The sequence below is a fragment of the Pseudoalteromonas sp. MMG007 genome, from assembly GCF_018100985.1.
Lineage (GTDB): Bacteria > Pseudomonadota > Gammaproteobacteria > Enterobacterales > Alteromonadaceae > Pseudoalteromonas.
The window spans coordinates 1-57,671 of record NZ_JAGJEI010000009.1; the positions used below are offsets into that span (position 1 = coordinate 1).

Annotated in this window: 51 protein-coding genes, 6 tRNA genes and 1 other RNA gene (1 of these 58 running past the window's edge); 39 read left to right on the forward strand and 19 right to left on the reverse strand. The window is 40.2% G+C overall.

Going from position 1 to position 57,671, the window contains the following annotated elements; translation table 11 throughout:
• The first annotated feature begins 430 nt into the window (after nt 1-430).
• The 4 genes from J8L71_RS11620 (at nt 431) to J8L71_RS11635 (ending at nt 7,039) form a co-directional block, all read left to right on the forward strand.
• On the forward strand, nt 431-1,606 hold the full coding sequence (locus J8L71_RS11620; RefSeq protein ID WP_211000676.1) for a DUF1343 domain-containing protein: 1,176 nt from the start codon (nt 431-433) through the stop codon (nt 1,604-1,606).
• A 9-nt stretch (nt 1,607-1,615) separates the two neighbouring features.
• Entirely contained in the window at nt 1,616-3,277 is a 1,662-nt protein-coding gene (pbp4b, locus tag J8L71_RS11625; RefSeq protein WP_211000677.1) for a penicillin binding protein PBP4B, read from the forward strand.
• Nucleotides 3,278-3,463: 186 nt separating this feature from the next.
• Nucleotides 3,464-4,840 (forward strand): Na+/H+ antiporter NhaC family protein, encoded by a 1,377-nt coding sequence (locus tag J8L71_RS11630; protein WP_211000678.1) that lies wholly within the window; start codon nt 3,464-3,466, stop codon nt 4,838-4,840.
• Nucleotides 4,841-5,296: 456 nt separating this feature from the next.
• Nucleotides 5,297-7,039 (forward strand): potassium/proton antiporter, encoded by a 1,743-nt coding sequence (locus tag J8L71_RS11635; protein WP_211000679.1) that lies wholly within the window; start codon nt 5,297-5,299, stop codon nt 7,037-7,039.
• 254 nt (nt 7,040-7,293) lie between these two features.
• Here the strand turns inward: J8L71_RS11635 and J8L71_RS11640 are convergent, their stop codons facing one another.
• The 3 genes from J8L71_RS11640 to J8L71_RS11650 form a co-directional block, all read right to left on the reverse strand.
• Complete coding sequence (locus J8L71_RS11640; protein ID WP_211000680.1) at nt 7,294-7,917, reverse strand: hypothetical protein; 624 nt, start codon at nt 7,915-7,917, stop codon at nt 7,294-7,296.
• Nucleotides 7,904-8,407 carry a sigma-70 family RNA polymerase sigma factor gene (locus J8L71_RS11645; protein ID WP_211000681.1) on the reverse strand — a complete coding sequence of 168 codons (504 nt, stop codon included), beginning with the start codon at nt 8,405-8,407 and terminating at the stop codon, nt 7,904-7,906. The genes J8L71_RS11640 and J8L71_RS11645 overlap by 14 nt, the downstream gene beginning before the upstream one ends.
• 64 nt (nt 8,408-8,471) lie before the next feature.
• The gene (locus tag J8L71_RS11650) at nt 8,472-9,101 is read right to left on the reverse strand and encodes an energy transducer TonB (RefSeq protein ID WP_211000682.1); all 630 of its coding nucleotides are present in this window, start codon (nt 9,099-9,101) and stop codon (nt 8,472-8,474) included.
• A gap of 146 nt (nt 9,102-9,247) precedes the next feature.
• Here J8L71_RS11650 and J8L71_RS11655 point away from each other — a divergent pair, with 146 nt between their 5' ends.
• On the forward strand, nt 9,248-9,754 hold the full coding sequence (locus tag J8L71_RS11655; protein ID WP_211000683.1) for a DUF3087 domain-containing protein: 507 nt from the start codon (nt 9,248-9,250) through the stop codon (nt 9,752-9,754).
• A 36-nt stretch (nt 9,755-9,790) separates the two neighbouring features.
• Nucleotides 9,791-10,240 (forward strand): low molecular weight protein-tyrosine-phosphatase, encoded by a 450-nt coding sequence (locus J8L71_RS11660; RefSeq protein ID WP_211000684.1) that lies wholly within the window; start codon nt 9,791-9,793, stop codon nt 10,238-10,240.
• Between the two features lie 52 nt (nt 10,241-10,292).
• Here J8L71_RS11660 and J8L71_RS11665 read toward each other — a convergent pair whose 3' ends face one another.
• Entirely contained in the window at nt 10,293-11,405 is a 1,113-nt protein-coding gene (locus tag J8L71_RS11665; protein WP_211000685.1) for an energy transducer TonB, read from the reverse strand.
• Between the two features lie 251 nt (nt 11,406-11,656).
• Here J8L71_RS11665 and ribA point away from each other — a divergent pair, with 251 nt between their 5' ends.
• From ribA to csrA, 6 genes are all read left to right on the forward strand, one after another.
• On the forward strand, nt 11,657-12,280 hold the full coding sequence (gene ribA, locus J8L71_RS11670; protein ID WP_211000686.1) for a GTP cyclohydrolase II: 624 nt from the start codon (nt 11,657-11,659) through the stop codon (nt 12,278-12,280).
• Between the two features lie 81 nt (nt 12,281-12,361).
• Nucleotides 12,362-13,150: a BPSS1780 family membrane protein gene (locus tag J8L71_RS11675; RefSeq protein WP_211000687.1), complete on the forward strand. Its 789-nt coding sequence runs from the start codon at nt 12,362-12,364 to the stop codon at nt 13,148-13,150.
• Nucleotides 13,150-13,602: a regulatory protein RecX gene (locus tag J8L71_RS11680; protein WP_058549530.1), complete on the forward strand. Its 453-nt coding sequence runs from the start codon at nt 13,150-13,152 to the stop codon at nt 13,600-13,602. Before J8L71_RS11675 ends, J8L71_RS11680 begins: the two co-directional genes overlap by 1 nt.
• Nucleotides 13,603-13,621: 19 nt before the next feature.
• The gene (gene alaS / locus J8L71_RS11685) at nt 13,622-16,222 is read left to right on the forward strand and encodes an alanine--tRNA ligase (protein ID WP_211000688.1); all 2,601 of its coding nucleotides are present in this window, start codon (nt 13,622-13,624) and stop codon (nt 16,220-16,222) included.
• Between the two features lie 6 nt (nt 16,223-16,228).
• The gene (locus J8L71_RS11690; protein ID WP_211000689.1) at nt 16,229-17,446 is read left to right on the forward strand and encodes an aspartate kinase; all 1,218 of its coding nucleotides are present in this window, start codon (nt 16,229-16,231) and stop codon (nt 17,444-17,446) included.
• A gap of 91 nt (nt 17,447-17,537) precedes the next feature.
• Complete coding sequence (gene csrA, locus J8L71_RS11695) at nt 17,538-17,729, forward strand: carbon storage regulator CsrA (RefSeq protein WP_004587515.1); 192 nt, start codon at nt 17,538-17,540, stop codon at nt 17,727-17,729.
• A 50-nt stretch (nt 17,730-17,779) separates the two neighbouring features.
• On the opposite strand, the gene J8L71_RS11700 is transcribed toward csrA, so the two are convergent.
• The 3 genes from J8L71_RS11700 to J8L71_RS11710 form a co-directional block, all read right to left on the reverse strand.
• Complete coding sequence (locus J8L71_RS11700; RefSeq protein ID WP_211000690.1) at nt 17,780-18,247, reverse strand: YcxB family protein; 468 nt, start codon at nt 18,245-18,247, stop codon at nt 17,780-17,782.
• Between the two features lie 128 nt (nt 18,248-18,375).
• Nucleotides 18,376-18,567 (reverse strand): hypothetical protein, encoded by a 192-nt coding sequence (locus tag J8L71_RS11705; RefSeq protein WP_211000691.1) that lies wholly within the window; start codon nt 18,565-18,567, stop codon nt 18,376-18,378.
• Between the two features lie 56 nt (nt 18,568-18,623).
• Nucleotides 18,624-18,797 (reverse strand): DUF1328 family protein, encoded by a 174-nt coding sequence (locus J8L71_RS11710; protein ID WP_002961939.1) that lies wholly within the window; start codon nt 18,795-18,797, stop codon nt 18,624-18,626.
• A 525-nt stretch (nt 18,798-19,322) separates the two neighbouring features.
• Between J8L71_RS11710 and J8L71_RS11715 the strand changes: the two genes are divergently transcribed.
• From J8L71_RS11715 to J8L71_RS11735, 5 genes are all read left to right on the forward strand, one after another.
• Nucleotides 19,323-19,568: an OadG family transporter subunit gene (locus J8L71_RS11715; protein WP_211000692.1), complete on the forward strand. Its 246-nt coding sequence runs from the start codon at nt 19,323-19,325 to the stop codon at nt 19,566-19,568.
• 11 nt (nt 19,569-19,579) lie between these two features.
• Nucleotides 19,580-21,358 (forward strand): sodium-extruding oxaloacetate decarboxylase subunit alpha, encoded by a 1,779-nt coding sequence (gene oadA, locus J8L71_RS11720; protein ID WP_211000693.1) that lies wholly within the window; start codon nt 19,580-19,582, stop codon nt 21,356-21,358.
• A 12-nt stretch (nt 21,359-21,370) separates the two neighbouring features.
• Entirely contained in the window at nt 21,371-22,501 is a 1,131-nt protein-coding gene (locus tag J8L71_RS11725; RefSeq protein WP_211000694.1) for a sodium ion-translocating decarboxylase subunit beta, read from the forward strand.
• Nucleotides 22,502-22,801: 300 nt separating this feature from the next.
• On the forward strand, nt 22,802-23,773 hold the full coding sequence (locus J8L71_RS11730; protein WP_211000695.1) for an aldo/keto reductase: 972 nt from the start codon (nt 22,802-22,804) through the stop codon (nt 23,771-23,773).
• Between the two features lie 8 nt (nt 23,774-23,781).
• On the forward strand, nt 23,782-23,958 hold the full coding sequence (locus J8L71_RS11735; protein ID WP_211000696.1) for a hypothetical protein: 177 nt from the start codon (nt 23,782-23,784) through the stop codon (nt 23,956-23,958).
• 76 nt (nt 23,959-24,034) lie between these two features.
• Here J8L71_RS11735 and J8L71_RS11740 read toward each other — a convergent pair whose 3' ends face one another.
• On the reverse strand, nt 24,035-25,348 hold the full coding sequence (locus J8L71_RS11740) for a peptidoglycan DD-metalloendopeptidase family protein (protein WP_211000697.1): 1,314 nt from the start codon (nt 25,346-25,348) through the stop codon (nt 24,035-24,037).
• Between the two features lie 323 nt (nt 25,349-25,671).
• Here J8L71_RS11740 and tyrS point away from each other — a divergent pair, with 323 nt between their 5' ends.
• Nucleotides 25,672-26,871, forward strand: coding sequence for a tyrosine--tRNA ligase (gene tyrS, locus J8L71_RS11745; RefSeq protein ID WP_211000698.1), 1,200 nt, complete (start codon nt 25,672-25,674; stop codon nt 26,869-26,871).
• Nucleotides 26,872-26,935: 64 nt separating this feature from the next.
• Here the strand turns inward: tyrS and ampE are convergent, their stop codons facing one another.
• The 4 genes from ampE to folE2 all read right to left on the reverse strand — a co-directional run bounded on the left by ampE (nt 26,936) and on the right by folE2 (nt 30,342).
• The gene (gene ampE, locus J8L71_RS11750; protein ID WP_211000699.1) at nt 26,936-27,880 is read right to left on the reverse strand and encodes a regulatory signaling modulator protein AmpE; all 945 of its coding nucleotides are present in this window, start codon (nt 27,878-27,880) and stop codon (nt 26,936-26,938) included.
• A complete protein-coding gene (gene mtnN / locus J8L71_RS11755; RefSeq protein WP_211000700.1) occupies nt 27,881-28,588 on the reverse strand; it encodes a 5'-methylthioadenosine/S-adenosylhomocysteine nucleosidase in 708 nt (235 codons plus the stop codon).
• 120 nt (nt 28,589-28,708) lie between these two features.
• Complete coding sequence (locus tag J8L71_RS11760; protein ID WP_211000701.1) at nt 28,709-29,305, reverse strand: DUF2726 domain-containing protein; 597 nt, start codon at nt 29,303-29,305, stop codon at nt 28,709-28,711.
• Nucleotides 29,306-29,421: 116 nt separating this feature from the next.
• Nucleotides 29,422-30,342, reverse strand: coding sequence for a GTP cyclohydrolase FolE2 (gene folE2, locus J8L71_RS11765; RefSeq protein WP_211000702.1), 921 nt, complete (start codon nt 30,340-30,342; stop codon nt 29,422-29,424).
• A 231-nt stretch (nt 30,343-30,573) separates the two neighbouring features.
• Between folE2 and arcB the strand changes: the two genes are divergently transcribed.
• The gene (gene arcB, locus J8L71_RS11770; protein ID WP_211000703.1) at nt 30,574-32,892 is read left to right on the forward strand and encodes an aerobic respiration two-component sensor histidine kinase ArcB; all 2,319 of its coding nucleotides are present in this window, start codon (nt 30,574-30,576) and stop codon (nt 32,890-32,892) included.
• Between the two features lie 16 nt (nt 32,893-32,908).
• On the opposite strand, the gene arcA is transcribed toward arcB, so the two are convergent.
• The 4 genes from arcA to trmB form a co-directional block, all read right to left on the reverse strand.
• Nucleotides 32,909-33,625, reverse strand: coding sequence for a two-component system response regulator ArcA (gene arcA, locus J8L71_RS11775; RefSeq protein WP_211000704.1), 717 nt, complete (start codon nt 33,623-33,625; stop codon nt 32,909-32,911).
• Nucleotides 33,626-34,112: 487 nt separating this feature from the next.
• Entirely contained in the window at nt 34,113-35,717 is a 1,605-nt protein-coding gene (locus J8L71_RS11780; protein ID WP_211000705.1) for a HAMP domain-containing sensor histidine kinase, read from the reverse strand.
• Nucleotides 35,718-35,869: 152 nt separating this feature from the next.
• Complete coding sequence (locus J8L71_RS11785) at nt 35,870-36,895, reverse strand: methyltransferase (protein WP_211000706.1); 1,026 nt, start codon at nt 36,893-36,895, stop codon at nt 35,870-35,872.
• Between the two features lie 39 nt (nt 36,896-36,934).
• On the reverse strand, nt 36,935-37,660 hold the full coding sequence (gene trmB / locus J8L71_RS11790) for a tRNA (guanosine(46)-N7)-methyltransferase TrmB (RefSeq protein WP_211000784.1): 726 nt from the start codon (nt 37,658-37,660) through the stop codon (nt 36,935-36,937).
• A gap of 160 nt (nt 37,661-37,820) precedes the next feature.
• On the opposite strand from trmB, the gene mutY reads away from it, so the two are divergent.
• Nucleotides 37,821-38,882: an A/G-specific adenine glycosylase gene (gene mutY, locus J8L71_RS11795; protein WP_211000707.1), complete on the forward strand. Its 1,062-nt coding sequence runs from the start codon at nt 37,821-37,823 to the stop codon at nt 38,880-38,882.
• Between the two features lie 32 nt (nt 38,883-38,914).
• A complete protein-coding gene (locus J8L71_RS11800) occupies nt 38,915-39,187 on the forward strand; it encodes an oxidative damage protection protein (protein ID WP_004587535.1) in 273 nt (90 codons plus the stop codon).
• A gap of 64 nt (nt 39,188-39,251) precedes the next feature.
• Here the strand turns inward: J8L71_RS11800 and J8L71_RS11805 are convergent, their stop codons facing one another.
• On the reverse strand, nt 39,252-42,029 hold the full coding sequence (locus J8L71_RS11805) for an ATP-binding protein (RefSeq protein WP_211000708.1): 2,778 nt from the start codon (nt 42,027-42,029) through the stop codon (nt 39,252-39,254).
• A 339-nt stretch (nt 42,030-42,368) separates the two neighbouring features.
• Here J8L71_RS11805 and J8L71_RS11810 point away from each other — a divergent pair.
• From J8L71_RS11810 to J8L71_RS11850, 9 genes are all read left to right on the forward strand, one after another.
• Nucleotides 42,369-42,444, forward strand: a tRNA-Phe gene (locus J8L71_RS11810).
• Nucleotides 42,445-42,516: 72 nt separating this feature from the next.
• A tRNA-Thr gene (locus tag J8L71_RS11815) sits at nt 42,517-42,592 on the forward strand.
• A gap of 46 nt (nt 42,593-42,638) precedes the next feature.
• A tRNA-Phe gene (locus J8L71_RS11820) sits at nt 42,639-42,714 on the forward strand.
• 57 nt (nt 42,715-42,771) lie between these two features.
• Nucleotides 42,772-42,847: transfer RNA gene (locus J8L71_RS11825), tRNA-Thr, on the forward strand.
• A gap of 130 nt (nt 42,848-42,977) precedes the next feature.
• Nucleotides 42,978-43,053 (forward strand) — tRNA-Phe (locus J8L71_RS11830).
• Between the two features lie 106 nt (nt 43,054-43,159).
• Nucleotides 43,160-43,235, forward strand: a tRNA-Thr gene (locus J8L71_RS11835).
• A gap of 287 nt (nt 43,236-43,522) precedes the next feature.
• On the forward strand, nt 43,523-44,938 hold the full coding sequence (locus J8L71_RS11840; protein ID WP_211000709.1) for a TolC family protein: 1,416 nt from the start codon (nt 43,523-43,525) through the stop codon (nt 44,936-44,938).
• The gene (locus J8L71_RS11845) at nt 44,928-46,247 is read left to right on the forward strand and encodes an efflux RND transporter periplasmic adaptor subunit (protein WP_211000710.1); all 1,320 of its coding nucleotides are present in this window, start codon (nt 44,928-44,930) and stop codon (nt 46,245-46,247) included. The genes J8L71_RS11840 and J8L71_RS11845 overlap by 11 nt, the downstream gene beginning before the upstream one ends.
• A complete protein-coding gene (locus tag J8L71_RS11850) occupies nt 46,244-49,327 on the forward strand; it encodes an efflux RND transporter permease subunit (protein ID WP_211000711.1) in 3,084 nt (1,027 codons plus the stop codon). The genes J8L71_RS11845 and J8L71_RS11850 overlap by 4 nt, the downstream gene beginning before the upstream one ends.
• Nucleotides 49,328-49,465: 138 nt before the next feature.
• Here the strand turns inward: J8L71_RS11850 and ssrS are convergent.
• A non-coding RNA gene (ssrS, locus tag J8L71_RS11855) (6S RNA) lies at nt 49,466-49,648 on the reverse strand.
• Nucleotides 49,649-49,841: 193 nt separating this feature from the next.
• On the opposite strand from ssrS, the gene J8L71_RS11860 reads away from it, so the two are divergent.
• From J8L71_RS11860 to J8L71_RS11875, 4 genes are read left to right on the forward strand one after another with little or no spacing between them, the layout of a single operon-like run.
• Complete coding sequence (locus tag J8L71_RS11860; RefSeq protein ID WP_149593990.1) at nt 49,842-50,405, forward strand: UPF0149 family protein; 564 nt, start codon at nt 49,842-49,844, stop codon at nt 50,403-50,405.
• A 38-nt stretch (nt 50,406-50,443) separates the two neighbouring features.
• On the forward strand, nt 50,444-51,766 hold the full coding sequence (pepP, locus tag J8L71_RS11865) for a Xaa-Pro aminopeptidase (protein WP_211000712.1): 1,323 nt from the start codon (nt 50,444-50,446) through the stop codon (nt 51,764-51,766).
• 14 nt (nt 51,767-51,780) lie between these two features.
• On the forward strand, nt 51,781-52,968 hold the full coding sequence (gene ubiH, locus J8L71_RS11870) for a 2-octaprenyl-6-methoxyphenyl hydroxylase (protein WP_211000713.1): 1,188 nt from the start codon (nt 51,781-51,783) through the stop codon (nt 52,966-52,968).
• Nucleotides 52,965-54,131 (forward strand): FAD-dependent monooxygenase, encoded by a 1,167-nt coding sequence (locus tag J8L71_RS11875; RefSeq protein ID WP_211000714.1) that lies wholly within the window; start codon nt 52,965-52,967, stop codon nt 54,129-54,131. Before ubiH ends, J8L71_RS11875 begins: the two co-directional genes overlap by 4 nt.
• A gap of 284 nt (nt 54,132-54,415) precedes the next feature.
• On the opposite strand, the gene J8L71_RS11880 is transcribed toward J8L71_RS11875, so the two are convergent.
• A complete protein-coding gene (locus tag J8L71_RS11880; protein WP_211000715.1) occupies nt 54,416-55,639 on the reverse strand; it encodes an alpha/beta hydrolase-fold protein in 1,224 nt (407 codons plus the stop codon).
• A gap of 375 nt (nt 55,640-56,014) precedes the next feature.
• On the opposite strand from J8L71_RS11880, the gene rpsF reads away from it, so the two are divergent.
• From rpsF to J8L71_RS11905, 5 genes are all read left to right on the forward strand, one after another.
• A complete protein-coding gene (gene rpsF, locus J8L71_RS11885) occupies nt 56,015-56,356 on the forward strand; it encodes a 30S ribosomal protein S6 (protein WP_004588455.1) in 342 nt (113 codons plus the stop codon).
• Between the two features lie 43 nt (nt 56,357-56,399).
• Nucleotides 56,400-56,717: a primosomal replication protein N gene (priB, locus tag J8L71_RS11890; RefSeq protein ID WP_004588456.1), complete on the forward strand. Its 318-nt coding sequence runs from the start codon at nt 56,400-56,402 to the stop codon at nt 56,715-56,717.
• Nucleotides 56,718-56,729: 12 nt separating this feature from the next.
• Nucleotides 56,730-56,957, forward strand: coding sequence for a 30S ribosomal protein S18 (gene rpsR / locus J8L71_RS11895; RefSeq protein ID WP_002962753.1), 228 nt, complete (start codon nt 56,730-56,732; stop codon nt 56,955-56,957).
• A 35-nt stretch (nt 56,958-56,992) separates the two neighbouring features.
• Nucleotides 56,993-57,445 (forward strand): 50S ribosomal protein L9, encoded by a 453-nt coding sequence (gene rplI / locus J8L71_RS11900; protein ID WP_058548074.1) that lies wholly within the window; start codon nt 56,993-56,995, stop codon nt 57,443-57,445.
• Between the two features lie 186 nt (nt 57,446-57,631).
• Nucleotides 57,632-57,671, forward strand: partial view of an RNA polymerase sigma factor gene (locus J8L71_RS11905; RefSeq protein WP_211000716.1) — the 5' portion only. The gene runs 509 nt beyond the window's last position; the window shows 40 of its 549 coding nt (coding positions 1-40); its start codon is at nt 57,632-57,634; its stop codon lies off the right edge, out of view.

Here is a 57,671-nt window from a genome sequence, read left to right on the forward strand (position 1 = left end):
CCTGAAATAAAGTTATTACTCTCCTGAAGACGCAGAGCTTGCTCACGTGAGAAGCGCAGCTTCTAATTACTTAGTACCCTACTCAAAACCATTTACGAGCGATGCTCGTCGCGCAAGCAAGCTGAGCGCCTACAGATGTAACTCACACTCTGACTTAAATAGTCGTAGACGTAGAGCTTGCTCGCGTGAGAAGCGCAGCTTCTAATTACTTAGTACCCACCCAAAACCATTTACGAGCAATACTCGTCGCGCAAGCAAGCTGAGCGCCTACAGATGTAACTTAAACTCTGAGTTAAATTATTGTAGACGTAAAGCTTGCTCACGTGAGAAGCCCAGCTTCTAATTACTTGCGTATCTACTTAAAACCATTCACTGCTCTTTAACTTAAGCTGTGGTATTTTAAACACCTTGTTTAAAAGGATCTTGCTGTATGTTTAAAGCCGTATTTATCACCTTTGTATTACTATTTAGCAGTTTATTTAATGTAGGCGCTAAGCAAAGCGAAGAGCAAAATTCCCCCGTTGTTGGCGCTGCTCAATACAAACATTATTTGCCGCAGCTACAAAATAAACGCGTTGGGCTTGTAGTAAATCAAACATCGCTTGTCGTAAATACGCATTTAGTAGATGCGTTACTCACTAAAAATATAAACATAACCAAAATTTTTGCACCTGAGCATGGCTTTAGAGGCGATCACGATGCCGGTGCCCATGTTAAAAATGCAGTTGATAGCAAAACCGGTATCCCGCTTATTTCTATTTATGGCAAAAACAAAAAGCCAAGCGCAGAAGCCCTTAGCAATGTAGATGTTATTATTTTTGATATTCAAGATGTGGGCGTGCGCTTTTATACCTACATAAGCTCTATGCATTACATGATGGAAGCCGCAGCAGAGCAAGGTACTGAGTTTATTGTGCTTGATAGGCCAAACCCCAATATTGCCTACGTTGATGGGCCAATACTTGAGCGCGACTTTAAATCGTTTGTAGGCATGCATCCAATCCCCGTGTTGCACGGTATGACAGTAGGCGAGCTTGCTAAAATGATCAAAGGCGAAAACTGGATCAATAAAGCGGCTGATTTAAAGCTTACTGTGATCCCGGTTGATCATTACACGCGCTCAACATCCTACAGTTTACCTGTAAAACCCAGCCCTAATTTACCGAATGATCAATCAATCGCGCTTTACCCGTCGCTGTGTTTTTTTGAAGCAACGCCAGTAAGTATTGGCAGAGGCACCGACTTTGCGTTTCAGGTAATTGGCTACTCGCCCGTTGCGCTTGGAGAATTTAGTTTTACGCCACGCTCTATTAAAGGCGCAGCGGCTAATCCTAAATTTAAAAATACCCCTGTAAAAGGGCTCGATTTACGCACGGAAAATACGCACGGGCTTAATTTAAGTTATTTAATAACGGCTTATAGTAAATTAACTAAAAATAATATTACCTTTTTTGAACGCGCTGATTTTATGGATAAATTGGCAGGTACTAATAAGTTACGTTTAGCTATTGAAGCAGGACAATCAGAGGCACAAATAAAACAAAGTTGGCAGCAAGGGCTTGAGGTATTTAAAAAGCAACGCGCGCCTTATTTACTATACAAGTAAGGGTTATAAATGGCGTTAGTAATAAACATAAAAATAAGCAGCTATTTTAAAACAGCTTTATTAGCCGTTATGGGCCTTACACTTGCAGCGTGTAGCAGCAATAAAGCTAATGATTTTACAGCGAGTGAGCTTAAACAAAGTAACTTGGTAACGCTTCCAAATGCACAAGTCGTGGTTACCTTTCCTGAGGCTAACCCAAGTAGTCGTGAATACGTAAATAACCGCGGCACATTTAAAGCGTACAAAGGGCGCGGGCAGTTATTAATTCAAAATAATAACGCGATAAGTGCCGATATTTTTATAAATAACCAAAAGCTTAATATTACCAGTCAACTCGCCGCGAATACTTTATACGAGTACTCTCTCGCAAGGCGCACTCATAACGGGGTTAATACGTTTAAAGTTGAAAATATTAAGCCTGAGGGCGCAAGCCTTACCCTACGCTTTGAGTTTCCCACGTTAAATACCGCGGTGCAAAGCAATATAGACTTTAGCCAAGTAGATGCCTTGATACAAAAAGATGTAAAAGCAGGTTTTCCGGGGGCGGTATTGGCCGTTGTAAAAAGTGGCGAGCTCATAAAACTTAGCGCCTATGGCGATGCCAAGCAGTACCAACAAAGTGATTTAATGCTACTACGCCCAGAGCCAATGCAAACACACACTCTGTTTGATTTAGCATCTAACACCAAAATATTTGCCACTAACTTTGCGCTTATGAAACTGGTAAGCGAAGGGCTTTTAAATATAAACAAACCCGTGCAAAGTTATTTGCCCGAATACAAAGATGAAGGGCGCGAACTGCGCACAGTAAAAGACTTACTCACGCATACAGCGGGTTACCCGCCCGTGTTTGATTTTCATCGTAAAAGTACTAAAAATGGCGATGCGTATTTTTCACAAAATAGCCAAACCACTAAGCAGCTGTTACTGACGCAAGTACCGCTAAGTAATAAATACCCCGCACAAGCCGTTTACTCAGATATTGATTACATGATTTTAGGCGTACTGGTCGAGCGCATAACCGGGCAATCACTCGATGACTACTTAGAGCAGCAAATTTATGCCCCACTTAAACTAACCAATACGGTATTTAACCCACTTAAAAAGGGCTTTAAACGTTCTGAATTTGCAGCTACCGAGCTTAGCGGTAACACCCGTGATGGGCGAATTGAGTTTGATAATATCCGCACTAATGTTTTGCAAGGCGAAGTGCACGACGAGCGGGCATTTTATTCGTTTGATGGCGTAGCAGGGCATGCGGGTTTATTTAGTAATGCACCCGATTTAGCGGTGCTATGCCAAGTTCTATTAAACCAAGGTGGGTTTGGCAATAATCAGTTATTTAGCGCATCAACCTTAGCGCAGTTTTTAACACCACAATTAAACAACGAAACCTATGGCCTTGGTTTTAGGCTTGCAGGTAACAACCAAGCAAGACGTTGGCATTTTGGCCCCTACGCAAGTGCACAAGCGTATGGACACACCGGTTGGACGGGTACGGTTACCGTAATTGACCCAACGTACGATTTAGCTATTATTTTATTGACCAATGCGCGCCACACAAAAATAAAAGGAAGCCAAAAACATTACCAGTTTTTGGGTAAACAATACGAGACCGCACAATATGGTTCAGTGGTATCGCTTATTTACGAAGCACTACTAAATCAATAAATTATCGCTTAGGCTAAAACGGCCTAAGTGCAGTGCCTTAAGTGATTTATTTACAGGTGACTTAACTAAGCCAATCCATTAAGCTAAGCGGTTTACAAATTCAGGCCACATTTTTAAAACGGCCTGCAAAATAAGCGTTTAAACGTGATTAAGCGAACGCACTTCGCTATTAATAAAGGTTAACTTATGTCTTGGTATTCTATATTACCGCCGCTGATTGCTATCGCCATCGTGTTTTGGCGAAAGGAAGTAATAATGGCGCTTTTGGTGGCTGTGGCTTCATCAGAGTTTTTACTCGCAATACAAGGCGAGAGTAATACTCTATTTGCTACATTTTTAAATACCATTGAGCGTTTAATATCGGTGGCCAGCTCGCCAGGTAATACTCGCATTTTAATATTTAGTATTATGATTGGTGCTTTGCTTGCCTACATTCGCGAATCTGGCGGTGTGGCAGCCACAGTTAACCTACTTATGAACAAAGGCATTGCAAAAAGTAAGCGCCAAGTTGGTTTTTTAACCATGTTTACCGGCATTGCAGTATTTATAGAATCAAACTTAAGTGTATTAACCTCAGGTATTGTATCGCGCGGTCTGTTCGACAAATTTAAAATGAGCCGAGCGCGTCTTGCTTACATTATTGATAGCACCAGTGCGCCGGTATGTATTTTAATACTGCTTAATGGCTGGGGGGCATTTGTGCTGGGTTTGCTTGGTAATTACGAGCTAAGCGAATCGGCAGTGTCTATTTTATGGGGCAGCGTAGGGTATAACTTTTACGCCATTATCACCTTAGTCATTGTGTTTTACACTATCGCGTTTGATAAAGTGCACGGCCCAATGAAAGAAGCCGAACAAAAGCTAGAGCTGCAAAAAACCGACCTAAAAGAAGAAGTAAAAGGCTCTAAAGCGCGTTACATGTTAGTGCCTTTAGTCACGCTTATTGTGAGCATGGTAGGCTTTATGTTTTACACCGGCAACGGCGTATTAGCAGAAGGTAGCGGCTCAAAATCGGTGCTATACGCAACGGTATTAGCCATTGTGGTGGCTTACGCTTTAATGATCAGCTCTCGGCAATTTACTCACCATCAGTTAGTTGATACCGGCTTTAAAGGCATGGGCGAGCTATTACCGCTGGTAAGCATTGTATTGCTTTCACTTACATTGGGCGCAAGCTTAAAAGAGCTAGGCACCGGCGTATTTGTAGCCTCATTAGTAGGCGACTACTTACCTATTTACTTAATTGTACCTGTGCTGTTTGTCACCGGCGCGGTTATGTCGTTTACTACGGGTACATCGTGGGGCACATTTGCCATACTCATCCCTATTGGCGTGCCACTTATTCAAGAGCTTGGCCTACCGCCTTCACTTGTAGTGGGTGCTATTTTGGGTGGTGGTATATTTGGCGATCACTGCTCGCCTATATCCGACACCAGCGCCGTATCGGCACTCGCCTCGGGTTGTGATTTACTCACCCACGTTAAAACGCAGCTACCGTACGCGTTATTTGGCGGCGCACTCACGTTTATAGCGTACTTAGTAACAAGCATAATTGTGTTATAAATACATGTTACTTTAATACTCAAAAGCCTGCATAACTGCAGGCTTTTTTGTTTAAAAACAAATAATTCAAATATTCAACTTAGTAATGTCAGCTCTAATAACTCACTAACTTAATCTAAAGCATTTAAATATAGACTTAAGTACCCGTATTTATATTTTTTAGGTTATTGTATAGCATACGCTTTAAGCTTTTTGATAATAGGCAATTCTTACTTTTTAATACCAATTCGCTTAATTAAGTGATCTATTTTGAGGCTGGAAAAACGTGTTGATAGCTAGGCAAAAAATTCGCTATTTAGTTGTTCTCGGCAATTGCTCCTGCATTGCTCTACCTTCTGCATCCATGCAGTCGTAAATGAGAATTTTTTAACGCAGGTAGCGACACGTTTAGCCCCGCAAAATGATTAAGTATTATTGCGGATTGGTATAACTCATACAAGGCTGTAAACCCACACTATGTTTGTAATAGATAATATCATTCTCGTTAGTGCCATTTTAATCCTACTTGGAGTAATTTCGAGCAAGCTATCTGCTCGCGTTGGCTTACCAGTGCTGGTGCTATTTTTACTAGTAGGTATGCTTGCAGGTGAAGACGGTATTGCAGGTATTTCATTTGATAACGCAGAGGCTGCACATGCTTTGGGTACTCTCGCGCTTGCCATTATTCTATTTGATGGTGGCTTACAAACACCTACCAGTTCAATTAAAGAAGTGTGGAAACCCGCGTCTGCTTTAGCAACCGTCGGGGTGTTATTTACCGCTGTAATTACAGGCCTTGTTGCCACTTATATTTTAGACCTGCCCATATTACAAGGTGTTTTACTGGGGGCCATTGTTGGTTCTACAGATGCCGCAGCCGTGTTTGCGCTTTTACGAAGTGCCGGTATTCACTTAAATAAAAAGCTTAAATCAACCCTTGAAATAGAAAGTGCCTCGAATGATCCAATGGCTATTTTTTTAACGGTTGGTTTGCTCGAAATGCTCGTTAACGATATGCCAATAGGGCTTGGTTTACTGCAGTTATTTGCGCAGCAAATGGGTGTAGGCGCTGTGTGTGGCTTTTTAATTGGTAAGGTATCGGTTTGGTTTATTAATCGAATTAAACTAAATGCATCGGGTTTATATTTAGTGATGGTAACGGCATTTGGACTACTTTCATTTGGCCTTTCTGCAACGCTTGGCGGCAGTGGATTTTTAGCTGTATTTATAACGGGTGTTATTTTAGGTAACAGCAAGTTTGTATATAAACGCGGTATTTTTCTTTTTCACGATGGTTTAGCGTGGCTTGGGCAAATAACCATGTTTGTTGTATTAGGCCTGCTTATTAACCCGTCGTCGTTGGTTGATGTGTGGCTAGAAGGATTACTGATTGCACTGGCACTTATTTTTGTTGCTCGCCCATTGGCTGTAGCGCCTATTTTAAAACTGTTTGGCTTTAATAATCGCGAAACGTTGTTCGTATCTTGGGTGGGCCTTAGAGGCTCAGTGCCTATTATATTAGCTATATTTCCATTGTTATTTGGCCTCTCAGGGGCTGAGCTTATTTTTAATGTTGTATTTTTCGTGGTGTTAATTTCAGCTACGTTACAGGGTTCAACAATGCCTTGGATAGCTAAAAAATTAAACTTAGTCGAGCCACCACCCGATTTAGCCGCTGCAACGCTCGAAATTACCGCACTAAACGATATTGATATAGAAATTGTAGAGTACACGCTAAGTGAGGTTTCGCGTGTTTCTGGGCGTAGCTTGTCACATGCTGCACTGCCAGAAAGTGTAGTTGTAGCCATGATCACTCGCGGGCCGTCAATCATACCGCCACGCGGCTCAACTAAGTTAAAAGCAAACGATCATTTATTTGTTGTTTTAAAACCAAATAACAGACCGTTTGTGGACTTAGTTTTTACAGCAACCGATAAAACAAACCATCAAGATAGCCACTTAGCGCATAACGAACTTAAAGTGAAAGGGGTCACCTTAGTAGGAGACATATTTTACTCTTACCACATGCACATAGACGCGCCCGAGGATATAAGCCTAGAAGAGGTAATTAACCAAAAGCTCGGTGAAGAGGTGACTAAAGGCTCAGTGGTTGTTATTGGTAATGTTCAACTACGCGTTATAACTATGGTAAATACACGTATAGTGACTATTGGCTTAAAGTACTTGAGTAATCCTGAAAAGCGACTTTTAAAGCAGTAATCATTAACAATGATTTATTAAATGGTGACAGCACATTTATAGCGGACGTAGGTTGGGTTGAGTGACACGAAACCCAACAGTTCTCCAATGTAATGAGCACACCCAAAGCTAAGTATGTGTAGTGTTTATTATAGGCGTACAGCTTGCTAACGCATCGGGCGGTAGCCCGAAATAAATGCAACTGTTGATAATTCAATATTACACTATGTAACAAAGATTATTTAAAGGGAATTCAATGAAAGAGATTAAGAACTTTAACTGGAACACTGTCTAACCCCAGCACCCACATGTTTAAGCGCAATAATCTGCCCTTTGCCGTTATGCGCCATGGCCAACATATCACCCGTATTTATATTACTTTCAACCGCGTGTTTACCTTTTAGCTCGCTCAACAGTGACTGCTTAATTTGTACTAGCACTTCGTCATTACAGCTGGCTATGTACCAGTCGTTATCAACCTTTACAAGCGTGCCGTATTCTATGTGGCGCTGTTGATGTAAGCGTAAGTTATTAGCATGCTGAGTATCGAGTGCGTGTTTTTGCTCGGTAATGGCGCTTGTGTAACTGCCCGATGGGTTTATTTCGTGGGTTTTAATAATTGAGTAGTCGTGAATGTCTATAGTCTTAAATGAGCTGTTAAGCACGGTTTTTGGCACGTGGTTAATGCCATTGCTGCTATCAAATACAATAAATGCGAACACGCCCAGTGCGCAGGCAAGGCTGGTTAACTGTAGGGTAAAGCCGAACTTTTTAGGCTTTGTGTGCGTGTCTTTACTAAGTAACGTTTTTTGCTGCGAGGCAGTGAGTGTAGTGCGTGCTTTTCGCTCTTTGTAGTGTTGAGTGAGCTTTTGGTCAAACTGCTCATCAGGCTTGTTCATTGTTTGCTCCTAATAAACGTTTAAGGTTTTGTTTGGCATAGCGCAGCCGCGTTTTTACGCTCTCATGGTTGCTTTGGGTTATAAGTACTATGTCGGCAAGGCTAAAGCCTTCTTGTTGTAAGGTAATGGCTTCGCGCTGTACAAAGCTTAGCTGTTTAAGTGCATTATCGAATGCTTGATAACTTATATTGCTTTGCTCATTTTGCTGCGCGGGTAGATGAGTGTTTTCGTCAAGCTCTACAAAGCGCTGCTGTTTGCGGTATTCGTCTATTAATGTGTTGCGCGCGAGTTTAAATAACCATGCTTTTGGCGTGGTTTGCGCTTGGTAAAGGTGGCGTTTTTCGATTACCTTTAGCCATGTTTGTTGGCTTATGTCGTATGCTAAATGCGTATTAGATTGCGTAACAAGGTAGTGGTATAAGTCGTTACTATAGAGGGCAATAAGCTGCTCTAAGTAACGATTGTCGCCACTTTTTGCGTAACTTGCCATGCAATCCTTGCTTGGCGTTTCAAATAACCATGACTTAATACTTAGTAGCATAGGCTCATCGCTTTTATTGTTGTAATTTGAAATCGAGCTGTACGGTTTGACCAGTTTGTAATTGTGCCACACCTTCTATTACTTTGGGGCGATATTTCCAGCGTTTAATGGCTCTTATTGCTTCGCGATCAAAGGTACGTTTTGGCTCTGCGTTAATAACTACTGGGTTTATTACTTCACCGGTGGGCGAAATATTAAAGCTAAGTTGCACCCAGCCTTCTATGCCATCGCGGGCAGCAGACGCTGGGTATTTAGGGTTTATGCGCACTATGGGCGTTGCATCTCCTGTTGGGCGGTTAATAGTGCTATTTATATCATCACCAAAATCGTCAATCGTAACTGGCGTAAAGTCGCTAATTGCTAGCATTGGATCGGTTGATGTATCAAGCGGTGGTGCTTTTGGCGGCATTTTAGGCATAGGTGGTGGCGGCTGTATTTTTTGTATATGCCTGACTTTTGAATCCTCAGGCGCCTGAAAAATCTCTACAATAATATCGCCACCTGGTTTTATAGGCGCGCGCTGCTCGCCAGATATTAAATATTGCATAAACGCAAAAGCCGCAAAGGTCATTACTGCACCGCCAAATACGGCGGTTGATGTTTTAATAAATGCTGAGTTGTTAGGTACTTCAAGTGTGTGCATAAGCCGCTCCGAGTAAACTTATTTGGGTTATTTAAAAGCTATAACGGGGGGCAAATCAAAAAGGGGTTAAATAATTTTATAAAAATTGCAGGGTTTAGTTACAATAGCCATTCGCATTCTTTTACTTATTAACTTTTTAGGCTGTTATGCAACTCATACAAATAGATAAAGCACGTTACCGCAAGCATTTAAATCGGGTAATTGCAGGTGGTGCAGCGGGTTTGGCTGTTGGCAGCTTGGCTATATCGCAAACATTAATTGCGCTATTTCCTGATGAAAGTGGTAGCCATTTTCATTGGAATTTAACCGGTGTTGTTATAACCAGTTTGGCAATTGGCTGGCTGTTAAATAAATACCGTACACATAGTTTTATGACCGAAGTAGTGTACGTGTGGGAGTTAAAACAAGCGCTTAATAAAATCACCCGTAAAATGCCAAAACTAAAAGCAGCAGGGCGCGAGGGCAATGCCGATGCACTGTTAGCGATTCATTATAGTTATGCGGGCTCACGACTTTTATGGCAGCTAGACGATAACACTATTACCATGGACGAATTAGCTATAAAGCAAACAGAGCTTGATAGTGTGGCTGCAAAGTATAACGTTACGCTTAACGCTGATGAGTATGATGCGAGTATTTTAAAGCAGTTTTAAAACAGTTTTAAAGTTAGTTTAAAGGAGCTAGCCCTGATGAAAAAAGTACTTATAGTGTGTTTAGGTAATATTTGCCGCTCGCCAACAGCAGAGGCGGTGTTAAAAGCGCGTGCTAAAAAATTAGGTGTTGAGGTAAAAGTCGACTCGGCAGGCACTATTGGTTATCACGAAGGTAAAACGCCAGATAGCCGCTCAATGGCAGCTGGGGAAAAACGCGGTTATAGCTTTAAAGGTATTTATTCACGCAAGGTGCGCACCAGTGACTTTACTGAGTTTGATTTAATTTTAGCGGCCGACACACAAAATTTAGCTGATTTAAAAGCGCAATGTCCTGCGCATTTACATTACAAGCTGGCACTGTTTTTAGAATACGGTGAGCAAAGCCAAAGCGCGATACCCGACCCATATTACGGCGGCGATGATGGCTTTGAAAACGTGCTTGATTTAATAGAAGCGGCTAGCGATAAAATACTCGCTAAAATTTAGGAGTCATTTATAAATTTAAAAAGCGCCAAATGGCGCTTTTTTATATTTTAGCTTATCGGTTAATTTTAAAGTCGAGTTGCACCTGAGTTACAGCGCTAACGGGTTTGCCATTTTCAAACTTTGGCGCGTAACGCCATTGCTCAAGCGCTGCTTTGGCTGATTTTTCAAATGCGCTGCCGCCTTCAGAGCTAAGTACTTTTGGGTTTTTTACAAAGCCAGCTGCATTTACCTCAAACTCCATAACAACACTACCATCGGTACTAAATCTGACTTTGTTAACTGGGTATTTAGGGTTAACGCGGTAAAGCGGCGTTTGCTCTTGCGATTCTTTCCATGGCACCATTTTAGCAATTGCTAGACAGTGTTTAGTTGCTTCTTCGCTTTTACCTTGTTTTTCGTACAGGCCAATAAGTTTAGAGTGAGCGCTTAGCTCTGCACTGTGATCAAAGTTTAAGTTACTATCGAATACATTGACTATACGGTTTAGCCTTTCAATCGCTTGATTGTATTTTTTACGACCTTCTGCGAATGAGGCCATTAAAAAATCAGCTTTTATACGCTCTAGTGAGTTTTCGGGTAAGTTTTCTTGATAATACTCGTCGGCTTCTTCTAGGTAGTTTTTAGCTTCACGGTATTTTTTGTGGCTATGCTTTTTAGCCAGTAGCGTTGCAGCCTCGAGCTTCATGTCGGCTACAAACTTAGGGTTGTTTTGTGTTTCGGCTATTTCAATTATTTGTTCTAAATAGTTATCTGCTTGATATGCTGATGTTGTGTAGTTAGCTTGGCCAAGCAATGCATCAACTGTTTCTATTGATTGTTTGCCGTGGTTTGTAGCTAAAATAGTATGGGCTTTACTATAAAGGGTATAACGCTGCTCGTTTAGCTCATTGCCGTAGCCTTTAATAGCTTTAGCGTAGTTAATAGCTAAGTTAGCGGTGTTATCTGAGCTTTCGCCGTAAACAGCTTTTCCAGAGGTGTAAGCAAACTCAGCAGCTTGCTGTACGTTTTTATTTGCTTTAACGGCTGCTAAATAGCTTTGATATGCTTGGCTAAAAACAAGCTGAGGATCGCTTGCTTGGCTGGCTAGTGCTTGAATGCTTAAAGTAGTTGCACTTAGCGCTGATAAACTTAAACCAACAAATAAGGCGAGTTGCTGTGGCTTCATAATAATCCCTATTAATATCCATACTTTATAATAACGTACACCATGTAAGAGTAGTTGTCATTAAAGTGGGTAAATGAATGTAAATGCTTAACTCATTTGTTAAGGGGTTTTAAATTGCAGTTAAACATTGAAAATAGGCGCTGTCGTCGCCATATAATTGCGATAAACAATGTTGTACTACGACCTAAATTTAAACGTTTGTGATATTATCACTTCATCGTGTCGTAGTTATTTAAATATTTGGATTTGTCGTGGCGCATGTAAGAGCAAGAGTCCAGCTTAATGTTGGCAAAAACAGTGATATCCCTGCAGAAATAGTGTCATTTACTGACTTAAAAGATGGCCAAGAGCATATTGCTATGGTGTTTAATAACGCCGATACCGAGCAAGCTGTGCCGCTTATTCGTATGCACTCTGAGTGTTTAACAGGGGATGTATTTCATTCGTCACGTTGTGATTGCGGTGAGCAATTAAATGAATGTATTGAAATGATGCACGAAAAAGGCGGTGTTTTACTATATTTACGCCAAGAAGGGCGTGGTATTGGTTTATACAATAAAATTGATGCTTATGTACTTCAATCGCAAGGTATGAATACCTACGAGGCTAATAACCACTTAGGCTTTGCCGACGATTTACGTGATTTTTCGGATGCGGTGTTAATGCTTAATGCACTTAACTTAAGCCATGTTAAGTTAATGACTAATAACCCTAAAAAGCTTAATGCACTCAGAGATGCAGGTATTGAGGTTGACTCAGTTATTGGTACTCACGCACACATTAAAGCGGGTGTTGCAGGTAATAAGTCGTACCTAGAAACCAAAATTAAGCACGGCGCGCACATGCTAGACATTAAGAAAATTAAAAAACCTTAAGCATTTAATTGCGTTCTGTCTATTAATCCCCCCTCACGCCAAGTTATACTTGGCGTGTTTCGTTTTAAATTAAGAGCAAGTATGTCTACAGAATTACGAATTTTTAAAGCTGATGCAGGCCTAAAGTGGTTTAAAGTCGGATGGCTTATTTTTAAAACCCAGCCAGCAACCTTTATATTTATGCATTTGTTTATTGGCATTGTAGGGCTACTGTCTTTGTTTTTACCTGTACTGCAAGTTGTTGCAGCATTAGCTACGCCGTTTTTAACCGCTGGATTTTATCAGGCGGTGCTTACAAAACAGCAAGGCGGTAAAATTATGCTGGCCGATATACTCAAACCATTTTCAGCAAAGGGAAATCGTTTAGGGTTATTGCGTTTGGCACTTTACCAAATGGGCGCGGGTATTTTAATAGCGTTACTTGCTAATGGCTTATTTGCCGATGCGGTGGCTGTTATGAGCCAACCAGGGCTTGATCCAAATGTAGCACTTGAGCAAATGCTTGAGAGTATATCTGGCGCTAACGTTATTTTATTTTTTATGGCAATGCTTATTTACCTAACGGCATTTGCGTACGCTGTACCGCTTGTTTATTTTAGTAAAGAAGCACGCATTTTAACGGCACTTAAAAAGTCGTTAATGGTGTTTTACCATAATTTATTTCCGCTGGGCGTTTTTGGTGTTATTTGCGCATTATTTATGGCGCTTTCTATGTTCTTATCGTTCTTACCACTATTGATTTTAATGCCAATTTGCTACATTAGCTTTTTTGTATCTTATCAGGCTATTTTTATGCCAATTGTGCCACCAAGTGACGATAGCAATGTTAAGCCACTTAGCAGCGAAACAAGCGGGCGTTTTGACGCTTAATGGATGATAAGTTAAAGCAAAAGCTAAAAAATTATGTACTTTGGTTACTAGGGCGCCAAGAGTATTCGCGCCGTGAGTTAACGCAAAAACTACAGCAAAAAGAAGCCACAGACGAGTTTATCGAAAACTTGCTTAATTGGTGCGAAGAGCACAATTTTATTAATGAGCAGCGATACTGTGAAGGTTTTGTAAGAAAACACATATTTAAATGCCACGGGCTTAAGCGTATTCAAAGCGAAGCCATGGGCAAAGGGATTGACCGTTCGCTACTTGAGAGAGTAGTTGAAGAGCTTGAAATAGATTGGTTTGAGCTGGCGCAGGATGCGTACAACAAAAAATATTCGGATACACCGCCAAATCTCGATTACAAAGACAAAGCTAAGCGCGTGCGCTACTTAATGTATCGAGGGTTTAGCTACGATGAAATTAATTTTGCAATGCAAGCACAGTAAATACAGGTGAGACTTTCAAATGCAGCACATGACTACCGCACAAATTAGGCAACAGTTTTTAGACTTTTTTGCCAGCAAACAACACCAAGTTGTACCTTCAAGCTCGCTTATTCCGGGTAACGATGCCACGTTGTTATTTAACAACGCCGGTATGGTGCAGTTTAAAGATGTATTTTTAGGCGCGGAATCACGCCCATATACACGTGCGACAAGCTCGCAGCGTTGTGTACGTGCCGGTGGTAAACATAACGATTTAGAAAACGTTGGTTACACGGCGCGCCACCACACATTTTTTGAAATGTTAGGTAACTTCAGCTTTGGTGATTACTTTAAGCAAGAAGCAATTAAGTTTGCGTGGGAGTTTTTAACTGAGGTTGTTAAATTACCTCAAGAAAAACTGCTTGTTACTATTTATCATGACGATGAAGAAGCATTTGAGTACTGGTCAAAAGATATTGGCTTAAGTGAAGATCGCATTATTCGTATTGCTACCTCAGACAACTTTTGGTCTATGGGTGATACAGGCCCGTGTGGTCCGTGTTCTGAAATATTTTACGACCACGGTGAGCACATTTGGGGTGGACCTCCAGGCACTCCAGAGGAAGACGGCGACCGCTTTATTGAAATTTGGAACCTCGTATTTATGCAGTACAACCGTCAAAGCGACGGTACTATGCTGCCATTACCTAAGCAATCTGTTGATACAGGCATGGGCCTTGAGCGTATTTCTGCTATTTTGCAGGGCGTGCATTCAAACTACGAAATCGATTTATTCCAAGGCTTAATTGCAGCAGCCGCAAGCGTAACTAACGCGCAAGATATGGACGATAAGTCACTTCGCGTGGTGGCGGATCATATTCGTTCGTGTGCGTTTTTAATCTCAGACGGTGTTATGCCATCTAACGAGGGTCGTGGTTACGTGCTTCGTCGTATTATTCGCCGTGCGGTTCGCCATGGTAATAAGCTTGGCGCACAAGGCGCGTTTTTCTTTAAATTAGTTGCTGCACTTATTGAGCAAATGGGTCAAGCGTACCCAGAGCTTGCTAAGCAACAAGAAATTATTGAAAAAGTACTTCGCATTGAAGAAGAGCAATTTGGTAAAACACTTGAGCGTGGCTTAGCTATTTTAGAAGAAAGCTTAAGTGACCTTAAAGGCGATGTGATCCCGGGCGATTTAGTATTTAAACTTTATGATACATATGGTTTCCCTGCCGATTTAACCGCCGATGTTGCACGTGAACGCCAAATGACAATTGATCATAAAGGCTTTGAAGAATGCATGGCTGTACAGCGTAAAACTGCGCAGCAAGCAGGTAAATTTGGTGCAGATTACAACGAGCAATTAAAATCAGAAAAGCTTACTGAGTTTAAAGGCTACGACAGCACACACTATAGCGCGACAGTGGTAGAAATTTTTGCTGGTGGCGAAGCCGTACAGTTACTAGAAGATGGCCAAGAAGGCATTGTAATACTAGACCGCACACCGTTTTACGCAGAATCTGGCGGCCAAACTGGCGATACCGGAACAATTACGGTTGCTGGTGGCGAGTTTGTTGTTACTAACACCACTAAGCTAGGTAATGCATTTGCGCACCACGGTACAGTACAAGGCCGTATTGGTGTAAACGATAAAGTGGATGCCACTATTGATGATGCTCGTCGTGAGAACATCAAGAAAAACCACACAGCTACGCATATTTTACATGAAGCACTTCGCCAGTTATTAGGTGAGCATGTAAGTCAAAAAGGCTCGCTTGTTCAAGCGGATCGTTTGCGTTTTGACTTTTCTCACTTTGAAGCGGTTACAAAAGATGAGTTACGTGAAATTGAGCGTGTAGTTAACGACGAAATTCGCCGTAACTTTGCACTTAACACTGAGCTTATGGCAATTGATGATGCTAAAGCGAAAGGTGCTATGGCGCTATTTGGTGAAAAGTACGACGACGAAGTACGCGTAGTAACTATTGGGGATTACTCAATTGAGCTTTGTGGTGGTACACACGTTGAGCGAGCTGGTGATATTGGTTTATTCAAAATTGTATCTGAAAGCGGTATTGCTGCAGGCGTTCGCCGTATAGAAGCGGTAACTGGCGCAGATGCGGTTGCTTATGTAAATGAGCAAGAAAAACAGCTTAACGATGTTGCAGCGCTTGTTAAAGGCGATAGTGCATCAGTACTTGAAAAAGTGACGGCCTTACTTGAGAAGTCTAAAGGCCTTGAAAAGCAAATTGCTCAGCTTAACGACAAGCTAGCAAGTGCTGCAGGTGCGTCTTTACTTGATTCGATTGTAGAAATTAATGGCGTTAAGCTATTAGTTGCAAACGTTGAAGGCACTGAGTCTAAAGCGCTTCGCGGTATGGTTGATGACCTTAAAAACAAGATTGGCTCAGGTGTTATTGCCCTAGGTGTTGCCAGTGGCGACAAAGTAAGCCTAATTGCCGGTGTAACTAAAGACCTAACAGGCAAAGTTAAAGCCGGTGAGCTTGTAAACCACATGGCCGGCCAAGTAGGCGGTAAAGGCGGCGGTCGTCCTGATATGGCTCAAGCGGGTGGCTCTCAGCCTGAAAACTTAAACGCAGCGCTTGAAAGCGTAACAGCTTGGGTAACCGAGAAAGTTTAAGATTACGTGGCACTTATTGTCCAAAAGTATGGCGGCACTTCAGTTGGCTCAATAGAGCGAATAGAAGCGGTTGCCGACCTTGTTGTTAAAACTAGGCAACAAGGTCATCAAGTGGTTGTGGTGCTCTCGGCTATGTCGGGAGAAACCAACCGCTTAATTAATCTCGCCAAACAAATTGATACTCGCCCGAGTAGCCGTGAACTAGACGTACTTATTAGCACCGGAGAGCAGGTGTCTGTATCGCTTCTAGCTATGGCTATTATAAAGCGTGGCCATTCGGCCGTAAGCTTACTTGCTGATCAAGTTAATATTCAAACCGATAACATGTTTGGCAAAGCCCGAATAGAGGACATTGCTGCTACGCGCTTAAAGCATGAGCTTGAACATAACCGCATTGCTATTATTGCGGGTTTTCAGGGGCGTGACGTTGAGGGCAATATTACAACGCTTGGCCGTGGTGGCACCGATACCTCGGCTGTAGAAATAGCTGCGGCTATAAAAGCTGATGAATGCCAGATCTATACAGACGTTGATGGCGTATATACTACAGATCCTCGTGTTGAACCTAATGCGCGGCGAATGAGCCAAGTAACCTTTGCTGAAATGCTAGAGATGGCCAGTTTAGGCGCTAAAGTATTGCACATTCGCTCTGTAGAGGCGGCAGGTAAACACAATGTTCCGCTTAGGGTGCTTTCAAGCTTTAACCCTGATGAAGGAACGTTAATTAGCTTTGAGGAAAACGACATGCCAAGTAAGGTTGTTTCGGGTATTGCGTTTAATCGCGACGAATGTTTAATTAAGGTACAAGGTATGCCAAGCGGCACGCAATACCTTTCAAAAATTTTGAAACTTTTTGCCGATAATGGCGTCGAAATAGATATGATTAATCAAGATAATCATAACTTTGAAAAAATAGACTATGCTTTTACTATGCACTCGAATGACTACCTGCAAGCGCTTGAATTAATTACCGAGCAACAAGCTCAATTAAGCGCTGATAATATTAGTGGGTTAACAACAGTGGCCAAAGTATCTGCTGTTGGAATGGGTATGAAATCGCATTCTGGTGTAGCTAGTTTATTTTTTGATGCATTAGCGCAGGAAAATATTAACGTAGTTTTAGTCTCAACGTCAGAGATTAAAATTTCGGTTTTAATAGATGAAAAGTACCTAGAGTTGGCAATTCGTGCATTACATAAAACATTTTTAACGGAAAATGAGTAGTTAGGGAGTTTTTACTTACTTTTCAATCGATTTTTCATTAATATGTTTAAGCGGAATCTTATAATTTTTATTGGAACATGGGAGCAAGAGAATGCTAATACTAACTCGTAGAGTAGGTGAAACCCTAATGATTGGTGACGAAGTAACAGTTACCGTTCTAGGTGTTAAAGGAAATCAAGTTCGAATTGGTGTTAATGCACCTAAAGACGTATCTGTGCATCGTGAAGAGATTTACATGCGCATACAAGCTGAAAAGTCGAACCCTAATCCGGGCAATGCTTAATCAACACGTATACGTAGTTGAGTAATTTACTCAGCTAGTTAAAAAGCCACTCACTGAGTGGCTTTTTTGTTTATAAAATCGAGTGTTTCAGGGCTTAGTATTTGTTTTGATATGTATTGCATACCGCTTTTATTTTTTATTAACAAACCGTTTGGAGTGTTTATCACTTCAGTAATGTCTTGCCATGCTAGTTGGTAGCTTTTGTAGTGATTAGACGATTTAATGCCTACATCGTCAAAAGTGAGCGTAACCTCAGAGCCTGATGCTCTGCTAAACATTTGCCGAGTAACCCACCATGGGCGGCGATAGTAAAATGCCACGCACTCTAGCACTGCTAGCATGATCATAAATGTACCTAGGTAATGATCGTCCAATCCATAAATACCAAATAAGCCAAGCGCAATAAGTAGCACGAGTAAAAAATACTTGGGTTTGGCGCGTTTACTATAAGGAAGCGATTCGTCAAAGCACTCGTAAAAATAAGGTTTATCAAGCGTGTAGGTAGTTGTGAATGCCATATTGTATATACTTAAAGCGTAATTTTCGACATCTTAACAGTAAGCTCTTCAATGAGCAGCTTTAAAGTGAGGATTTTATTGCGCGCACAAAAAAACGGCTCGTAAGCCGCTTTTTTAAAGGCGAAGAATTAACAGTTAGTTTCTTCTGCGTTAACGCCTTCTTTTACATTTTCACATGCATCTTCAACAGAGTTTTGCACGTCAGTTACTGCTTCATCAATACGCTCGCCTGCGTCTTCTGCGTGGTTGTCTTCACAACCCATCATGAAAAAACCCGCAAATACTGCGACTAAAGCTGCTTTTAAAGTTGTAGAGTTCATAGTGTAATTCCTTGTAAGTATTAATTAATTTAGTGTTGGTTAGTCGTATGCCTTATCTACCTGGGTGATTTACCACGTAGCGCACCTGAAACTAATGAAATCACTAAAAGTACTAAAAAGATAAAAAATATAATTTTTGCTATACCAGCTGCGGCACCTGCGATGCCACCAAAACCTAACACTGCAGCGATTAAAGCAATAACTAAAAATGTGATTGTCCAGCGTAACATTGTCTTCTCCTTGGTTTATCAAATCGTTCGAAGTAACTAATGCCAGTTATATGCCAAATTATTTTAATGTTAATTATCAGTTGGTTATGTTGTTTGGGTGAGGTTTTAAATATCATCCCTATAGTAATTTTTACGCTTTGTTATGTAACTTATTCACAGTTATGTAAATTTAGTAAACGTTAGGTGTAGCTATTGAAATTTAACGCCACTTGGTAAGACCAATTTACATTTATTCTTTGGCCTTATAAGCGAACAGCTCCATAACATACTAGATTTAATAGTATTTATACGTTGTTACGAGGATGGGTATAAGCTTTGTCTATAGCCGTTATTTTTGCAATCTATACGCAATAGCGTTTATAGCGGTTTTAGTTATGTTAACCGTAGTGGCGATATGTTATTTTTATTTTAATTGGTTTTACCAATTTACAGGGTGTAGACAAAGTTAATTGTTTTGTTATCATCCAGTGAATAATTATTTAAATAAACCGACTTTTTATTTCGGTATGTTTTAAGGGGAGAAAAATGGATATAGGAGCTGTACTCACTACTGCGGGCAGTTTAATGCTTACGGGTATGGTGGGCGTGTTTGTATTTCTTTCAATATTAATTGGTGCTGTAACGCTTATGTCTCACTTGGTTGCGCGTTTTAGCGAGCCAGAAGTGGCAACACCGGTTAAATCACCGTCTTTTAAATCTCAAGGTGTGCCAAAAGAGCACATCGCTGCTATTAGTGCTGCCATTGCTCAGTACAAATCAAATAATAACTAAGGGGCACACACATGGCTAAATTAAAATTAACAGAATTAGTATTACGCGACGCTCACCAGTCTTTATTAGCAACACGTATGCGTTTAGACGACATGCTTCCTATTGCAAGCAAATTAGACGATGCAGGTTATTGGTCGATTGAGTCGTGGGGCGGCGCAACATTTGATTCGTGTATTCGTTATTTAGGTGAAGATCCTTGGGAGCGTATTCGTGCACTTAAAAAGGCAATGCCAAATACTAAACAGCAAATGCTATTACGCGGCCAAAACTTATTAGGTTACCGCCATTATGCTGATGACGTAGTTGAAAAGTTTGTAGAGCGAGCACACAAAAACGGTGTTGATGTATTTCGTATTTTTGATGCAATGAATGACGTACGTAATCTAGAAACTGCAATTAAGGCGGCCGTTAAAGTTGGCGCACATGCGCAAGGGACTATTTCGTATACAGTAAGTCCTGTTCATACGCTTGATATGTGGCTCACCCTTGCAAAACAGCTTGAAGATATGGGGTGTCACTCAATTTGTATTAAAGATATGGCGGGTTTATTAAAGCCATATGATGCAGAAGAGCTTATAAAAGCACTTAAAGAAACTGTCTCGGTTCCTATTGCTATGCAGTGTCATGCTACTACGGGATTAAGTACTGCAACGTATCAAAAAGCAATTGATGCAGGTATTGATATGCTTGATACCGCTATTTCTTCTATGAGTATGACTTACGGTCACTCTGCAACAGAAACTATTGTAGCGATTGTTGAAGGCACTGCTCGCGATACCGAACTTGATTTAAATCAGCTTGAAGAGATTGCAGCCTACTTTAGAGACGTACGTAAAAAATACGCTGCGTTTGAAGGAAGCCTTAAAGGGGTCGATGGGCGTATTTTGCTAGCTCAAGTACCTGGTGGCATGTTAACTAACATGGAAAACCAGCTTAAAGAGCAAGGCGCTGCCGATAAGCTAAATGAGGTGTTACTTGAGATCCCACGTGTACGTGAAGACCTAGGCTTTATTCCACTTGTAACACCAACATCGCAAATTGTGGGCACACAGGCAGTACTTAATGTGCTTACTGGCGAGCGTTATAAAACAATTACCAAAGAGACTGCGGGTGTTCTAAAAGGTGAATATGGGGTAACGCCAGCACCAATGAATAAAGAGCTACAAGAGCGAGTGCTTGATGGTGCAGAGGTTATTACGTGTCGTCCTGCTGATAAGATACAGCCAGAACTTGCAACACTTGAAGCTGAGTTACTTAAAGAGGTAAAAGAGCAAGGTTTAGCGCTTTGTGATGATCAAATAGACGATGTACTAACCTATGCATTATTCCCACAAGTTGGCCTTAAATTTATTAAAAACCGTAATAATCCTGATGCATTTGAAGCAGTACCAAGTGCTGACGATGAAGCGAGTAAACCAACAGCAAAACCTGCAGGTAATAAGGGCGTAACTGCCGAGCAGTATAGCGTGAAAGTAGACGGTAAGGTTTACGATGTTGTGGTAGCACAAGGCGGCGAACTTAAAGAAGTAAGCCTTAAAGATTCTGAGCATATCCCTCAGTCTGCATCGGTTGCATCTGGCGAGACATTAAATGCGCCGTTGGCTGGTAATATTTTTAAAGTAAAAGTAAAAGCGGGTCAAGTTGTTAACGAAGGTGATGTCGTTGTCATTATGGAAGCCATGAAAATGGAAACAGAAGTACGTGCAATGCACCCAGGCACTATAGCTGAAGTGCTTGTTTCTGAAGGTGACTCGGTGACAACGGGTGACGCAATTATAGCGTTGGCTTAAAGGAGAGTATAAATGGAAGCTCTTTTAAACCTTTGGCATGCGACAGGTATTGCTAACTTTACATTTCCTGGTTTGATAATGATTGCAGTAGGGTGTTTATTATTGTTTTTAGCAATTGCTAAAAACTTTGAGCCACTGTTACTGCTTCCTATCGGCTTTGGTGCAATACTTACTAACATTCCTGTTGCTGGTTTGTCGGATCCCGGTGGATTACTTTACTACGTATATTACGTAGGTATTGATACGGGTATATTCCCGTTATTAATTTTTATGGGTGTGGGCGCATTAACAGATTTTAGTGCGCTAATTGCAAACCCGCGTATGTTATTACTGGGTGCTGCTGCACAGTTTGGTATCTTTGCCACCTTGTTTGGCGCAATACTATTAAACTATGTGCCTGGTTTTGAGTTTACCTTACAAGATGCCTCAGCTATTGCCATTATTGGTGGTGCCGATGGCCCTACAGCAATATTTTTAGCCTCAAAGCTTGCCCCTGATTTACTGGGAGCAATCGCTGTAGCAGCTTACTCTTACATGGCACTTGTGCCAATTATTCAACCACCAATTATGCGTGCACTCACTACGCCTGAAGAGCGCCAAATTAAAATGCCTGAGCTACGCAAGGTATCTAAAAAAGAGAAAATTGTATTTCCTCTCATGGTGCTTAGCTTAACTGCAATGTTTTTACCTGCAGCTATACCGCTTGTTGGTATGTTTTGTTTAGGTAACTTAATGCGTGAGTCGGGTGTTGTTGATAGGTTAAGTAATAGCGCTCAAAACGAAATCATCAATATAACGACTATATTTTTAGGCTTAGCTGTTGGCTCAAAACTAGCTGCAGATAAGTTTTTAACAGTTGAGACTATTGGTATTTTAGTACTTGGCGCACTGGCTTTTGCAATTGGTACAGCGTCGGGCGTATTTATGGCAAAAGGACTTAACCGTATATCTAAAACACCTATAAATCCATTAATTGGGGCAGCAGGTGTATCGGCTGTGCCAATGGCGGCACGAGTAGTTAATAAAGTTGGCCTTGAAAGTAATCCACATAACTTTTTACTTATGCATGCTATGGGGCCCAATGTAGCGGGTGTACTTGGTAGTGCAGTTGCTGCGGGTATTTTATTAGCACTTGTTGGTTAAGCTAGGGGTTATTTTCTTTGTTGCTTGGTTTTTACTTATTCTTATATGGATGTAAGCCAGTAGAGTAACGCAGGAGCAGTTACCGAGTCCACTAGGTTACAAACCTCGCGCCGTGATTAAATAGCCCCTAGTTTGGATATATTTAATCCGCAAAGATCAATAGACCCTTCTTTTAACCCAACCGATTAGCGCAGTTTACTGCGCTTTTTTTTGTTCTTAATTTCTTCGCCTCTTAATGGTTTCTTGTTCAGCGCTTTTTGTTTACAGTAACAGCTCTTCAACATTTTAAGGATAGTTACCATGCTTCACACGCCTTTAGCAAAGCACTTGCCTCATGTTAGTAAACTTGTATTTGGATGTATGGGGCTGGGCGGCGGTTGGAATAAAGACGCAATCACTGATGCACATGTTAAGCAAGCTCATGAATGTATAGATAACGCCATTGAAGGCGGCATTAATTTTTTTGACCATGCTGATATTTATACATTTGGTAAAGCAGAGCAGGTTTTTGGCAAAGCATTAAGTGAGCGCCCTGAGCTTAGAGAAAAAATGTATATTCAGTCTAAGTGCGGTATTCGCTTTGAGGACAATAAGGGGCCGAAGCGTTATGACTTCTCTGCAAAATGGATAGAGGAGTCGGTGGAAGGGTCGCTAAAGCGTTTAAACACAGACTACCTAGATGTACTTATGCTACACCGTCCAGATCCGCTTATGGAAGTAGATGAAGTAGCGCAAATATTTAGTTGCTTACAAGAAAGCGGTAAAGTGCGTAATTTTGCTGTATCGAATATGCAGCAACATCAAATGAACTTTTTACAGCATGCTCTCGATATGCCAATAGTGGCTAATCAAATCGAGGCAAGCTTGCAAAAACACCAGTTTGTTGATGAAGGTGTTTATGCGGGCAATGCTGATGGTAAAAATCTTAACTTTACCCCTGGTAGTATTGAATATTGCCGACATTTTGATATTCAAATTCAAAGCTGGGGGAGCTTATGCCAAGGTTTATATACGGGTAGCGATTTATCAAATGCATCGCAAGAAGATATAAATACCAGCATACTCGTTAATAAACTTGCTGCACTATACGATACCTCGCCAGAAGCTATTGTACTTGCATGGTTGCTTCGCCATCCTGCATCGATACAGCCAATTATAGGCACAACTAACGCTAAGCGAATTACAGCATCTTGTGATGCTGTAAATGTAGAGCTAAGCCGCGAACATTGGTATGCACTTTATGTAAGTGCTAAAGGTCATGAGTTACCGTAGGAATCGCTATGAACATATTTGTTATTTTAATTTGCTTGTTTGTAGCCCTAGCAGTGCTTATTCCGCTACTTGAAAAGTACCAAAGTAAAATGGGGCTTGATGGCGCCACCAAATACAGTAAATACATTTGGCCGCTTGTTATGGTGTCTCTAGTGGTGCAGCTTATTTACGTATTAATGAACTGACACGTTAAATTAAAAACATAAAAAAGCCTTTGCAAGGTTATCCTGCAAAGGCTTTTTTGTTATCTATAACTAAGCGTTACTTAAGTGCTAATTGTAGTTCGCGATTGCGCTCTAACTGTGCAATAAAGTTATCAGCAATCGGTTTAAACTTAGCAAGCTCAGAGCGTGGTAATGGCTCCGACTTAGGAAGCTTAACGGTTTTAGGGTTACGGTGAACACCATTTACTAAAAACTCATAATGTAAATGGGCACCAGTCACACGACCTGTTGAACCAACCGTACCAATTTTGTCGCCTTGCTTAACTCTTTGACCTGTTTTAACAAGCTTTTTGTTAAGGTGTAAGTACTTAGTAACGTACTGAGTGCCATGGCTAATAAATATATAGTTACCGTTATATTTGCTATAGCCTGCTTTGATTACTTTGCCGTTACCTGAAGCAACCACAGGTGTGCCTGTTCGTGCTGCGTAGTCAATACCTCGATGAGCTCTTACTTGACCTGTAACTGGGTGTAAACGCTTAGGGTTGAAGCTTGAACTAATATATTTGAAGTTAACGGGTGCGCGTAAAAATGCTTTTTTCATACTGCGACCTTCCGGCGTATAAAAATTGCCGTCGGTGTGGCGAATAGCTGCAAAGCGTTGGCCTTGGTTTATAAATTCTGCAGCAATAATTTTACCAGTACCAATAAACTCACCATCAACGTAGTGAGACTCGTAAATTAAACCAAACTGATCGTTTTTACGAATGTCATTTGCAAAGTCGACATCCCAACCAAAAATATCCGCAAAGTTCATTATTTGACGTTCACTTAATCCTGCAGCAATTGCAGACGTCCAAAAGTTGTTAGATATTTCACCGCCAGCGGTTTTGGTTATCGTTTCAATTTCTTTACTGTCGATAGCTGTATCGTAATTACCTTCATCATTTAAAGTAACAAACAGCGTATCTGTTTTTGAAATTACATAACGCAGTTGTGCTAAAGAGCCATCTTCAGCAGTTGCAAAGCTAAGTACTTCACCTGGATGAATTTTTGTTAGCTTACGTGTTTCTGCGTTTGTATTAATTAGTTTGTGAAGCGTTTGCGCTGAGAAGCCAGCTCGCTTGAAGATAATTGCTAAATTGTCGCCATTTTTAACTGTGTGATCGATAAAGTCGTACTCTGGTAACTTTTCTGCTGCTTGTTCTGAATTTAGCTCAGTTAATTTTTCGTTGCCATCAACTTTTACTTGTAGTTCGTAGCGTTTACCAATCTCTAGTGCATTTACACTATTGTCTTTGGATGCAGTGGCTTTTTCAGAAGGAAGGAAGGCTAAGCCAACAATAACAGAAACCAAACCTAATATAAGCAATTTGTGTTTTTTGGGGAGCGTGCGAACCACGTGAACCATAACGTGCCTTTTTCTGCTATTAAGATAATAAATACATAATATTGCAGGATATACCTAATAATGTATGAATACTAGTGTTTTGTAGATTTAAACTGACCTTAAATTACGCTAAAATCGAGCTTAGAAAGCCTTTTTTAACGCTCTATCTAACTAAGACTCAATTGATTTTGTTTAGTTGCATGAATCACTTAAAAAGTTGTTTTAATTAGGTAGAAATTTGTTATGTTAGCTACATCTATATATTCGGTTTAAACCTTTATTAAACCGTGACTACGCAAGTAACTAGTCGCCCCTTCGTCGGCAGAATTTTGGAGTAACACAAAGTGGATTTACAAACCGCTCTAGCAGAGATAAAACGCGGTGCAGAAGAAATATTAATTGAAGACGAACTAGTTGAAAAACTAAAGTCGGGCAAAAAGCTAAAAATAAAAGCAGGCTTCGATCCTACAGCGCCAGATTTACACTTAGGTCACACTGTACTAATTAACAAAATGAAAACCTTTCAGGACTTAGGTCATGAGGTCATTTTCTTGATTGGTGACTTTACGGGCATGATTGGTGACCCAACAGGTAAAAACGTAACACGTAAGCCACTTACTCGTGAAGATGTACTAGCTAATGCTGAAACATATAAAGAGCAAGTGTTTAAAATATTAGATCCAGCTAAAACAACGGTAGCATTTAATTCTACGTGGATGGAAAAATTAGGTGCTGCAGGTATGATCAAGCTTGCTGCAAATCTAACAGTAGCCCGCATGCTAGAACGTGACGACTTTAAAAAGCGTTACGGTAGCGGTCAGCCTATTGCGATTCATGAGTTTTTATACCCGCTGGTACAAGGTTGGGATTCGGTTGCACTTGAGTCAGATGTAGAGCTTGGTGGTACTGATCAGCGTTTTAACCTACTTATGGGTCGTGAGCTGCAAAAAGTAGAAGGTCAAAAACCACAAACTGTATTAATGATGCCATTGCTTGAAGGCACCGACGGCGTTCAAAAAATGTCTAAGTCGCTAGGTAACTACATTGGAATTACTGATGCGCCAAACGATATGTTTGGTAAAGTAATGTCGATTAGCGATGTATTAATGTGGCGCTACTACGACTTACTCAGTGGTCTTTCAATTGAGCAAATTGCAGCGCAAAAAGAACGTGTTGAACAAGGCACTAACCCGCGTGATATTAAAATTGAGCTGGCTAAAGAGCTAATTGCTCGTTTTCATAGTGAAGAAGATGCGCAAGCGGCACATGACGATTTTATCAAACGTTTTCAGAAAAAAGCGCTTCCTGATGAAATCCCTGAGCTTACAATTACGATTGCAGAAGAGAGCATTTTAATCGCTAACTTGCTTAAAGAAGCAAACTTAGTGGCTAGTACATCTGAAGCAATGCGAATGATTAAGCAAGGTGCGGTAAAACTTAACGGTGAAGATAAAATCACTGATACTAAACTTGAAGTAGCAAAAGGCACGACGGCTATTTACCAAGTAGGTAAACGTAAGTTTGCGAACATTACTGTAGCGTAATCGCAGCAGTTGAAACTAAAAAACCAGCTTAGGCTGGTTTTTTTGTGCCCGTATTTTGAGCTTTTTAAATCAATTTTAATATTTCAATGCTAATAATTACTAACAGCCAAAATGCGCGAGCTTGGTTTAATCTATTAATTATTACAGGGACGTCTTCGGCTTTTGGTAGTCTCTCGTTGCTAATTCGCATTTTATTAAAGCGCTCACCAAAGTAAACCGCAGGTCCGCCAAGTTGCACACCAAGTGATGCCGAACATGCGCTTAAAATCCACCCTGTATTTTTTTGATAAAAATGTCTGCCATAGTGCTTTATGTAATGCATGCTTTGTTTACTTGCTTTGCTTGCAGCAATTGTTAATGCAAGCAGCCGTATTGGAATAAATTCGATTATATACAAAAGTATTTTAAGCGGTTTTAAAAAGTGGCTATTGGGTGATATATCGGTGCGCCAAGCCTGCTGCATTAAAGTGAGCAGTCGATATGCTAAAGCGGCAATCGGGCCAAACAATAAAAATATGAATATAACCACAAAGTAATTACGAGCAGTTCGTAAGATTAAGCTTTCAATTAAGGCTTTAATTATACCTGGTGCTGATAGTTTATTAACCTCTCTGGCAAGTAATGGCTTTAATAGTTCACGCGCGGTAGATTTTTGGTTTTGTTTTACTAACTTTGCAATACGCAGGGCTTTTTTATCAATCGCTTTGCTTTCAAGGCACAAATATAAAATGAGGCCTGCGAGAAGATCAGGATAAAAGGCAAATTCGAGCAGTAACACAAGAATAATAAGAATAACGCTTAAAACTAGCGTACAAGCAAGGATGGAGGCTAAATAAAGGTAGCTTTTGGGCTCACTTGGCTTATAAATTCGCTTTCCAATAGCGCTAAAAACAGCGGTTAATACTGTATTTGGGTGATACCAGCTTACTAAAGGAAAAAAGCGCTCAGCGAGGAGCGCTATTATAAAGGCAACAAAGTCCAAATGATTTTGAACAATATTGCTAAGCATTTAAAGGCTTACAGCCGTTAGTTTTTCTAAAAGTGCGACAACCATTTTAGATGAGTTGATTGAAGCTGTTTCTAAGTACTCTTCAAATGATTGCGGCGACTCTTTTCCGGCAATGTCAGACATAGAGCGAATAACAACAAACGGTGTATTAAGTGTAAAACACGTTTGAGCAATTGATGCGCCTTCCATTTCAACAGCAAGCATTGATGGGAAATCGCTGCGAGCTTTATCAATTCGTACTGGATCACACATAAAGGTATCGCCAGTGCAAATTAAGCCAACTAACGTCTTAACATTGCTAATTTGTGCAATAGTTTGCTCTGCAGCTTCTACTAATTTTGGGTGCGCTGTAAAGCCTGCAGGCATTTGTGGAACTTGGCCGATTTCGTAGCCAAATGCGGTCACGTCTACATCGTGATGACGCACTTCTGACGAGATGACTACATCGCCAACACTCAATGATGGATCAAACCCACCGGCAGAGCCCGTGTTAATAACACAATCAGGTTTAAAGTTATCAATGAGTAACGTGGTCGCAATAGTTGAAGCAACTTTACCAATACCAGATTGAACAAGCGTTACTGTGTTTCCAGCTAACTCGCCAGTATAAAAAGTGAAACCTGCTTTAGTTAAAATTTGTGGGTTTTGCATTGCTTCACGTAAAATTTTAACTTCTGGCTCCATTGCGCCAATAATACCAACATTCATAGTGTTAAATTCCTGAGTTTGAATAATTTGATTATACGTGAAGTTAGCTATAAAAAACAAAAAAGCGAGCTTGTTTATGAGCTCGCTTCAAATACTTTTGAAAGTGTATTTAATTATATTTTATATTTCGGCTAGGGCAGTTGTTTGCACTTTAGCTTGAGAAGGCGATAACACCGCAGGTTTGTGTACGCGGTTGCGAACTGGGCGCTGAGTTTGTGCAGCTGCAGGTTTACCGAGTTTAAACATTATTGCATCGCGAACTTCTGAAGGACGGTAGCCCGATTTAACCTTCATACGAATATGTGGAATGCCAGCAGATTCTAAGGCGCCATTTACAAACCAATCGCGCTGGGCTTTGTGGCCATCTTTATTGGCGTTATTAACTAAGTCAACAGCGGCAACAATGGTCAGCTTTTCTTTATCGATTAATACAAAGTCGAGTTGCTTATTTTTAGCTTTTGCTAAAGCAGCACGCTTAGATTTAGCCGAAAGGCCTTGTTTACAATCAATAACGTCGATTAATTTAACGCGGCTGACTATTTTAAATTGGTCGCCAACTGCACGTTCTAATAGGTTTAAAAATGCGCCCTCAACCTGCGTAAACACAGTTTGTTTACGGGTAAAAGGATACGGGTTTCCGCCATCATCATTAAATTTTGACGCAACAATTGAGGCCCCAACCACTAATACTAAAATTGATAATAAAGCGAATTCCATACGGTAACTCCATAACAACAAATTGACACTGCTTAACTAAAGCAATTTACGTGCCTAAAAACTTTGTGTTATACGTTAATTACTGTATGGATTTATAAACCATCATTGTAAGCCTGTTAAGCTTTGTAACCGCCGCTAACGCCTTTAACTGCAATAGCCACAGCGTCGTGCGCATGTAATGATTCGTAATGATTAATTTGTAGCCAATAATCACTAAAGTTATCGTTTTCAAGAACCGCTTTAATTTTACGAGCAGCGTCTTCACAAAACATTAAGTTTTGTCCATTGAGACGGGCAAATTCTTGCTCATCTTCGCGTTTTACTGCCGCCTGAACGGGGGTTTTAAGTTCAGCTTCTAACGTATCAATTAAATTAACAACGTCAAATTCATCACATGAGTTATCAAGTTTAACTTTTACATTGGCAATTGAGCGCTGTGAATGTGGCGTAGCTACAATGCCTTGCGTAGTGCCTAGCCACTCGTGCACATCTTTTTGACTTAGCGTCTCTTGGTTAAACTCTTGATTAAATGCATTTTGAATAAGCTGCCTTGCAAGTGCTGCAGAGCACGGGCAAGTAGACGAGTAAGTTACATCTAGGGTTAACTCATAGCTAATAACGTTATTTTCGATAGTGCTGGTAAGCGTTATAGGATAGCTTTTCCAACCAGCCTTACCGCTTAAAAGTGATTTACGACGTAGCGGTAATTCAAACTTAAACTCTATTTGCGCTTTATCACTCAAGCCTTCGTGGCTTGTTATAAATGTATCGAGTGCCTGTGCAATAGTATGCGGATTTACTTGTTGCTCGGTAGAAAGTAGGTCGAGCGCTAAAAATAAGCGCGACATATGGATGCCTTTAGCATCTTCTTTATGCAAGTTAACAAATGCACGCGCTTTTGCGTTAACGGTAACGGGTGCTAAATCTTTTGATTCAAAAATAAATGGCAGTTCTATTTCGCCCATACCAACCCAGTCTAACTTACCTGTTTGTAAGGCGGGAGCCGTGTCAGCTATATCGGGCATGTTGGTTTGCATGTACGCTACTCGTTATTGGTCATAATAAAGCGTTGCATTTTACACTAAATAATTTATTGCTGAAATGATGAGTTTAAGAAGTGGACGAATTCAAACACGAAAATTTTCTTTTTTATCGCACAACATGAGTAGAGGTAACATAAAAATGCTAAAATCTGGCAAAATAGCATGTTTATACATACACATTGCCTTCTTTATATTTAAGCATACAGCTAAGAGATAAAATTACGTATGACTGATTATTCTTTGAGCCCTTGGGTTAGGGCTCTTTCTAGCTCAATAAAGCGATTTGGTGAGTTTAAAACGGCAGCTTTTTGTTATGCTTTATTGTTATCTGCATCACTTATTTTATCGAGCATGTTTTATTATGTAGCAATTGGTGAACTGCATATTGTTGATATTTTAGCTGTAGTATTTTTTGCAGCGGTTGTCTCGCCTCTTATTATTACTGTATTACTTAATTCTGTTCGCCAATTAGATGCTTCATACGCTTATTTAGATAGTGCTACAAAACAAGAAAAACTTCTAAACCAAACTTTAAAAGACAATATTAATCGTTTAAATATTGAAATTGATGAACGTAAAATGGCATTTCATGCCAAGCACCGTGCAATTGAAGAGCTACGCAGAGAAATTGCAGAGCGTAAAAAAACGCAGCAAGAGTTAGCCCAGCAGGGTATGTTACTTCGCTCTATTGTTGATTCATCCCCTGATTTATTTTACTACCGCGATAACAATGGCGTGTTTGCTGGTTGTAATAAAATGTTTGAAGAAGTTATGGGGAAATCAAGTAGCGAAATTATTGGTAAAAGTGCTGAACAAATTTTCCCTACACACTTTTTATCTCAGGTACTAACCACCGATGAACAAGTTGAGCAAACTCATAAGCCGTTAACTATAGATGTAGGTTATGAGGTTGAGGGTGAAAAACGCTGGTTTGAATTACGTAAATTACCGTTTATTAATGATGAGGGTGACTACATTGGTTTACTTGGTTTTGGGCGTGATATTACCAGCCGTAAAGAAGCTGCCCAAGCCCTTGAAACTGCTTACAAAGACAAAGGTAAGTTTATAGCCACACTGAGTCACGAGTTGCGCACACCACTTAATGGTATTGTTGGTTTGACGCGTATGTTACTTGATACAGAAATGAACAAACAACAGCGTAGCTGGTGTAATACGGTGTTTTCAAGTGCAGAGACACTCGGTAACATATTTAACGATATTATAGATTTAGATAAAATAGATAGAGATCAGCTTGATATTGCAACCGACTCAATTAATGTATCTGACTTTATAAATGATGTGGTTAATTTTGCAGGACTTATTGCTGAGCAAAAAGAGTTAGAGTTTAATATTGAGCGCAATGGCAAGCTAGACGTGTATGCGTTGCTTGATCCTACTCGTTTGCGCCAAGTTGTTTGGAATCTTATTAATAATGCCGTTAAGTTTACCCAACAAGGTAAAGTGACCCTTGAGTGTAGCCGCGAAAACCGCGAAGAAGGGCCTTGGCTTGTTATTAAAATATCAGACACTGGGCAAGGTATTCCGCAAGAACAACTTGCTCGTATATTTGATATGTATTACAAAGCGCCAGATTTAAAAGGGACAAATGCCATAGGCTCTGGGATTGGGCTTGCTGTAACCAAAGCGCTTGTTAGTGCTATGAAAGGCACAATTACAGTCAATAGTACCGAAGGGGAAGGCAGCTGCTTTACAGTACAAATTCCACTTAGTTTATGTGTAGCACCTACAGAGCAAAGCTATGTGGGACGAGGTTTATATATATTACTTGTTGAAGATGTACCATTAAATGCCGAAATAGCAACTAACTTATTAGAGCAACGAGGCCATGAAGTGCTTTGGGCTGAAACGGGCGAAGATGCACTGTCGTTTGTAGAAACCGAAGACGATTTAGATTTAGTACTGCTAGACATGCAGTTACCGGATATAAACGGGGATGTGGTTGCTAAGCACATACGATCAGATAGCCATTTTGATAATCTTCCTATAGTTGCACTTACAGCTAACGTGCGCAGCGCTGAAGAAGAGCTTGAAGGGATTTCGATACAAGGTGCTTTAGCTAAGCCAATTAATACCGTGAAGCTTGATAAAATGCTTGCCGACTTATTTGATATTAAGCAGGCTAAGTCTACTGAGCCGCAATTAAAAGTGAGCGAAGAAGCACTTAAAGAAATTAATGCACATTTACTCGATGTTGAAACAATAGAAGACTTTGTTAACTCAATGGGCTTAGATGTGTTTAAGCGCAGTAGTCAGTTATTTGAGAAGTTAAACCCTCAGTACCAACAAGAAATGCTAACTTCACTTAACTCAAACGACAGGGAAGAATATAAGTCGGTTGCGCATAAGCTTAAAGGGGCTGCAGGCTCAGTAGGTTTAAATGACGTACAGCTACATGCAAAAGTAATGGAATATGGTGCGATTGAAGAGTCTGATGAGGTATTAAAAGAGTGGTTGGATGTGCTAGCAGATAAAATAAATGAAGGACAACAAGCCCTTCATTTATTTTTACAACAATTAGAGTAAACGAGTTTTACTCTAATTAAGCGTCGATTTTACCAATAAAGCGGTAACCTTCACCGTGAATGGTGCTGATAAGCTCTGACGTAGAGTTATCGCTTTCAAAGTGCTTACGAATACGACGAATTGTTACATCTACAGTACGGTCATTTGCACGAAGCTCACGTCCTGTCATGTGTTTGATTAATTGCTCACGGCTAAAAATACGACCAGGAGAATCAAGCATTAAACGAAGTGCTCTGTATTCACCTTTAGGTAAACGTTTAGCATCGCCGCTTGGAGAAGTAAGGCAACGGCTATTTTCGTCAAGCTCCCAACCGTTAAAAGTAAGCACACCGTTTGTTTCTAGTGTCGACTCTTCACCGCCTAAAGCTGTACGAGTAATAAGGTTACGCGCTCTAATAGTCAATTCTCGTGGGTTGAATGGCTTAGTGATATAATCATCAGCGCCAATTTCAAGACCTAAAATACGATCAACATCATTATCACGACCTGTTAAGAAAATAAGGCCTACTTTGCGCTTTTGGCGTAATTCACGGGCTAATATAAGACCGTTTTTACCAGGAAGATTGATATCCATAACTACAAGATTAACATCATCGTTATTTGTAAGCTTGTCATGCATATCATCGCCATCAATGGCTTCAATAACTTTATAACCTTCAGCTTCAAATAAACTAACGAGGTTGAGTCGAGTTACGTCTTCATCCTCTACGATTAGAATGACTGGCGTTTGCATTATTAATTAACCTTTTGGAATATTTTATTTACAAAAAATCGGTGACGAATTTATAACCGATTACTAGAGATTAGGATTATACTCATTTGTTAACAAGAAAGAACAAGTTGAGTAAAAATAAAACAGTAGGGTATCCAAAGTCTACAAAAAAGGGCTGAGCAAGAACTACTGTTTAATTGATATATTCATGGATGTAGTCATTTGAATCATAAAGTCGAAGCCATTTTCCTTTGATAATTGATACATCCACCAATCAAACAAGGTACTTAAAATAATCAGACTAATTCAAAGCGAAATTATATCATTTTCTAACCTTTCATCAATGTATGTGATACACCAAAGCCAATAAAGTTCATAATTTGCTTGGTAATATTTATTTAATGTAATTAAATAATGCTACTCGGTTACCACATGCATTCTAGATGAGGTCATAAAATACTAATTCAAGGATCATTTTTAAATAAATGCAGATTTAACCGATCTTTATTTAAGGAATTGTAATTATAAATCGAGTACCGTGCTTTTCTTCAATATCAAACATAATTCTGCCACCAAGTGCTTGTGTTACTAGGTTATAGACTAAGTGCATACCTAGGCCGCTAGCACCCTGTCCGCGTTTGGAAGTAACAAATGGATCGAATATTCTGTTTTTAATATTTTTATCAACGCCTTGCCCATTGTCAGAGTAAACAATAGTTAATTTTTTTCCTACTAGCTCTACATCAAAACGAATTTCATTGTTTTCTTTTCCTACAAACCCATGAATTACAGAGTTTATAAGTAGCTGCTGAAATATCTGTTGTAATGGCTCAGATTTACTTTGAATGGCCAAATCAGTAGGGCAGTTGATAATAACGACAGGTTTTTTAGGAAGTAATTCTGATTGAATCGACGTTAAAACATCACTTATTAACTTATGTACATTGATGTGAGTATTAACGCCGTCATCTTGAATAACTGCTACTTTTTTAAAGTTTGAAATTAGATCCGCTGCGCGGTTTAGGTTTCGATAGATTAAATCTAGGTTTTCGATACCCTCATCTATAAAGCGTTTTAAATGATTTGAAGTGAGCTTTTTGTCATTAAAGCTTTGTTGTATATCAGCTAATTTATCGCGTAATAGAGTTGAGCCCGTAATGCCGAGTCCTATAGGAGTGTTAACTTCGTGAGCTACACCTGCAACCATTTGCCCTAGGGATGCCATTTTTTCGTTTTCAACAATTTGTGTTTGATATTGATGCATTCGCTCAAGAGTTGAAAGCAGTTCTTGATTTGCCTCTCTAAGGGCAATAGTACGTTGGCTTACTTTTTCTTCAAGGCTTTGGTTTAATTGTTTTATTTCTTGTTTGTCTTTTTCATGTCGCTCTAGTTGTTTTTTAGTGCGTGTCAGCATGATATTTAAACTATTAGAAAGCGTTGTAATTTCTTTTACATCAGTGATAGGGGCGCGAGCATCATAGTTATGATTTTTTGATACATCTTGCAATAGCATGCTTAATTGCTCTATCGGGCTTGCAATTTTTCGCTGAATTTTTGCTGCTATAAAGTACACAACGACCAGTATTAATAGCGTGAGTAATATATCAATGAGTATCTTTTGCTCAATGTATACTTCTAAGCTTTCTAAACTACCTCGCATATATACATAGCCAATTAGTTCTTCGTTATTATAAATAGGCCGTGTAATTTCTATGTGTTTGCTGGTTACTTTTGGCGTAGATAGCTCATTTACACTGTCTATTCTTAATGGTACCGGGGGCGTTTTTTTGGCATTAAAGCTTATAAAAAAAATGGGTTTTTGAGAGGTTTTTTCAATCGAATAAATATGAATGTTCTTGACTAAAGGGATATTGTCGAATGATTTAAGGCGTTTTTCTTCAGTTTTACGATCATCTCTTGCTACTGAGTCACCAGCATCAAAAGCGACTATTTCTGAAAGAATCACCAGTTTGTTAATAATTAACTGTTTCTGCTCCTTAACGCTTAAGTATGTCGATATAGATATAGATAACGACAAACAAATAGCTGTTATAAGCATAATTAAATTTATTAGTGCTTTGCGGATGCTACTTTGGTGAACTTTTTTAGGCATTATTTCAATACGGCCTGAATCAAAATTAATTATTTAGAGTTTTAGTTTAGCAAAGACAGCAAAAAAGGAAGGAAAAAAACTAAATTAATTCTTATGTTTATTCGAAAGTTAACTTGAGCACTTTTAGTGCCCAAGTAATCCACGAAACCAAATTAGCTGCTATAAACCGCAAATTTATTGTTTTTAAACACCGTTTGATAATTTTCAAACTGAGTTTCTAAAATTGGTGGGTATTTTAAAAAGCTATTGGCTACTATATTCAGCTTTCCTGATTTAGTTAAATGCTGTTTTGCATTTGCTAAAAAAGTTTCTGCTACTGTGTAATCTGTTGCAATCCCAGTATGAAACGGTGGGTTACTTACTATTAAATCAAACTTGCCAGTAATATTTTTAAGGCCGTCACTTAATATAGCCTCACCCTTAATATTATTGAGCTTAAGTGTTTGCTCTGTAGCATAAGTGGCTAAAGCACTTACGTCTGAACACACAAATTCAAGCGCTGGGTTTTGTAGGCCTAAATAGGTGGCAATTAAGCCTGCGCCACAACCAAAATCAAGCACTTTCCCCTGTTTAGTTATTGGAGCATTTTCAAGTAGCATTTTTGTACCGGCATCTAATCCGCCGTGATTAAATACCCCTGGTACGCTAATAGCGGTAAAAGAAGTGTTGGCCACATCAATAGTAAACTGCTTGTGGTAAGTGCTTATATCAAAACGTGCATTTAGCTCAATATCGCTAAAAGAATAAAGTACACAGTGTTTAGCGGAGTCTATCTTATTACTAAAGGCGGCTTTACCTGCTAATTGTTTTTCAATTGATTTTACACCACTTTTGTTCTCGCCAACGACGAGTAACTCAGCGTCTTTAGCTATTACTGCACGAATATTATCTAACGCCATTAATAATTCTGGTTTAGATTTAGGGTAATAAAGAATAACTAAATCATAACCTTTGCTGCTAATAGTATGGTCAATAAGTACATCAATGCCGTTAATGTTTTTAGCAAAATCACCATTAGCATGATTGTAGCTAAAGGCAGTAATAGTACTTTGCGGATTAAGTGACTTAAGTTCACTTAAAAAGCCATCTTGAACAAAGTTGACCACCAAGATTGATTTACCCGTTAACTCTTCACTATTTCGAAGCAGCAGCAAACTTGGGTTGGTTAATACGCTCATAAATGGCTTAGCCTTATTAGTTGTTGATTAATAAATTAGTTACTTAGTACGTTCAAACATTAAATCCCAAACGCCGTGACCTAATCGGTGACCGCGTTGCTCAAATTTGGTAAGTGGACGTAAGTCAGGGCGAGGCACGTAATCGTTAGTCTCAGATTGGTTTTTATAACCAGGCGCTGCTTGCATTACTTCTAGCATATGTTCTGCGTAGTTTTCCCAATCAGTAGCCATATGAAAAACACCGCCTATTTTTAATTTAGAACGTAGTTTTTCAGCAAATTCAGTTTGTACAATACGGCGCTTATGATGACGCTTTTTATGCCATGGATCTGGAAAGAATAATTGCAATGTAGTTAGGCTCTCATCGCTTAAGCAATCAGCAAGCACTTCTACAGCATCGTGTTCAAACACGCGTAAATTAGTTACGCCAGCTTCATCGGCATCCATTAAACATGCGCCAACGCCCGGGCGGTGTACTTCTATGCCAATAAAGTTAAGGTGTGGTGCATTTTTTGCCATTTCAACAAGTGATTTGCCCATACCAAAACCAATTTCTAGTACCACATCGTTGCTGTTGCCAAACACTTGGGTTAAATCTAGTAAGCCATTTTTGTGCTCAAGGCCCATAGTTGGCCAACACTTTTCTATAGCGGCAGCTTGGCCCTTGGTTAATCGGCCTTCGCGTTTAACAAAACTACGAATAGTGCGGATATACTTACCTTCTTGCTTAGCTTGCTCAAGGTTGTTGTTACTTGATTCACTCATATTATTGGCCTGACAAAACAATGTGTTTAAAAATGGTTGCATATTATCCCTGACCAAGGCGTCAATCACAAGTATTAGCGTATTATACAGCCCACATAGCTTGATCTTTTTATTAACTACAATAGACTGAGCCGCCATTGAGCATGAGTAAAAGCGTAATATGTTAGATTTAGATAAAAAGCAGTCTGATTGGTTTGCTAGCCAAGTAGTTGATTGGTATCACCTCCATGGGCGTAAAACATTACCATGGCAATTAGGTAAAACCCCTTATAAAGTTTGGGTGTCTGAGGTGATGCTTCAGCAAACTCAAGTTGTTACTGTAATCCCATATTTTGAAAAGTTTATGGCAAGCTTTCCTGATATTGTTGCTTTAGCTGATGCTGATGAAGATTTAGTACTACATCACTGGACAGGCTTGGGTTATTACGCCCGTGCTCGTAACTTACATAAAACGGCAAAAATAGTACGCGACAAATATCAGGGGAAGTTTCCGCAAACACTTGATGAGGTAATGGACTTACCTGGAATAGGGCGCTCTACAGCAGGCGCTGTACTATCGCTTTCGCTTGGCCAGCACCACCCAATTTTAGATGGTAATGTTAAGCGTGTTTTGGCACGTTATTTTATGGTTGAAGGTTGGTATGGCGTTAAAAAAGTAGAAAATCAGTTGTGGCATTTATCTAATCAGCTTACACCTAAAAATAGCGTAACTGAATTTAATCAAGCCATGATGGACTTAGGATCAAGTCTTTGCTCGCGTAGTCGTTTTGATTGCCAAGCTTGCCCGCTAAACTCTGGCTGTGGTGCTTTTAATGCAGGTAAAGTAAAAGAGTTTCCGCATTCTAAACCTAAAAAAGTAATCCCTAAAAAAAGCTGCCATCAACTGATTATTAAGTGCAATGAAAAAGTCTTAATGGAAAAACGCCCTAGTAGTGGCATTTGGGGAGGTTTGTTTGGCTTTTTTGAATTTAACGAATTCAGCGATCTTGAGCAGTTTGTAGCTGAGCAAGGTATTAATGCTGACCTTGATGCTCTTGAGCCTTTTACGCATGTTTTTTCACACTTTGAGTTAACGATTAATCCGTATGTGCTTAATGTTAAACAAATCCCAGATGTAGTAAACGATAAACAATTAGTATGGTATCCACTTGATCAATCTGTGGAGGTGGGCTTAGCAGCCCCCACTAAAAAGTTGGTTAAACAAATTAGCCCAATAGGTTAAACTATTAGCATTTAGCGCTTAAGGATTCAATTATGGCACGTACAGTATTTTGTCAGAAGTTACAAAAAGAGGCCGAAGGGCTTGGTTTTCAGTTATACCCAGGTGAGCTTGGCGAAAAAATCTTTAACAATATTTCTAAAGAAGCATGGGGCCAGTGGCAACATAAGCAAACAATGCTTATCAATGAAAAACATCTAAACATGATGGACCCTGAGCACCGCACATTTTTAGAAGAGCAAATGGTAGGTTTCTTGTTTGAAGACAAAGATGTTGAAATTGAAGGCTATAGACCGCCTGAAAAGTGATTTGTAAGTACATTAAAAAAAGGGCTGCTTAGCCCTTTTTTATTATCAACTTAGCTTACTAGCGTTAATAAGTCAGCTCGTTCTCTTGTTCATCTTCAGCGGTTCTTACTTGCTCTTTTAAAAATTGAGCTGCTTTGGAGTATTCAATTTCAAGCTTATCACGTAGGTCGATTAACTCATCAGTGCTTAGCTCACCTTCTTCACACTTATCTTCAAATGCGCTTGAAAGCTCAGCCACCATTTGTGCACCAATTGTCTTAGAAATCGATTTTAATTGATGACAGCTATCAATGATCTCACTTAAGTCATTAACCATGACACCTGAGTTTATATTTTTAATTAACCCCTGACTTTGCTCTAAATACATTTTGAAAAAACGAATTTGCTTAGCTTTATCACCATTGACATATTTATTAACGGCTTCCATATCTATAGGCAGCGCTGTTGTTTGGTGAATAACTACATCGTGGTGTTGCTTATCACTCCAGCGCTTTAAAGTATCTTCTAGGGCGTTAAGTTCAATGGGTTTAGTTATAAAATCATTAATACCAACGGCTAAACAGCGCTCTTTTTCGCCTTTAAGCGCGTTTGCGGTAACGGCAATAATATAAGGTTGTGCATCTATAGATTCTAATAACTCGGCCTCGTTACGAATTTTTTCAACCATATCGTAGCCCGACATTTTTGGCATATGTAGGTCGGTTAAAATTAGGGAGTAGTCACCCTTTCTCCACATATCTAAACCTTCTTCACCGTTGTTCGCTATCTCAACGCCAAAACCGAGGATATGTAGTTGGTCGGTTAATACTTGTTGATTTAAGAGATTATCTTCAACTAGCAAAATCAATTTATTAGATTTACGAGCTTGCTCGATGTTTAAGTAGTTATTGAGTGTTTTGGTTTTTTTAATTTGTTTTGGCGTATGCAGGCCAGCTGCCACCAAAATAGAAAGCATAAAGTTAGACTTACACAGCGGCGAAGCATTAATGTAAAAAATACTTTTATGGTTTATGGCCGCTTCATCAAGCTTACTCAACACCACCACTTGTTGGTTATAATCCTCTAGTGAATAAAGTAAACGCCTAAGCAATGCGTTTATTTTATCCATATTGTCTATTCCGTCAGCTACCCAAATAATATCTTGGGAGTGCTGGTGTTCTTCAATTTCAGCTTCGCTGTGGACATAGCTAATTTTAGCTCCCATAAACGATAAGTAGCGATACATTACTTTTTCACGCTCAAGGTGATTGCTAACAACAATAATTCGCTTGTCGGTGAGTGTACCTTTGTGTGCGTACATTATTTTGCCCGATATACTAAATGGCAACTCGACGGTAAACTCACTACCAATACCTTCGTGGCTTGTTACATGGATTGTACCAAGCATAAGCTCAGTTAAACTTTTACAAATCGAGAGGCCTAAACCTGTGCCGCCATATTCTCTGGTAATTGAGTTTTCGGCTTGTATAAATGGGTTGAATATTTCGCGTAGCTGCGATTGAGACATGCCTTTTCCATTGTCAGTTACGCAAAAGCGTAAGGTAAAATGCTCGGCAGTATTATGAGCAACCTCAGCTGATATTTTTACATGGCCTTGAGTATTCTCGTCGGTACTTGTAAATTTAATTGCATTACTACAGAGATTATAAAGTACCTGACGCACGCGTACGCTATCTCCGGTAAGGTTTGTCGGAATATCTGGCGCTATTGATAGTTCTAAATCAAGCTTTCGTTTTTTAGCAATTGAAGAGAGCACTTTGGCTACTTCTTCAATAGTGTCAGTCACTGAGAATGGGGTAGTGTCTATATTTAGTTTACCAGCCTCGATTTTAGAAAAATCTAAAATGTCGTCCAAAATGCTTAATAGCGAAAATGCTGATTCACGAATAATAGTACTTAAGCGATGCTGCGCACCATCAAGCTCAGTCTGGCGCAATAAATCAATAGTCCCTATAACACCATTCATCGGTGTCCTTATTTCGTGACTCATTGTGGCTAGAAAGGTTGTTTTAGTTTCGCTAGCTCGCTCAGCCTTTAAGGTTGCTTGCTCGAGCGCTAAAGTGCGGTTTTGAACCTCCGCTTCCAGTCCATTTTGTAGTTTATAAAGCTCTTTCTGTGCAGCATCATTTTCATTCATTGCAGTTTGAACTTTTTGCAGTAGTAAATTAACGTGCTTTGCAACTACACCCAAGCCAATATCTAATTGCTCATTAATACTGCTGTCGTAATTGCCATTTTCAGTAATTGCTTGTAATTCTTGATTAAGTGATTCACTACTTTTTCGCAATCGATTATTTACGTACATATTAAAAACTAAAGCAAGTATAAATAACGCGGCTACAGCTGTTATAGCAATAATATAAGCAACAACTTGGGAGTCTTGAGCGCTTAGCGGCGCCGCGACTAATTTTTGTTTAATGATAAGTTCACCAATCGCTTGATCGTTTAGCATTAACAAATGGTGTATGGTGCCTTGCTCAACCAAGTGTTGGTCGGATTTAATAAAATCGATGGCGGGCTTACTGCTGCTATATACCAGCTGGGTTTCTGAGTTGGTATTAAAGCGATATAAAGTGTATTCAAAATCATCATCTAATAGGGATGTTAAATCAAGTAACTGTTTTACTTTGCCTTGTCCATACATGGTAAGCGCATCAACCATTGGTAGGTTGAGCCGGTTTGCAAGTGTCGCAATATTTATAGATGGCTCTGCTTGATAAGGGGAAACTTCAGTTTGCGTGTAAAATGAGTGAGCAATAATGGCAAGCGTTGTTACGGCCATATTAATGATTAAAAAAAGAGGTAATAAACCTTTTACCGGTGAAGAGAATTTACTCTGCATGGAATGTTCCCAGTTTGAATATTTAACTACGGTAAGCCCTTTACCGCATCATCTGTGTAATCGTAACATTTACAAAAAATAATTCACTACGTTTTTAGTCTGGTTTAATTGATTATATGAGAGATTCCTCACTTTATTTGATGGATTAATAAACATAAATTTATAAAAAAGCCTTTGGTTGCTTGAAAACCGTTCAAACAACTATAAAGAGTAAAAAAAAAGTTGACTTGTAAGGGCAAAACTCGTTTAATACGCCGCACGCCCAGATAGCTCAGTCGATAGAGCTTGGTGGGAGTTGTATTAAAAATGCTTGATGTTTTTAATATGCACTGTTTAAGTGCCTCGATAGCTCAGTTGGTAGAGCAGAGGATTGAAAATCCTCGTGTCCCTGGTTCGATTCCGGGTCGAGGCACCATTTATTTAAAGTAGTAGTGTTTAATCAATAACCTAAACATTATTACGCGTGCCTTAGCACACAGTTTAGTGTGCCGACTTAGCTCAGCTGGTAGAGCAACTGACTTGTAATCAGTAGGTCAACCGTTCGACTCGGTTAGTCGGCACCATTTATAAAATTAAAAGTTATTTTACTTTTAGTCGCACAGTTTATGTGCCTCGATAGCTCAGTCGGTAGAGCAGAGGATTGAAAATCCTCGTGTCCGTGGTTCGATTCCGCGTCGAGGCACCATTTACTTTAAGTTATCAATCTTCAAAATTGAACGTGCCTTAGCACACAGTTTAGTGTGCCGACTTAGCTCAGCTGGTAGAGCAACTGACTTGTAATCAGTAGGTCAACCGTTCGACTCGGTTAGTCGGCACCATTTATTTAAAGTAGTTTGAAAAGAAAAGCTGTAATCAGTAGTCTGTTCAAGTTACCCGTCGATTCGGTTAGTCGGCACCATTTATTTAAGTTAGCTGTTATTTTTAACCGTTAACTAGCACAGTTTATGTGCCTCGATAGCTCAGTTGGTAGAGCAGAGGATTGAAAATCCTCGTGTCCCTGGTTCGATTCCGGGTCGAGGCACCATTTATTGAAAACCTTGCTTATTAGCAAGGTTTTTTGTTTTTAAATAGTGCTATAAAAAAGTTCTCAATCTTTAAAATTGATCGTGCCTTAGCACACAGTTTAGTGTGCCGACTTAGCTCAGCTGGTAGAGCAACTGACTTGTAATCAGTAGGTCAACCGTTCGACTCGGTTAGTCGGCACCATTTAATTTAGTAATTTGAAGAGCATACTGTAATCAGTAGTCTGTTTAAGTTATCTGTCGACTCGGTTAGTCGATACTATTCATTTAAAGCCTTGCTTATTGCGGGGCTTTTTTGTATCTGTAGTTCAACTTTTAGTAAATAAACCTGACCCCCTCCTCACTTTTACCGTATAACTGGCTATTATGTTAGTTCGTCGCAACGTATGTAATGTTATGTAAAGTAAGTTGAGCAAAATTTGCCAAAGTGCTTGAATTACATTCATAAATGGCAGTAATTTAGGTTTAAATATGATTTGGCAATACAAGCCAACTTTATTGGCAATTAGCGTGATGCTGCTCAGCGGCTGTGCGAGTAGTTTAAACTCGTCTCAGCGTTTAGAACAGCCCGATGATGTGCCAAAACAGTGGCAACAAAAAGCATCAAATTCAGTATTAGCAGTAAAAAACGATTGGCTTACACAGTTACAAAACCCTACGCTTGATAAGTTTGTAAAACAAGCGCTTAAAAACAACCAGCAACTTTTACAAACAAGCTATGATGTTGAAATTCAAAAGCAGCAGCTAATAGTATCTGGCGCAGCACTTTGGCCAAGCCTAGATTTATCTGCTCGCACAAGTCGAAGTAAAGATAATCGTCCTGTTAGTTACGATAACGCAAGCTCAGTCAGTTTAGATTTAACTTATGAAGTTGATTTATGGGGTAAACTGTCTGATTCTAAGCGTGAGGCTAATCTTAACTATTTAGCTCAACAAGCACGCTTTGAGCAAGCCAAGCAGCAACTGGTCGCAGATGTTGTTACCAGTTGGTTTGATGTCGTATCAGCGCAGCAGTTGCTAGATCTATTTAAACGCAGAGAAGAAAACGCCCAACAAAGCCTAGAAATAATTGAATCAGGCTATCGTCAGGGTATTAATGAAGCACTTGATGTGTACCTTGCACGAAACGAGCTTAACACTGAGCGCACTCGCATAGCGACGCAGCAAGCCAATTTAGCGGCTTCATCGCGTATTCTTGAACGCCTGCTAGGCGAATATCCAAAAGGTGCTATTAGCGCTAATAGTGACTTACCCGTTATTAATACCGATATACCTTTAGGTTTACCATCAGAGCTTATAACGCGCAAACCCACATTGCGTGCTAGCTGGTATGAGCTTTTAGCTACCGACGCAGCTTTAGCTTATGCACACAAACTGCGTTTTCCTAGTTTAAATTTAACGGCTTCTTTGAGTGATAGCACTGACAGAGTAAGCGATTTATTTTCTCCTTCAAGCCTTGCATGGTCGTTATTAAGTAGTATTTCAGCACCGCTTTTTGAAGGCGGGCGCTTAGAAGCAAATGAAGAAATAGCGCGTCTTAATACTCAAAAGCAAGAGCAGCTTTATTTACAAACGCTTTATGACGCGTTTGGCGATGTCGAAAATGCAATTTCGCAGCAGCAGTCCCTCAAAGCTCAGTATACAAGCACATTAGAGGCACAAGAAAACGCCCTTGCAGCAGAGCAATTGTCGTTTGAGCAGTATCAAAGTGGCTTGGTGACTTATACAACGGTACTTGATGCTCAAGACCGTTCTTTTGACGCGCAAAGTTCTTTAATTGAGATCAAAAATCAATTAATAGCTAACAGAATTAACTTACACATTGCCCTTGGTGGTGATTTTGCAAAACCCTCAAGTGAACTAAAGAGCAATAACGATGAAAACTAAAACTGCAAAAATCTTAATCCCTGCCGTAGTTATCGTGGCGACTTTATTAATTGTTATGTTTATTAAAGGTAATCCACCACAAGCTAAACGTTCAGGTAAGCCACCTAAAGCAATAATAAGTGTTTCAGCACTTGAGCTAAAACCGCAAAACTATCAAATAATGATAGACAGCTTTGGCACGGTAAAACCGCGTACTCAAAGCTTACTCGTCGCGCAAGCATCCGGGCAAATAATACAAGTAAGCGATGAATTTAGAGAAGGTGGCTTTTTTAAAAAAGACGATGTGCTTTTAAAGTTAGATGATAGAGATCATCAAGCTGAAGTAAAGTCGGCACAAGCTAATTTATTAAGTGCAGAGCAAAGCTTACTTGAAGAAAAAGCCCGAGGACAGCAAGCCATAACTGATTGGCAGCGTTTAGGTGGCTCTGAAAAAGCAAGTAGCTTAGTGCTACGTGAACCACAATTAGCAGCCGCTGAGGCAGAAGTTTTGTCAGCGCAGGCTGCACTTGAAAAAGCACAACTTGATTTAGAGCGTACAAAAGTAACAGCGCCTTATGCTGGGCGTATACTCAGTCGCAGTGTTGACTTAGGGCAAGTGGTGAGTAATAACACGCAACTTGCCACAATTTATGCAATCGACAGTGTTGAGATCCGCCTACCTATTAAAAATAAAGATTTGTCATTTGTTAATTTACCAGAGCAGTACCGTGATGGCGCTAAAAACCAAGCAGGTTCTTTCGTTGAGTTTACCTCTGATTTAGTAGGAGAGCAGCAATGGCAAGGGCAGCTTACACGCACTGAAGGGGCTATAGATGAAAATGCACAGCAACTTTATGTTGTTGCTAAAATTGATGACCCATACAAAGCGACAGCTAATAATCAATATCCTATAAAAATAGGACAATACATAAAGGCGCAAATTACCGGGAAAACAGTGTCTAATGCACTTATAATTCCTAATAGCACCATTTACCAAGGCACTTACGTTTACATAGTGCAAGAGGGTGTACTTAAACGCAAAGACATCACGCTTGCTTGGCAAAACGCAACACAGGCAATGATCAAAACAGGCCTAACTGCGGGCGATAAATTGGTGCTAACACCACTTGGACAAGTGAGTTCAGGTACTCAAGTGAGTATTTTAGGTGAGCAAAATGCAGAGCAAACCAAAGGAAAAAGTGCGCAGGGGCAAGGCAGAGGAAAACGCATGTCACCAGAGCAGCTTGAGGAAAAAGCAAAAGAGTTGGGTATTAGCGTTGAAGAGTTAATGAAAAAACGCCGCGCTGAAAAACAAGGAGGCAGACCATGATAGCTTGGTTTACTAAAAACCATGTTGCTGCCAATTTATTATTAGTAACATTATTATTGTCGGGGCTTTTTAGTTTATCAAATAAGATACCGCTTGAAGTTTTTCCGTCTTTTGAAACTGATATGATAAGCGTAAATGTAAGCTTATTGGGCTCAACACCAGAAGATGTAGAGCAAGGGGTGACTATACGTATAGAAGAAGCAGTACAAGACTTAGAGGGCATTAAACAAATATTTAGTCGCTCATCAGAAGGGTCTGGTTCTGTTACTATCGAAGTAGAAAGCGGCTACGACCCTCGTGAATTACTCGCTGATATAAAAAGTCGCGTAGATGCCATTAATACCTTTCCCGCTGATGCTGAAAAGCCTGTAGTGGCTCTTGCTGAGCGCATTAGAGATGTAATTGCTGTTACTGTATCAAGTGTTTATGGCGAAAAAGAAACCCTTGAATACGCCGAAAAAGTTCGCGATGATATTTTGCGTCTACCCAATGTAACGCAAGTAGAGCTAAGTGGTGTTCGTGATTACGAAATTGCTATAGAAGTAAGCCAAGATACCCTTCGTCAGTACGATTTAAGCCTTGCAGAAATATCTAGCGCTGTCGCTAATTCGAGCAAAGATATTTCTGCTGGTAACTTAAAAACGCAAGGGGGCGATGTACTTATTAGCTCTAAAGGGCAAGCTTATCGTAAAGATGAATTTGCCAGCATTGTGGTAAAAAACCAAGCAGATGGCACCATTATTCGCTTAGGGGATATTGCATTAATCAAAGATGACTTTGAAGAAACCCCAGTGCGTACTCGCTTTAATGGTAAGCAAGCGGCCTTTATTGATGTGTATCGAATTGGTCCACAAAGCGCGATTGCAGTTGCAGATGATGTAAAAAATTACATTAAAGAGGAGCAAAGTTCGCTTCCTCAAGGATTCGAACTTAGTTACTGGGATGATGACTCGGAGCTTGTAAAAAGCCGTATTTCAACCTTAACGACTAATGCGCTACAAGGCGGTATTTTAGTCCTTGCTTTACTTACTTTATTTTTACGCCCGGCCATTGCATTTTGGGTGTTTATTGGTATTCCTGTTTCGTTTATGGGCGCGTTTATAGCCATGCCTATATTTGGCGTAACACTTAATATTATGAGCTTATTTGGCTTTATATTAGTGCTGGGAATTGTGGTAGATGACGCCATAGTCACCGGCGAAAACGTATATACCCACTTAAAAACAGCCAAGTCTGGCGAACAAGCTGCCATTATGGGTACTCAAGAGGTCGCAACTCCCGTCACTTTTGGTGTATTAACAACCGTTGCCGCATTCCTACCTTTAGCCTTTATTGAAGGAGCGCGGGGGGCCTTATTTGCTCAAATTCCGGTAGTGGTTATTCCGGTATTACTATTCTCATTGATTGAATCTAAATTTGTATTACCGGCGCATTTAAAATATATAAAACTGCGTCATGAACAAAGCAAGCCTTCAAAGTTTGATGTTCTTCAACAGCGTTTTGCAGATGGATTTGAAAACGCTATCTTGAAGTATTACCAACCAATATTAAATTTAGCACTACGTCATAAGCTGGCATCGGTTAGCTTATTTATCGGCGTGTTTTGTATCATATTAACGATGATCACCAGCGGTTGGACAAAGTTTGTATTTTTCCCACGCATCCCAAGCGAAACGATAAAAGTAGAGCTTACGCTACCTACCGGCACTCCGTTTGAAGTGACTAATAAATACGTGATTGATATGTCGCAAAAAGCGCAGCAATTACAAGAAAAATACCGCGACCCAGATACCGGCGAGAGCGTTATTTTAAATATATTAGCAACAACTGGCGGGCGTGGAGGCGTTTCTAATTCAGGCTCTGTGCGCTTTGAAATTACACCTGCTGAAGAGCGCGAATCAGACATAGGTTCAAGTGAGCTTGCAAGTGAGTGGCGTGATTTAATAGGGATTATACCAGGGGCAGAAAGCCTCACGTTCAGAGCTGAAATAGGGCGAAGTTCAGATCCAATAGATGTGCAGCTAAGCGGTACCTCGTTAACTATTTTACAAGATGTAGCTGATCATATTAAAACACGCTTGGCTACTTACCCAACGGTATTTGATATTGCAGATAGTATGTCAGATGGTAAAGAAGAGTTACGCATAGAGCTTACCGATCAAGGTTTAGCGCTTGGATTAAATAGATCCGATGTAGCAGGGCAGGTACGCAGCTCGTTTTATGGCTCGCAGGTACAGCGTATTCAACGTGGTCGCGATGATGTACGTGTAATGGTGCGTTTACCTATTGATGAACGTCGCTCAGTTGCTGATTTGAAAAACATATTAATAGACACCCCCTCAGGTGGCTCAGTACCGTTATCACATGTAGCGACGCTAAGTGCTGGGCAAAGTCCATCGACTATTTACCGTATAGATCGTTACCGTACTTTAAATATTACCGCCGATATAGAAAAAGATAATACCAACATGACGGTACTTCAGGCCGATTTAGCTGAGTATTTAGATGGTTTAATGCAGCAATACCCTGGTGTTGATTACAAACTCGAAGGTGAAGCTAAAGAGCAAAGAGAGTCGTTTGGCTCACTTGGCTGGGCGCTCATTTTTGTGTTCTTTATAATTTATGCATTACTAGCTATACCGCTTAAATCGTACATGCAGCCAATTATTGTAATGAGCGTTATACCATTTGGAATGATTGGTGCGGTGGTTGGGCATTGGATCATGGGTATGGATTTAACCATTATGAGTTTGCTAGGTATGCTTGCACTCATTGGTGTGGTGGTAAATGACTCGCTGGTTTTAGTTGATTTTATTAATAAAAAACGCAGTGAAGGTGGGGCTATAATTGATGCGGTTAAGGCTGCTGGTGCATCACGCTTTCGCCCAGTAATGTTAACCAGTTTAACTACATTTATAGGCTTAATGCCGCTGTTATTTGAAAAGGCAACGCAAGCACAATTTTTAATTCCAATGGCGGTAAGTCTTGGGTTTGGGATTATTTTTGCGACCTTTATTACGCTATTACTAGTACCAATAAACTATATGCTGATGGAGCGGTTTCAGGGTTGGTTTAAGTAAATAAGCGTAAGCATTTAAAATTTAGCTGTAAGTAAGAAATTGCTTGCAGCTTTTTTTTGCCAAAAATTATAAAAATAATGTATGAAGGTGTAGCAAAAAAAATGAATAAGTAATAAGAGGGAGTATAAAAATAAGAAGGTGTTCCCCAAGATACGGTACCCGGTTTCAGTCCTGAAACCAGAAGGTTTCAGGGCGGAAATCTGCGGTCTACCGTAGGCTTCTCGGTACATGCCGAGCTTGCACAATAGTAGACGAACAAAAATCCTGGTATAAAATTTATCGGCTCAGGGACTTAACCAAGCTCCGGTACCCCAGGGAACAATTTAAGTATATAAGACATAATCCAATCCTTAAACCCTAAACGTAAAAAATTAAACCGTTCGCTTAGTTTTCCCACAGCTTTAACTCATCATTTACTTTATCGCATGGTTTTTGAGCTTGATCATACAATTAATTGGAGTTGCTTTTTATCGAGTGGTAGCATTGGTTTAACTAGCAAAGTGAAGATATAAACATGAGCGATTTACCAGATTACGAAAAAGCCCAGCTGCTTTTAGAAAAAAATGAAATTTTTGTATCACCTGCAGAAGCCCACGGCGTTATTAGTGGCTTATTAGCATGTGGGTTGAGTATTGACGATAAAGAATACTTAGGCTTATTAAGCGACGTATTTAACGATGGTGAATCGTTTAGTAACGATTTAAAGCAATTTTTTGGCACTATTTATAAACAAGTAGTTGCAAGCTTTAACGATGAAGCCTTTGCGTTTGATTTATTTTTACCAAGTGACGACGAAACACTCATCGATCAGGCAAATGGCCTCGTATCATGGGTTGCAGGCTTTATGCTTGGCTTTGGTTTAAAGCAAAAAGATTACGGTAAGCTATCGGCAGATGTTAAAGAGGTTATTAGTGATTTTAGCGAGATCACTCGTCTAGATACCACCTTTGAAGAAACCGAAGAAGACAGTAATGCGCTTCATGAAGTGATTGAGTACGTGCGTGTGTCGGCACTGCTTTGCTTTGCAGAGTTAGGTAAAGAGCAAAAAGCACAAACAACTAAAAAAACTCTGCATTAAACATTCACTTTTAAAACAGCAAAACGGGTTGGTAAATAATGGTTGAAATAGATAAGTCAGAATTTAAAGCACGTCGCGAGCGCTTACTTGCACAAATGGATGCAAACAGTGTGGCAATTATTCCTGCCGCCAGTGAAGTAACCCGCAGCCGCGACACTGAATATGCTTTTAGACAAGATAGCGACTTTTTTTACTTAACCGGTTTTAATGAACCCGATGCTGTTTTAGTGCTTAGTAATAATAGCGATATACCTAGTACGCTCTTTTGCCTTGATAAGGATAAACTAGCCGAAATTTGGCATGGCCGCAGAATAGGTTTTGATAAAGCTAAAAGCGACTACTTGTTTGATGAAACTTACCCACTAAGTGAGTTAAACGATAAGCTAGTAACTATGCTCAATGAAAAAGATGCAATTTATTTTGCACAAGGCGCTTATCCTTCATTTGATACCAAAGTGTTTTCTTTATTAGGTACGCTTAGAAGTGGTGCGCGAAAAGGCCTCAAAGCACCGGGTACTTTAAAAGAAATACGTGGCCTGATTCATGAAATGCGTTTGTTTAAATCGCCAAGCGAAGTAAACATTATGCGTGAAGGCTGTGAAATAAGTGCTCGTGGGCACATGCGAGCAATGCGCTATTCGCACCCCGGTGCTACTGAGTTTCAGCTAGAAGCAGAGCTGCATCATCATTATGCAATGAACGGTGCGCCGCACCAAGCTTACGGCACCATTGTTGGCAGTGGCGATAACGCTAATATTTTGCACTACACGCAAAATAGCGATGTGTTAAAAGCGGGCGACCTAGTATTAATTGACTCTGGCTGTGAGCTACAAGGCTACGCTGCAGATATTACGCGTACCTTCCCTGTAAATGGGCAATTTAGCGAGCCGCAAGCCGCGCTTTATAGCATTGTACTTAAAGCACAAGAAGTGGCTTTTGAAGAGGTTAAACCCGGCGGGTTTATGTCGCACGCTAATAAACGTGCAATGGAAGTAATGACCCAAGGTTTAATCGAACTCGGTATTTTAACCGGCGACTTTGACGAGCTAATGGCAACAGGGGCCTGCAAAGAATACTACATGCACGGGCTTGGGCATTGGCTTGGTTTAGATGTTCACGATGTTGGCGATTACAAAGTAAACAACGTTGAGCGTGCATTTGAGCCGGGTATGGTACTCACTATAGAGCCAGGGCTTTATATAAGCGAAGATTCAAACGCACCGCAGCAATACAAAGGTATAGGTATTCGTATTGAAGATAACTTACTTGTCACCGAGTCGGGGCACGAAAACTTAACTCAAAGCGTACCTAAAACCATAAACGATATTGAAGCACTTATGCAAAGCGCTAAAAGCGCATAAGCTTGGAGATTAAAGTGGCTAAGCAGTTTGATGTTGTAGTTATTGGGGGCGGGCTTGCTGGAGCTAGTTGCGCGCTAAGTATTGCTAAAACAAACCCTTCACTCACTATTGCGGTAGTAGAAGCAAATCAAGTAACGGGCGATTACCACCCAAGCTTTGATGACAGAAGCATAGCGCTTGCTCAGCAATCGGTTGAGTATTTACAGCGCTTAAATTTGTTCGATAAAACCGCATCGTATACTGCTGCAATAAAAAAAGTAAGCGTGTCGGATCGTGGTCACTTTGGTAAAGCACATATTAATTGCGACGAATTTTCTAAGCCCTCATTAGGTTATGTAGTTGAAGTAAACCCATTTGGCCGAGCACTCTATCAGCGATTAACACAGGCGAGCATTTCACTTTATTGCCCCGACAGCGTAAGCACTATTAAGCAAAGCCTAAACAATAACGAAATTACCCTACAAAGCGGCGAGCAATTAAACACTAAGCTGCTTGTTATTGCCGATGGTGCACACTCTCCAACCCGCAAATTACTTGGTTTACGCTTTAATACTCAGCCCTATGAGCAAGGCGCTATTATTGCCAATGTTGAAGTTGCAGGTGGGCATTATAATCATGCCTACGAGCGGTTTACCGAGTACGGCCCTATGGCGCTTTTACCAATGAGCAATAACCGTTACTCATTAGTGTGGTGTATGACAAAGCAGCAAGTTGAGCAGCATACAACCTTAAATGAAAGCGACTTTTTAAATGCGCTACAACGTGCATTTGGTTACCGAGCAGGGCAATTTACAAAAGTGGGCACACGCACAAGCTACCCGCTGGTTTATGGGCAAGCAGAATCATTAACGGCGCATCGTACAGTAGTAATTGGTAATGCTGCGCATGCTATTCACCCTATTGCAGGGCAGGGCTTTAATTTAGGCCTGCGTGATGTACAAGTACTGAGTGATTTAATTGCAACAAGTAAAAACGAATTAGGCAGCTATGCGTTTACCCGTGAGTATTCACAAAAGCGCAGTAACGATATAAACACCGTAATGACATTAACCGATGCACTGGTTAGGCTTTTTTCAAACTCGTCACGGGTATTGGCGCTTGGGCGCAGCATTGGGCTTTTCTCAATGGATTTATTTCCCGCATTAAAAGCACCCTTGGCCAAGCAGCTAATGGGGCAAGTTAAACAAGGTAGGCATTTATGAAGCAAGCACAGGTTTGTATAGTGGGTGGTGGCTGCGTAGGCTTAACTCTCGCTTTAGGGCTGGCAAAAGCCAATATTAGTGTTGTAGTGTTAGATGCCGCGCCAAAACAAGCGCCCCCAAGCGATGAATATGCTTTGCGCGTAAGTGCGTTGAGCATAGCAAGCCAAACTTTGTTTGAGCAACTAAACGTGTGGCCACATATAATAGCAGAGCGAGCGTGTGCCTATACGCATATGGACGTACGCGACGCCGACAGCTTTGGTAAAATAGCCTTTAATAATGAGCAACTTGAGCTTGAACACTTAGGCCATATAGTAGAAAACGACATTATTCGTTTTGCGCTTATAAAAGAGCTAGCGCAACAACCAAGTGCCACACTGATGTTTGATACCGAGTATCAACAAATACACCAAAGTGAGTCCGACGTATTTATAACCCTTAAAAGCGGCGAACCTATTATTGCTAAGTTGCTAGTGGCGGCCGATGGCGCAAACTCAGCTATACGCAAACAATTTAATATGGCGCTCAGCTTTAAAGATTACGACCACCACGCGCTAGTTGCTACGGTTAAAACTAAAGAGCCACATGCAAGCACCGCGCGCCAAGTGTTTTTACCAACAGGGCCACTGGCATTTTTACCCTTAAGCGATGACAACACCCACTCTATTGTATGGTCTACCAGTCCTAACCACTGTGATGAGTTGCTAGCAATGGATGACACTGCTTTTAACAAAGCGGTAATGGCTGCCATAGATGGCCAATGCGCCCTGTGTGAAGTGCAAAGTAAACGCGCAGCATTTCCACTTAAAATGCGCTACGCCCAGCAATGGGTTAACGGCAAAGTGCTCTTAATGGGCGATGCGGCTCATACCATTCACCCGCTTGCAGGACTGGGTATGAACTTAGGCCTAAAAGACGCCGCTTATTTAATTGAGCTTTTAACACGGGATAGTAAAGAATTTGCAAGTACCCGTACACTTCGCGATTACGAGCGCACCCGCAAGCTCGACGCGCAAAAGCACATAGCCATGATGCAAGGACTCAAAGAGTTATTTGAAGGTACAAACCCGGTTAAAAAACTTATACGTGGAGTCGGGCTAACACTCGTTGATAATCTAGGCCCAATAAAACACCTGTTTGCTAAAGAAGCGATAGGCAAATAACGTAGGTTGGCAAGAGCGAAGCGAAACCTAACGAGAAAGTAAAGTAGTCAGTTTTTAGCTTTCAGCTTTCAGTCAGAGAAAAACCGATGTTTAGTTTAAACATCGGTTTTTTGTTTTTAAGCGGCTTTAAATAGATTAAAAGCTGCGCTTTTCACGCGAGCAAGCTCGGCGTCTACATGCAAAGTTTAACACTGCGCTTAATTTTACCTGTAGGCGTTTAGCTTGCTGGTGCGACGAGCGGAGCTCGTAATTATCGTTAGTTAAAATGCTTTGCGTTAAATCAGCTACAAATTCTCTTGTGCTTCATTCACCATATCTTTGAGTGCTTCATTCACCATATCTTTGAGTGCATCAATTAACATGGGATCTCGCGAGTTTTGTTTAGCAAGCTTCAGTGCGTGTTTCATACTAGTGACGGCCTCTTTAAATTGTTTGTCAGCCGTGTAGCCTTGTGACAATCGCATGTGGGAGTAAGCGGCATTAGGGTAATCGCGAGTAAAGCGTTTTAGCGTAGTTATCGCTTTTTTAGTGTTACCAAATTTTTGCTGGCTATGGGCAAATTCTACATAAACGTCTTGTGGAATTTTAAGCTCAAAACCGTACTTATCACTCAATGCTTGGTAGTAACCAGTAATAAGCGATACATCAGCAAATTTTCCGTGTTCGTCAGTCACTTTGAATATTAGGTCACTAAATAAGGTAATTAGGCTATCGCTAAGTGCTGGTAGTATGGTGCCCATATGAGAAAAAGTAGGGTAATGCTTATACTCCCATTTTAGCTGCGTAGGCATTTGTTGTTCTAAATTTACTAACGTATTTAATACGCCGGTATAAAAACGTGCGCCTTCACTTGCTACACTAATAAATAACTCTTGAGCGCCTTTAGGGTTTTTAGCGTATTTAATAATATTATTTTTTAACTCTTCATCACTCCACCAACTATTTGGGCTTATAGCTATGTAGTTGTTAAATAACTCAGGCTGATTAACTAAAGTATAAAGCGCTAATGTACCTGCATTAGAGTGACCAATTAAGGTGTTGTAGCCGTTAGTTGAGTAATTGCTATTTATGTAGGGCATAAGTTCGTTAGACACAAACTTTAAAAAATTGTCGGTTTGCCCAGCATCGGGCCATTTATTTTTTACAAAGGTTTGAAATTCAGTTTTTGGCTCACCTTCTACTTTAGGTAAGTAGTCACGCACGCGGTAGGTTGTATCAACACCAACAAGCATTGCATTAGGTATTTGCTCGTAATCAACAAGGGATTTAACTACACCAGAGGCTGTATGAAAGTGCTCAACACCATCAAGTAAATAAATAACATAAAGCGGCTGATCGTCTTTTACAGTGTCAGGTATAAAAATTCTGATAGGCCTGTCTTCGTTAAGTATTTTTGATTGTAGAATAACTTTTTTACCAACGGTTATGTCGGTTGTAGAGGTGTCTGCGTGGCTTAAAAAAGGTGTACTAAAAGTAAGTGCTAATACAAGCGATAGTAAGAGCTTCATAAATATCCTTATTTAATAATGTGTTGCTTAATAATTGCACGCCTTTAGGTTTGAGTAAATGTTTATATTTTAGGGGCAGGTTTAAGGCTTACTTAATAAAACCCTACGTTTTTATGCGAAAAGATTTGGTATTTTTAAAGGCTATTGCACTTTGCACTGACTTTTTCGGTGGGTGCACCGCTTTTAGGCGCGACTAGCGCAGCTGGTAATATTTTCCTCTATAAACTTATCTATTAAAGCTTAAAAAAACCTGCTTGCTTAATTATCAATCTAAGCGTAAAATGCGCGCTCATTTCGGCTTTTAAACTATTAATTCCTTGCCTTAAACCGACCGGCCGAAACGGTAGAAGGCTCTATTAACCGTAAGGAATATCCATGCGTCATTACGAAATCGTATTCATGGTTCACCCTGATCAGAGTGAGCAAGTATCTGGTATGATCGAACGTTATACTGGTTCTATCACTGAAGCTGGTGGTACTATTCACCGTCTTGAAGACTGGGGCCGTCGTCAACTGGCTTACCCAATCAACAAGCTTCATAAAGCTCATTATGTTCTTATGAACGTTGAAGCACCTACTGAAGTAATCAGCGAGCTAGAAACTACTTTCCGCTACAACGATGCAGTGCTTCGTAACTTAGTTATGCGTACTAAAAATGCAGTAACTGAAGCGTCTCCTCTTGCAAGAGAAGAGAAGAAAGAAGCACCAGCTGCTTAATTGTTTTGAGTCCTAGCATGGCACGTAGTCAGCAGTTAGTGTAATGGTTAGCCCATATATGAATCAGCTGGTTATATCGGGGGTTGTTTGTAAAACACCCAAGTTTAGCCAAAGCCCTGCAGGCATACCGCATTGTATTTTTGTTGTAGAACATAAATCGATGCAAACCGAGGCAGATCTTAACCGTAATAGTTACGTTAGGCTTCAGGTTGTTGCCAGTGGTAAGCAAATGCAACAACAGACTCAACATTTGCACGTTGGGCAGGCATTGCAAGTGAGTGGTTTTTTAAATCGCCACGAAGGTCGTAACGGCCTTAGCCAATTGGTTTTGCATGCTCAGCATATAGAAAGAATTATTTGAGGAATTAATCTCATGGCACGTTATTTCAGACGTCGTAAGTTCTGCCGCTTTAAAGCGGAAGGCGTACAACAAATCGATTACAAAGATCTAGCTACTCTTAGAAACTATGTTACAGAAAGTGGCAAAATCGTACCTAGCCGTATTACAGGTACTAGCGCTAAATACCAGCGCCAGCTAGCAACTGCTATTAAGCGTGCTCGCTACTTAGCCCTTCTTCCATACACTGACTTACATAAGTAAGCAGCGGATTAACAGTTTTTAAAAGGTGTAGAAACATGCAAGTTATTCTACTAGATAAGATCGCTAACCTAGGTAGCCTAGGTGAACAGGTTGTAGTTAAATCTGGTTTCGCACGTAACTTCCTTTTCCCGCAAGGTAAGGCAGTTCCTGCGACTAAAGCTAACATTGAAACTTTTGACGCACGTCGCGCAGAACTTGAAGCGAAAATCGCTGAACAGTTAGTTGCTGCACAAGCACGCGCTGACAAACTAGAAGCATTAGCTGAAGTTACTTTAGTATCTAAAGCTGGTGACGAAGGTAAGTTATTCGGTTCAATCGGTACTCGTGACATCGCTGACGCTATCTCAGCTGTTGGTGTTGAAGTTGCTAAATCAGAAGTTCGTTTACCTCTAGGTACTATCCGTGAGACTGGCGAATTTGACGTTGCAATCGCAGTACACTCAGACGTAACAGCTACTATTAAAGTAATCGTTATTGCTGAAGCTTAATTTTTAATTAAGCCCAAAAAGCCGTGCTTTTAGCGCGGCTTTTTTGTGTCTAAAATTCCTCTAAATGCTTTCTAAATCACCCCAAATAAATATTTTTATTATTTTTTTAAACCTTTTTTGTCTGTCTTTGCGTCTTACTAATCAATAAACTAAAAGCATAAAAATAACTAAAAGGCGATATCACGGATGTTACACGTTAAACCCGAAAATGCGCCCATGTGCGAAG

What these genes read in the sequence shown, in the direction of transcription:
- J8L71_RS11620 (WP_211000676.1), top strand. Translation starts at nt 431, where the DNA reads ATGTTTAAAGCCGTATTTATCACCTTTGTATTACTATTTAGCAGTTTA.
- pbp4b (WP_211000677.1), top strand. Translation starts at nt 1,616, where the DNA reads ATGGCGTTAGTAATAAACATAAAAATAAGCAGCTATTTTAAAACAGCT.
- J8L71_RS11630 (WP_211000678.1), top strand. Translation starts at nt 3,464, where the DNA reads ATGTCTTGGTATTCTATATTACCGCCGCTGATTGCTATCGCCATCGTG.
- J8L71_RS11635 (WP_211000679.1), top strand. Translation starts at nt 5,297, where the DNA reads ATGTTTGTAATAGATAATATCATTCTCGTTAGTGCCATTTTAATCCTA.
- J8L71_RS11640 (WP_211000680.1), bottom strand. Translation starts at nt 7,917, where the DNA reads ATGAACAAGCCTGATGAGCAGTTTGACCAAAAGCTCACTCAACACTAC.
- J8L71_RS11645 (WP_211000681.1), bottom strand. Translation starts at nt 8,407, where the DNA reads ATGGCAAGTTACGCAAAAAGTGGCGACAATCGTTACTTAGAGCAGCTT.
- J8L71_RS11650 (WP_211000682.1), bottom strand. Translation starts at nt 9,101, where the DNA reads ATGCACACACTTGAAGTACCTAACAACTCAGCATTTATTAAAACATCA.
- J8L71_RS11655 (WP_211000683.1), top strand. Translation starts at nt 9,248, where the DNA reads ATGCAACTCATACAAATAGATAAAGCACGTTACCGCAAGCATTTAAAT.
- J8L71_RS11660 (WP_211000684.1), top strand. Translation starts at nt 9,791, where the DNA reads ATGAAAAAAGTACTTATAGTGTGTTTAGGTAATATTTGCCGCTCGCCA.
- J8L71_RS11665 (WP_211000685.1), bottom strand. Translation starts at nt 11,405, where the DNA reads ATGAAGCCACAGCAACTCGCCTTATTTGTTGGTTTAAGTTTATCAGCG.
- J8L71_RS11675 (WP_211000687.1), top strand. Translation starts at nt 12,362, where the DNA reads ATGTCTACAGAATTACGAATTTTTAAAGCTGATGCAGGCCTAAAGTGG.
- J8L71_RS11680 (WP_058549530.1), top strand. Translation starts at nt 13,150, where the DNA reads ATGGATGATAAGTTAAAGCAAAAGCTAAAAAATTATGTACTTTGGTTA.
- alaS (WP_211000688.1), top strand. Translation starts at nt 13,622, where the DNA reads ATGCAGCACATGACTACCGCACAAATTAGGCAACAGTTTTTAGACTTT.
- csrA (WP_004587515.1), top strand. Translation starts at nt 17,538, where the DNA reads ATGCTAATACTAACTCGTAGAGTAGGTGAAACCCTAATGATTGGTGAC.
- J8L71_RS11700 (WP_211000690.1), bottom strand. Translation starts at nt 18,247, where the DNA reads ATGGCATTCACAACTACCTACACGCTTGATAAACCTTATTTTTACGAG.
- J8L71_RS11705 (WP_211000691.1), bottom strand. Translation starts at nt 18,567, where the DNA reads ATGAACTCTACAACTTTAAAAGCAGCTTTAGTCGCAGTATTTGCGGGT.
- J8L71_RS11710 (WP_002961939.1), bottom strand. Translation starts at nt 18,797, where the DNA reads ATGTTACGCTGGACAATCACATTTTTAGTTATTGCTTTAATCGCTGCA.
- J8L71_RS11715 (WP_211000692.1), top strand. Translation starts at nt 19,323, where the DNA reads ATGGATATAGGAGCTGTACTCACTACTGCGGGCAGTTTAATGCTTACG.
- oadA (WP_211000693.1), top strand. Translation starts at nt 19,580, where the DNA reads ATGGCTAAATTAAAATTAACAGAATTAGTATTACGCGACGCTCACCAG.
- J8L71_RS11725 (WP_211000694.1), top strand. Translation starts at nt 21,371, where the DNA reads ATGGAAGCTCTTTTAAACCTTTGGCATGCGACAGGTATTGCTAACTTT.
- J8L71_RS11730 (WP_211000695.1), top strand. Translation starts at nt 22,802, where the DNA reads ATGCTTCACACGCCTTTAGCAAAGCACTTGCCTCATGTTAGTAAACTT.
- J8L71_RS11735 (WP_211000696.1), top strand. Translation starts at nt 23,782, where the DNA reads ATGAACATATTTGTTATTTTAATTTGCTTGTTTGTAGCCCTAGCAGTG.
- J8L71_RS11740 (WP_211000697.1), bottom strand. Translation starts at nt 25,348, where the DNA reads ATGGTTCACGTGGTTCGCACGCTCCCCAAAAAACACAAATTGCTTATA.
- ampE (WP_211000699.1), bottom strand. Translation starts at nt 27,880, where the DNA reads ATGCTTAGCAATATTGTTCAAAATCATTTGGACTTTGTTGCCTTTATA.
- mtnN (WP_211000700.1), bottom strand. Translation starts at nt 28,588, where the DNA reads ATGAATGTTGGTATTATTGGCGCAATGGAGCCAGAAGTTAAAATTTTA.
- J8L71_RS11760 (WP_211000701.1), bottom strand. Translation starts at nt 29,305, where the DNA reads ATGGAATTCGCTTTATTATCAATTTTAGTATTAGTGGTTGGGGCCTCA.
- folE2 (WP_211000702.1), bottom strand. Translation starts at nt 30,342, where the DNA reads ATGCAAACCAACATGCCCGATATAGCTGACACGGCTCCCGCCTTACAA.
- arcB (WP_211000703.1), top strand. Translation starts at nt 30,574, where the DNA reads ATGACTGATTATTCTTTGAGCCCTTGGGTTAGGGCTCTTTCTAGCTCA.
- arcA (WP_211000704.1), bottom strand. Translation starts at nt 33,625, where the DNA reads ATGCAAACGCCAGTCATTCTAATCGTAGAGGATGAAGACGTAACTCGA.
- J8L71_RS11780 (WP_211000705.1), bottom strand. Translation starts at nt 35,717, where the DNA reads ATGCCTAAAAAAGTTCACCAAAGTAGCATCCGCAAAGCACTAATAAAT.
- J8L71_RS11785 (WP_211000706.1), bottom strand. Translation starts at nt 36,895, where the DNA reads ATGAGCGTATTAACCAACCCAAGTTTGCTGCTGCTTCGAAATAGTGAA.
- trmB (WP_211000784.1), bottom strand. Translation starts at nt 37,660, where the DNA reads ATGAGTGAATCAAGTAACAACAACCTTGAGCAAGCTAAGCAAGAAGGT.
- mutY (WP_211000707.1), top strand. Translation starts at nt 37,821, where the DNA reads ATGTTAGATTTAGATAAAAAGCAGTCTGATTGGTTTGCTAGCCAAGTA.
- J8L71_RS11800 (WP_004587535.1), top strand. Translation starts at nt 38,915, where the DNA reads ATGGCACGTACAGTATTTTGTCAGAAGTTACAAAAAGAGGCCGAAGGG.
- J8L71_RS11805 (WP_211000708.1), bottom strand. Translation starts at nt 42,029, where the DNA reads ATGCAGAGTAAATTCTCTTCACCGGTAAAAGGTTTATTACCTCTTTTT.
- J8L71_RS11840 (WP_211000709.1), top strand. Translation starts at nt 43,523, where the DNA reads ATGATTTGGCAATACAAGCCAACTTTATTGGCAATTAGCGTGATGCTG.
- J8L71_RS11845 (WP_211000710.1), top strand. Translation starts at nt 44,928, where the DNA reads ATGAAAACTAAAACTGCAAAAATCTTAATCCCTGCCGTAGTTATCGTG.
- J8L71_RS11850 (WP_211000711.1), top strand. Translation starts at nt 46,244, where the DNA reads ATGATAGCTTGGTTTACTAAAAACCATGTTGCTGCCAATTTATTATTA.
- J8L71_RS11860 (WP_149593990.1), top strand. Translation starts at nt 49,842, where the DNA reads ATGAGCGATTTACCAGATTACGAAAAAGCCCAGCTGCTTTTAGAAAAA.
- pepP (WP_211000712.1), top strand. Translation starts at nt 50,444, where the DNA reads ATGGTTGAAATAGATAAGTCAGAATTTAAAGCACGTCGCGAGCGCTTA.
- J8L71_RS11875 (WP_211000714.1), top strand. Translation starts at nt 52,965, where the DNA reads ATGAAGCAAGCACAGGTTTGTATAGTGGGTGGTGGCTGCGTAGGCTTA.
- J8L71_RS11880 (WP_211000715.1), bottom strand. Translation starts at nt 55,639, where the DNA reads ATGAAGCTCTTACTATCGCTTGTATTAGCACTTACTTTTAGTACACCT.
- rpsF (WP_004588455.1), top strand. Translation starts at nt 56,015, where the DNA reads ATGCGTCATTACGAAATCGTATTCATGGTTCACCCTGATCAGAGTGAG.
- priB (WP_004588456.1), top strand. Translation starts at nt 56,400, where the DNA reads ATGGTTAGCCCATATATGAATCAGCTGGTTATATCGGGGGTTGTTTGT.
- rpsR (WP_002962753.1), top strand. Translation starts at nt 56,730, where the DNA reads ATGGCACGTTATTTCAGACGTCGTAAGTTCTGCCGCTTTAAAGCGGAA.
- rplI (WP_058548074.1), top strand. Translation starts at nt 56,993, where the DNA reads ATGCAAGTTATTCTACTAGATAAGATCGCTAACCTAGGTAGCCTAGGT.